This window comes from Nocardia brevicatena NBRC 12119 (genome assembly GCF_000308495.1).
GTDB classification, from domain to species: domain Bacteria; phylum Actinomycetota; class Actinomycetes; order Mycobacteriales; family Mycobacteriaceae; genus Nocardia; species Nocardia brevicatena.
The window spans coordinates 55779-111727 of the sequence record NZ_BAFU01000055.1 but is presented as its reverse complement, the minus strand read 5'-3'; the positions used below and the strand labels follow the sequence as shown (position 1 = coordinate 111727).

At 68.2% G+C, this 55949-nt stretch carries 56 protein-coding genes (1 of these 56 only partly in view); 34 read left to right on the top strand and 22 right to left on the bottom strand.

Annotated features, from left to right (window positions below; translation table 11 throughout):
- From ON20_RS13865 to hisG, 4 genes are all read left to right on the top strand, one after another.
- On the top strand, window positions 1-651 hold the 3' portion of the coding sequence (locus ON20_RS13865; protein ID WP_051162418.1) for a class I SAM-dependent methyltransferase. The gene continues 153 nt to the left of window position 1, outside the view; the window shows 651 of its 804 coding nt (coding positions 154-804); the start codon falls outside the window, past its left edge; its stop codon occupies window positions 649-651.
- Window positions 652-675: 24 nt separating this feature from the next.
- Entirely contained in the window at window positions 676-2490 is a 1815-nt protein-coding gene (locus ON20_RS13860) for a choline/carnitine O-acyltransferase (RefSeq protein WP_040835816.1), read from the top strand.
- 85 nt (window positions 2491-2575) lie between these two features.
- A complete protein-coding gene (locus tag ON20_RS13855) occupies window positions 2576-2839 on the top strand; it encodes a phosphoribosyl-ATP diphosphatase (protein WP_040835814.1) in 264 nt (87 codons plus the stop codon).
- 71 nt (window positions 2840-2910) lie between these two features.
- Entirely contained in the window at window positions 2911-3762 is an 852-nt protein-coding gene (hisG, locus tag ON20_RS13850) for an ATP phosphoribosyltransferase (RefSeq protein ID WP_040835812.1), read from the top strand.
- Window positions 3763-3792: 30 nt separating this feature from the next.
- Here the strand turns inward: hisG and ON20_RS13845 are convergent, their stop codons facing one another.
- Window positions 3793-4689, bottom strand: a complete 897-nt coding sequence (locus ON20_RS13845; protein ID WP_083864900.1) for a RecB family exonuclease — start codon at window positions 4687-4689, stop codon at window positions 3793-3795.
- 72 nt (window positions 4690-4761) lie between these two features.
- Here ON20_RS13845 and ON20_RS13840 point away from each other — a divergent pair, with 72 nt between their 5' ends.
- The gene (locus ON20_RS13840) at window positions 4762-5595 is read left to right on the top strand and encodes a tRNA (adenine-N1)-methyltransferase (protein ID WP_040835810.1); all 834 of its coding nucleotides are present in this window, start codon (window positions 4762-4764) and stop codon (window positions 5593-5595) included.
- Window positions 5596-5645: 50 nt separating this feature from the next.
- On the opposite strand, the gene ON20_RS13835 is transcribed toward ON20_RS13840, so the two are convergent.
- A complete protein-coding gene (locus tag ON20_RS13835; RefSeq protein ID WP_051162416.1) occupies window positions 5646-6203 on the bottom strand; it encodes a WKL family lipoprotein in 558 nt (185 codons plus the stop codon).
- Between the two features lie 166 nt (window positions 6204-6369).
- Window positions 6370-6597 (bottom strand): hypothetical protein, encoded by a 228-nt coding sequence (locus tag ON20_RS13830; protein ID WP_040835808.1) that lies wholly within the window; start codon window positions 6595-6597, stop codon window positions 6370-6372.
- A gap of 179 nt (window positions 6598-6776) precedes the next feature.
- Here ON20_RS13830 and arc point away from each other — a divergent pair, with 179 nt between their 5' ends.
- Complete coding sequence (gene arc, locus ON20_RS13825; RefSeq protein WP_040835807.1) at window positions 6777-8537, top strand: proteasome ATPase; 1761 nt, start codon at window positions 6777-6779, stop codon at window positions 8535-8537.
- A gap of 92 nt (window positions 8538-8629) precedes the next feature.
- On the opposite strand, the gene ON20_RS13820 is transcribed toward arc, so the two are convergent.
- A complete protein-coding gene (locus ON20_RS13820) occupies window positions 8630-9031 on the bottom strand; it encodes an ester cyclase (protein WP_040835890.1) in 402 nt (133 codons plus the stop codon).
- Between the two features lie 56 nt (window positions 9032-9087).
- On the opposite strand from ON20_RS13820, the gene ON20_RS13815 reads away from it, so the two are divergent.
- Window positions 9088-9456, top strand: a complete 369-nt coding sequence (locus ON20_RS13815) for an arsenate reductase family protein (protein WP_040835806.1) — start codon at window positions 9088-9090, stop codon at window positions 9454-9456.
- A gap of 132 nt (window positions 9457-9588) precedes the next feature.
- A complete protein-coding gene (locus tag ON20_RS13810; protein ID WP_040835805.1) occupies window positions 9589-10266 on the top strand; it encodes a TIGR00266 family protein in 678 nt (225 codons plus the stop codon).
- Between the two features lie 10 nt (window positions 10267-10276).
- Here the strand turns inward: ON20_RS13810 and ON20_RS13805 are convergent, their stop codons facing one another.
- On the bottom strand, window positions 10277-10783 hold the full coding sequence (locus ON20_RS13805) for an NUDIX hydrolase (protein ID WP_040835804.1): 507 nt from the start codon (window positions 10781-10783) through the stop codon (window positions 10277-10279).
- A gap of 77 nt (window positions 10784-10860) precedes the next feature.
- Here ON20_RS13805 and ON20_RS13800 point away from each other — a divergent pair, with 77 nt between their 5' ends.
- A complete protein-coding gene (locus ON20_RS13800) occupies window positions 10861-11241 on the top strand; it encodes a nitroreductase family deazaflavin-dependent oxidoreductase (protein WP_040835802.1) in 381 nt (126 codons plus the stop codon).
- A 45-nt stretch (window positions 11242-11286) separates the two neighbouring features.
- Here ON20_RS13800 and ON20_RS13795 read toward each other — a convergent pair whose 3' ends face one another.
- From ON20_RS13795 to ON20_RS13770, 6 genes are all read right to left on the bottom strand, one after another.
- Window positions 11287-11787: a nitroreductase/quinone reductase family protein gene (locus tag ON20_RS13795; RefSeq protein WP_051162414.1), complete on the bottom strand. Its 501-nt coding sequence runs from the start codon at window positions 11785-11787 to the stop codon at window positions 11287-11289.
- Between the two features lie 51 nt (window positions 11788-11838).
- Complete coding sequence (locus tag ON20_RS13790; RefSeq protein WP_083864909.1) at window positions 11839-13473, bottom strand: FAD-dependent monooxygenase; 1635 nt, start codon at window positions 13471-13473, stop codon at window positions 11839-11841.
- A gap of 128 nt (window positions 13474-13601) precedes the next feature.
- On the bottom strand, window positions 13602-14210 hold the full coding sequence (locus tag ON20_RS13785) for a TetR/AcrR family transcriptional regulator (protein ID WP_040835801.1): 609 nt from the start codon (window positions 14208-14210) through the stop codon (window positions 13602-13604).
- Between the two features lie 69 nt (window positions 14211-14279).
- A complete protein-coding gene (locus ON20_RS13780; RefSeq protein WP_040835799.1) occupies window positions 14280-14930 on the bottom strand; it encodes a slipin family protein in 651 nt (216 codons plus the stop codon).
- A gap of 416 nt (window positions 14931-15346) precedes the next feature.
- On the bottom strand, window positions 15347-15643 hold the full coding sequence (locus tag ON20_RS13775) for a hypothetical protein (RefSeq protein WP_040835798.1): 297 nt from the start codon (window positions 15641-15643) through the stop codon (window positions 15347-15349).
- Window positions 15644-15691: 48 nt separating this feature from the next.
- A complete protein-coding gene (locus tag ON20_RS13770; RefSeq protein ID WP_051162412.1) occupies window positions 15692-16894 on the bottom strand; it encodes a DUF418 domain-containing protein in 1203 nt (400 codons plus the stop codon).
- A gap of 272 nt (window positions 16895-17166) precedes the next feature.
- Here ON20_RS13770 and dop point away from each other — a divergent pair, with 272 nt between their 5' ends.
- From dop to ON20_RS33125, 11 genes are all read left to right on the top strand, one after another.
- Window positions 17167-18660, top strand: a complete 1494-nt coding sequence (dop, locus tag ON20_RS13765; RefSeq protein ID WP_040835797.1) for a depupylase/deamidase Dop — start codon at window positions 17167-17169, stop codon at window positions 18658-18660.
- 204 nt (window positions 18661-18864) lie between these two features.
- Entirely contained in the window at window positions 18865-19059 is a 195-nt protein-coding gene (locus ON20_RS13760) for a ubiquitin-like protein Pup (protein WP_040835795.1), read from the top strand.
- A 14-nt stretch (window positions 19060-19073) separates the two neighbouring features.
- A complete protein-coding gene (gene prcB, locus ON20_RS13755) occupies window positions 19074-19931 on the top strand; it encodes a proteasome subunit beta (RefSeq protein ID WP_051162430.1) in 858 nt (285 codons plus the stop codon).
- Window positions 19928-20710 carry a proteasome subunit alpha gene (prcA, locus tag ON20_RS13750; RefSeq protein ID WP_040835791.1) on the top strand — a complete coding sequence of 261 codons (783 nt, stop codon included), beginning with the start codon at window positions 19928-19930 and terminating at the stop codon, window positions 20708-20710. Before prcB ends, prcA begins: the two co-directional genes overlap by 4 nt.
- A 403-nt stretch (window positions 20711-21113) precedes the next feature.
- Complete coding sequence (gene pafA / locus ON20_RS13745; RefSeq protein ID WP_218002515.1) at window positions 21114-22472, top strand: Pup--protein ligase; 1359 nt, start codon at window positions 21114-21116, stop codon at window positions 22470-22472.
- A 507-nt stretch (window positions 22473-22979) separates the two neighbouring features.
- Entirely contained in the window at window positions 22980-23975 is a 996-nt protein-coding gene (locus ON20_RS13740; protein ID WP_086008979.1) for a helix-turn-helix transcriptional regulator, read from the top strand.
- Between the two features lie 73 nt (window positions 23976-24048).
- The gene (locus tag ON20_RS13735; RefSeq protein WP_040835787.1) at window positions 24049-25122 is read left to right on the top strand and encodes a helix-turn-helix transcriptional regulator; all 1074 of its coding nucleotides are present in this window, start codon (window positions 24049-24051) and stop codon (window positions 25120-25122) included.
- A 177-nt stretch (window positions 25123-25299) separates the two neighbouring features.
- Window positions 25300-25557: a Sec-independent protein translocase subunit TatA gene (gene tatA / locus ON20_RS13730; protein WP_040835786.1), complete on the top strand. Its 258-nt coding sequence runs from the start codon at window positions 25300-25302 to the stop codon at window positions 25555-25557.
- A 170-nt stretch (window positions 25558-25727) separates the two neighbouring features.
- Window positions 25728-26699, top strand: a complete 972-nt coding sequence (gene tatC, locus ON20_RS13725) for a twin-arginine translocase subunit TatC (protein ID WP_040835785.1) — start codon at window positions 25728-25730, stop codon at window positions 26697-26699.
- 3 nt (window positions 26700-26702) lie between these two features.
- The gene (locus ON20_RS13720) at window positions 26703-29402 is read left to right on the top strand and encodes a DEAD/DEAH box helicase (protein ID WP_040835784.1); all 2700 of its coding nucleotides are present in this window, start codon (window positions 26703-26705) and stop codon (window positions 29400-29402) included.
- 78 nt (window positions 29403-29480) lie between these two features.
- Entirely contained in the window at window positions 29481-30287 is an 807-nt protein-coding gene (locus ON20_RS33125; RefSeq protein ID WP_051162428.1) for a DUF4333 domain-containing protein, read from the top strand.
- Between the two features lie 88 nt (window positions 30288-30375).
- Here the strand turns inward: ON20_RS33125 and ON20_RS13710 are convergent, their stop codons facing one another.
- Window positions 30376-31308 (bottom strand): 5'-3' exonuclease, encoded by a 933-nt coding sequence (locus ON20_RS13710; RefSeq protein WP_051162427.1) that lies wholly within the window; start codon window positions 31306-31308, stop codon window positions 30376-30378.
- A 178-nt stretch (window positions 31309-31486) separates the two neighbouring features.
- Here ON20_RS13710 and ON20_RS13705 point away from each other — a divergent pair, with 178 nt between their 5' ends.
- The gene (locus ON20_RS13705) at window positions 31487-32614 is read left to right on the top strand and encodes a M24 family metallopeptidase (RefSeq protein ID WP_040835782.1); all 1128 of its coding nucleotides are present in this window, start codon (window positions 31487-31489) and stop codon (window positions 32612-32614) included.
- On the opposite strand, the gene ON20_RS13700 is transcribed toward ON20_RS13705, so the two are convergent.
- Window positions 32601-33005, bottom strand: a complete 405-nt coding sequence (locus tag ON20_RS13700) for a PPOX class F420-dependent oxidoreductase (protein WP_040835781.1) — start codon at window positions 33003-33005, stop codon at window positions 32601-32603. The two genes, ON20_RS13705 and ON20_RS13700, sit on opposite strands and share 14 nt — an antisense overlap.
- A gap of 231 nt (window positions 33006-33236) precedes the next feature.
- Between ON20_RS13700 and dprE2 the strand changes: the two genes are divergently transcribed.
- The 4 genes from dprE2 to ON20_RS13680 all read left to right on the top strand — a co-directional run bounded on the left by dprE2 (window position 33237) and on the right by ON20_RS13680 (window position 36922).
- The gene (dprE2, locus tag ON20_RS13695) at window positions 33237-33998 is read left to right on the top strand and encodes a decaprenylphospho-beta-D-erythro-pentofuranosid-2-ulose 2-reductase (protein WP_040835874.1); all 762 of its coding nucleotides are present in this window, start codon (window positions 33237-33239) and stop codon (window positions 33996-33998) included.
- 154 nt (window positions 33999-34152) lie between these two features.
- Window positions 34153-35400 carry a bifunctional cobalt-precorrin-7 (C(5))-methyltransferase/cobalt-precorrin-6B (C(15))-methyltransferase gene (locus tag ON20_RS13690; RefSeq protein WP_051162410.1) on the top strand — a complete coding sequence of 416 codons (1248 nt, stop codon included), beginning with the start codon at window positions 34153-34155 and terminating at the stop codon, window positions 35398-35400.
- A 104-nt stretch (window positions 35401-35504) separates the two neighbouring features.
- Entirely contained in the window at window positions 35505-36122 is a 618-nt protein-coding gene (locus ON20_RS13685; RefSeq protein WP_040835780.1) for a DUF8020 domain-containing protein, read from the top strand.
- An 11-nt stretch (window positions 36123-36133) separates the two neighbouring features.
- Window positions 36134-36922, top strand: coding sequence for a cobalt-precorrin-6A reductase (locus ON20_RS13680; RefSeq protein WP_245547223.1), 789 nt, complete (start codon window positions 36134-36136; stop codon window positions 36920-36922).
- Here the strand turns inward: ON20_RS13680 and ON20_RS13675 are convergent.
- From ON20_RS13675 to ON20_RS13665, 3 genes are read right to left on the bottom strand one after another with little or no spacing between them, the layout of a single operon-like run.
- Window positions 36829-37386: a PadR family transcriptional regulator gene (locus ON20_RS13675; RefSeq protein ID WP_040835778.1), complete on the bottom strand. Its 558-nt coding sequence runs from the start codon at window positions 37384-37386 to the stop codon at window positions 36829-36831. The genes ON20_RS13680 and ON20_RS13675 overlap by 94 nt on opposite strands.
- Before the next feature lie 50 nt (window positions 37387-37436).
- A complete protein-coding gene (locus ON20_RS13670; protein WP_040835776.1) occupies window positions 37437-38975 on the bottom strand; it encodes a precorrin-2 C(20)-methyltransferase in 1539 nt (512 codons plus the stop codon).
- Complete coding sequence (locus ON20_RS13665) at window positions 38972-39607, bottom strand: precorrin-8X methylmutase (protein ID WP_040835773.1); 636 nt, start codon at window positions 39605-39607, stop codon at window positions 38972-38974. The genes ON20_RS13670 and ON20_RS13665 overlap by 4 nt, the downstream gene beginning before the upstream one ends.
- 334 nt (window positions 39608-39941) lie before the next feature.
- On the opposite strand from ON20_RS13665, the gene ON20_RS13660 reads away from it, so the two are divergent.
- The gene (locus ON20_RS13660) at window positions 39942-40226 is read left to right on the top strand and encodes a GntR family transcriptional regulator (protein ID WP_083864899.1); all 285 of its coding nucleotides are present in this window, start codon (window positions 39942-39944) and stop codon (window positions 40224-40226) included.
- Between the two features lie 11 nt (window positions 40227-40237).
- Here ON20_RS13660 and ON20_RS13655 read toward each other — a convergent pair whose 3' ends face one another.
- Window positions 40238-41242 carry a YeiH family protein gene (locus ON20_RS13655; RefSeq protein ID WP_040835768.1) on the bottom strand — a complete coding sequence of 335 codons (1005 nt, stop codon included), beginning with the start codon at window positions 41240-41242 and terminating at the stop codon, window positions 40238-40240.
- Window positions 41243-41359: 117 nt separating this feature from the next.
- Here ON20_RS13655 and ON20_RS13650 point away from each other — a divergent pair, with 117 nt between their 5' ends.
- The gene (locus ON20_RS13650) at window positions 41360-42286 is read left to right on the top strand and encodes a LysR family transcriptional regulator (protein ID WP_040835766.1); all 927 of its coding nucleotides are present in this window, start codon (window positions 41360-41362) and stop codon (window positions 42284-42286) included.
- A 207-nt stretch (window positions 42287-42493) separates the two neighbouring features.
- Window positions 42494-44095 carry an MFS transporter gene (locus ON20_RS33120; protein WP_051162405.1) on the top strand — a complete coding sequence of 534 codons (1602 nt, stop codon included), beginning with the start codon at window positions 42494-42496 and terminating at the stop codon, window positions 44093-44095.
- 57 nt (window positions 44096-44152) lie between these two features.
- Here ON20_RS33120 and ON20_RS13635 read toward each other — a convergent pair whose 3' ends face one another.
- Complete coding sequence (locus tag ON20_RS13635) at window positions 44153-44947, bottom strand: SDR family NAD(P)-dependent oxidoreductase (protein ID WP_040835762.1); 795 nt, start codon at window positions 44945-44947, stop codon at window positions 44153-44155.
- A 122-nt stretch (window positions 44948-45069) separates the two neighbouring features.
- Between ON20_RS13635 and ON20_RS35720 the strand changes: the two genes are divergently transcribed.
- Window positions 45070-46818 (top strand): AfsR/SARP family transcriptional regulator, encoded by a 1749-nt coding sequence (locus ON20_RS35720; RefSeq protein WP_051162403.1) that lies wholly within the window; start codon window positions 45070-45072, stop codon window positions 46816-46818.
- A complete protein-coding gene (locus ON20_RS35715; RefSeq protein ID WP_157228836.1) occupies window positions 46775-47875 on the top strand; it encodes a tetratricopeptide repeat protein in 1101 nt (366 codons plus the stop codon). The genes ON20_RS35720 and ON20_RS35715 overlap by 44 nt, the downstream gene beginning before the upstream one ends.
- Before the next feature lie 51 nt (window positions 47876-47926).
- Here ON20_RS35715 and ON20_RS13625 read toward each other — a convergent pair whose 3' ends face one another.
- The 3 genes from ON20_RS13625 to ON20_RS13615 all read right to left on the bottom strand — a co-directional run bounded on the left by ON20_RS13625 (window position 47927) and on the right by ON20_RS13615 (window position 51556).
- Window positions 47927-48775: an ABC transporter permease gene (locus tag ON20_RS13625; protein WP_040835761.1), complete on the bottom strand. Its 849-nt coding sequence runs from the start codon at window positions 48773-48775 to the stop codon at window positions 47927-47929.
- Between the two features lie 40 nt (window positions 48776-48815).
- Window positions 48816-49826, bottom strand: coding sequence for a daunorubicin resistance protein DrrA family ABC transporter ATP-binding protein (locus tag ON20_RS13620; protein ID WP_040835760.1), 1011 nt, complete (start codon window positions 49824-49826; stop codon window positions 48816-48818).
- Between the two features lie 107 nt (window positions 49827-49933).
- The gene (locus ON20_RS13615) at window positions 49934-51556 is read right to left on the bottom strand and encodes a helix-turn-helix domain-containing protein (RefSeq protein WP_040835758.1); all 1623 of its coding nucleotides are present in this window, start codon (window positions 51554-51556) and stop codon (window positions 49934-49936) included.
- A gap of 137 nt (window positions 51557-51693) precedes the next feature.
- Here ON20_RS13615 and ON20_RS36390 point away from each other — a divergent pair, with 137 nt between their 5' ends.
- From ON20_RS36390 to ON20_RS13600, 3 genes are read left to right on the top strand one after another with little or no spacing between them, the layout of a single operon-like run.
- A complete protein-coding gene (locus ON20_RS36390) occupies window positions 51694-52743 on the top strand; it encodes a hypothetical protein (RefSeq protein WP_157228835.1) in 1050 nt (349 codons plus the stop codon).
- 13 nt (window positions 52744-52756) lie between these two features.
- Window positions 52757-52933, top strand: a complete 177-nt coding sequence (locus ON20_RS13605; RefSeq protein ID WP_169332338.1) for a hypothetical protein — start codon at window positions 52757-52759, stop codon at window positions 52931-52933.
- A gap of 19 nt (window positions 52934-52952) precedes the next feature.
- The gene (locus ON20_RS13600) at window positions 52953-54155 is read left to right on the top strand and encodes a styrene monooxygenase/indole monooxygenase family protein (protein ID WP_040835754.1); all 1203 of its coding nucleotides are present in this window, start codon (window positions 52953-52955) and stop codon (window positions 54153-54155) included.
- Window positions 54156-54201: 46 nt separating this feature from the next.
- Here the strand turns inward: ON20_RS13600 and ON20_RS13595 are convergent, their stop codons facing one another.
- A complete protein-coding gene (locus ON20_RS13595) occupies window positions 54202-55062 on the bottom strand; it encodes an alpha/beta fold hydrolase (protein ID WP_040835753.1) in 861 nt (286 codons plus the stop codon).
- Window positions 55063-55135: 73 nt separating this feature from the next.
- Here ON20_RS13595 and ON20_RS13590 point away from each other — a divergent pair, with 73 nt between their 5' ends.
- A complete protein-coding gene (locus ON20_RS13590) occupies window positions 55136-55717 on the top strand; it encodes a TetR/AcrR family transcriptional regulator (RefSeq protein ID WP_040835868.1) in 582 nt (193 codons plus the stop codon).
- The last annotated feature ends 232 nt before the right edge of the window (window positions 55718-55949 follow it).

Genomic DNA, 55949 nt, shown 5'->3' with positions numbered 1-55949 from the left:
CGGGCCGCAACCGGGACGAATCCGACGGTGCTCGATATCGGTTGCTCCTACGGGGTGAACGCGGCCCTGCTCCGCCTGGATGTGGGAATCGCGGAGCTGGCCGCCGACTACGCCGACCCCTCGGCCGACCGGTCCGAGCTCATCGCGCGTGACCGTGCCCGTCTCGCCGCCCGCGACGTCCTGCCCGAGGTGCGTTTCATCGGTATGGACGTCTCGCGGCCCGCCCTGGATTACGCGCGGTCCGCGGGACTGCTGCACGAAACGGTGCATGCCGACCTGGAGTCGGCCGATCCCACCGATGCCCAGCGGGAGATACTCGCTGGGGTGGACCTGGTGGTCTCCACCGGCTGTATCGGCTATGTCACCGAAAAGACCCTCATCCGGATCGCCACCGCGAACCCGGACCGGCGGCCGTGGATGGCGCACTTCGTCTTGCGCATGTACGGTTTCGAACCGATCGGGGCGGCGCTGGCCGAGCTGGGCTATCACACCGAGCGGATATCGGGCGATTTCGCGCAACGCCGGTTCGCCTCCGACACCGAACGCGCACAGGTGCTGAATACGCTGTCCGCCAATGGAACCGACCCCGCCGGCCTCGAGGACGAGGGATGGCTCTACGCCAACCTCTACCTGTCGCGGCCGCGACCGTAACCGACTCCGAGCCGAGGACCCGATTTGAGCGAACGCACATTTGCCGCCGAAGACCAGCTGCCCAGGGTGCCCCTGCCCACCCTGGAGGACAGCTGCGCGCGTTTCCTCGAGTGGTGCACCCCGCTGCTGACCGCCGAGGAACTCGCCGCCACCGAGACCGCGGTCACGGATCTGCTGCGCCCGGACGGCCCCGGCCGGACGCTGCACGCGGCGCTGCGGGAATACGACGCCACCCCCGGTGTGGACAGTTGGCTGGACCTGTTCTGGCCGTCGCGGTATCTGGGCCGCCGCGACCGGATCGCGTTGAACGCCAACTTCTTCTTCCTGTTCCGTGACGACACCGTCCTCGCCGCCTCCACCGAGGCGGACCAGGCGGAGCGCGCGGCCGGGATCGTCGCCGCCGCCGTCGGCTACAAACTGGCCCTGGACCGCGAGGAGATCCCGCCGGTCACCCAGCGCGGGCAGCGCCTGTCGATGTGGCAGAACAAATACCTGTTCTCCGAGACCAGAATCCCCGGAACCGAACAGGACACGGTGCGGGCGCCCTACAGCGCCGAACACCCCGGTCCCTCGACCGCCCGGCACATCCTGGTGTTCCACCGCGGAAACACCTTCCGGATGGACGTCCTCGGGCCGGATGGCACTCCCTACGCCTTCACCGACCTGTCCGAGGGATTGCGCGCGGTGTTGAAGGCGGGGGCCCGCCCGGCGCCCACCGAGACCGCTGTCGGGCAGCTGACCACCCTGGCCCGGGCCGACTGGGCCCGGGCGCGCACCGCGCTGCTCGCCGATCCGGACAACGCCGCCGCCCTCGACACCGTCGAAACCGCGCTGTTCTGTATCTGCCTGGAGGATTTCGCGCCGCGCGACGAACTGCACGCCTGCGACACCCTGCTGCACGGCGACAGCGCCAACCGCTGGTTCGACAAATCGGTGTCGTTCATCGTGTTCGCCGACGGCCAGGCCGGGATCAATGTGGAGCACTGCGGGCTGGACGGGACCACCATCCTGTCCTTCGTCGACACCCTGCTGCAGACCTCGGTCGACGAGCACGCGGTCCGCTCCGGTGCCCGCGCCCAGGGACAGCCGCCGATCGAATCCGTCGAGTTCCGGCTCGACGAGGCCGCGCGCCGCGAGGTGGCCGCCGCGGGCCGCGCCTTCGCCGACTACGCCGCCGACAACGCCACCACCACGGTGTCGTTCGACGAGTTCGGCGCCACCCGCGCCAAAGAGCTGGGCATCTCCCCGGACGCGTTCGCCCAGCTCGCCTATCAGCTGGCCCATCGCCGCAGCAAGGGACTCACCGGCGCCACCTATGAGTCCATCGCCACCCGCCAGTACCGCAACGGCCGCACCGAGGCCATGCGCGTGATCACCCCGGAGATGGTGACCTTCGTGGATACCATGCAGGACCCGCGGGCCGATACCGCTGCCCGGCTCGCCGCGGCCCGTGCCGCCGCGGACGCGCATGTGGCGCGCGCCAAACAGTGCCAGTCCGGTGCCGCTCCGGAACAGCATCTGTGGGAACTGGAGTGGATTCAACGGCGGCGCGGCGCCGAACTCGGTGTCCCCGACCCCATCCCGCTCTACCACAGCCCGGGCTGGACCGTCATGCGCGACGACTACCTGAGCACCAGCTCCGCGCCGTCGGTGAACATCCGCTACTTCGGTTTCGGCTCCACCAGTTCGCGCTGTATCGGTGTCGCCTATGTATTGCTGCCGGACCGGTGGAATCTCTACCTGGCCACCCCGGCCTCGGTGGCGGACGAGATGTACGCCTTCGCCGACCACCTGCGCACCGCCGTCGCAGAGCTGGAAACACTGCTGGCCTCGTCCTGAATCACCCCGGCCGAGCGGCGACCTTCACCGAGCGGTCGCCACTCGGCCGGAAACGGTTTGCGGAGGTCTGAAACAATGACCTCCCGTGAAGACTTTCGAGGCCCTGTTCGCCGAGCTCCAGGATCGTGCCGTCAACCGACCCGAGGGGTCGGGGACGGTGGCCGCGCTGGATGCCGGTGTCCATGCCCAGGGCAAGAAGGTGCTCGAGGAGGCCGGCGAGGTGTGGCTGGCCGCCGAACACGAAGGCGACGAGGCGCTCGCCGAGGAGATCTCGCAGCTGCTGTACTGGGTGCAGGTGCTGATGGTGGGCCGGGGGCTGCGGCTCGAGGATGTCTACCGACATCTGTGAGCTTCGGATCGCTCCGATATCCGTGCCGTCCCCTGCCATTCCACCTCTTGCGCATCGAAAGGACGAACACCATGCTGCGCGTCGCCGTCCCCAACAAAGGCGCCCTTTCCGAATCCGCCGTCTCGATCCTGACCGAGGCCGGGTACCGCAAACGCACCGATTCACGGGACCTGACCGTGCTCGACCCCGCCAACCAGGTCGAGTTCTTCTTCCTGCGGCCCAAGGACATCGCCATCTACGTCGGTTCCGGGGAACTGGACCTGGGGATCACCGGCCGCGATCTCGCCCTGGATTCCGGCGCGCCGGTGCGGGAGCGGCTGGCCCTGGGCTTCGGCGGTTCCACCTTCCGCTACGCCGCTCCGGCCGGGCGGGAATGGTCCGTGGCCGATCTGCGGGGCAAGCGCATCGCCACCTCGTATCCGAACCTGGTGCGCGGCGATCTGGCCCGCCGCGGTATCGAGGCGACCGTGATCCGGCTGGACGGCGCGGTGGAGATCTCAATCCAGCTCGGTGTCGCCGACGCCATCGCCGATGTCGTCGGTTCGGGCCGTACCCTGCGGCAGCACAATCTGGTGGCCTTCGGCGAATCGCTGTGCGATTCGGAAGCCGTGGTGGTGGAACAGGAGAGCGCCGACCGGCAGGACCGCGCGCGTAATCAGCTGATCGCGCGGCTGCAGGGTGTGGTGTTCGCCCAGCAGTACTTGATGCTGGACTACGACTGCCCCAAAGCGCTGCTCGACCGCGCGGTGGAGATCACGCCGGGCCTGGAATCGCCCACGGTGTCCCCGCTGGCCGACGACGGCTGGGTGGCGGTGCGAGCACTGGTACCGCGTAAACAAGGCAATTCGGTGATGGACGAGCTGGCCGAACTGGGCGCCAAGGCAATTCTGGCCACCGATATCCGCTCCTGCCGTGCGTTCTGAGCGGGCCCGGACCCTCGTGAAGGTTCCCGCTCAGTCCGAGACCGATTCGGCGAAGGTTTCGGCGGCCGATTCGCCGCCGGTGGGCCATCCGGGATACGGCGGCGGGGTGCCGTCGAAGGCCGGGCACAGGCGCTTGTAGTCACAGTGGTCGCACAGCCAACCCGGGTTGGGCGGAAACTCGCCCGTCTCGCCCGCGGCGCGCACCGCCTGCCACAGCGCCGACAGGGTCCGTTCGAAACGCAGCAGCTCCGCCTCGTCGGGCGAATAGGTGAGGATCTGCGCGTCGGCCAGGTAGATCAGCCGTAGCTGGGTGGGGACGACACCGCGGGTACGCAGCAGCATCAGGGCGTAGAACTTCAGCTGGAACAGCGCCTTGGTCTCCTGCAGGGGGCCGGGTACGCGTCCGGTCTTGTAGTCCACCACCCGCAGCTCGCCGGTGGGCGCCACATCGATGCGGTCGACGAAACCGCGCAGCAGCGCGCCGTCGGACAGTTCCACCTCCAGGCGGGTCTCGCAGGACTCCGGGTCGAAGCGGGTCGGGTCCTCGAGCCGATAGTAGGTGCGGACCAGGCCGCGCACCTCGTCCAGGAAGGTGTCCAGTTCGGTGTCGTCGAGCAGCGCGGCCACCTCGGGACGCTCCGCGACCACCCGAGCCCAGGCCGGTCGCGCCAGCTCCGTCGCGCGCTCCGGTCCGCGCTCGGCGGCGGGCAGACCGTACAGGTCCTCCAGCACCGCGTGCACCACGGTGCCGCGTACCAGATGCCGGGCCGGAGGTTCGGGGATCCGGTCGATCGCGCGCAACCGGTATTTCAGCGGGCACTGTTTGTAATCGGCGGCCCGGGAGGGCGACAGCGCCAGGCGCGATCGTCCGCCCGCCGCCTCGGGATCGGGGCCGATCGGGGGTGGTGTGCTCACGGGCGCGGACATACCTGGCAGGCTATCCGGCGGCACCGACACGGGTGTCGATACGAGCGCCAACCCACTGCGGAACGGAGATTCATGACGGCCAGACGGACCGGGCCATTCACCATCGGGGACCGGGTGCAGCTGACCGATGCCAAGGGCAGGCTGTACACGGTGCTGCTGGAACCGGGCAAGGAGTTCCATACCCATCGCGGCGCCATCCGCCACGACGATCTGATCGGTGCCGCGGAGGGCAGCCTGGTGCACTCCACCAACGGCACCCCGTACCTGGCCCTGCGCCCGTTGTTGATCGACTACGTGCTGTCCATGCCGCGTGGCGCCGCGGTGATATACCCGAAGGACGCGGCCCAGATCGTGCACGAGGGAGATATGTTCCCCGGCGCCCGAGTGCTCGAGGCCGGTGCCGGATCCGGGGCGCTGACCTGTTCGCTGCTGCGCGCGGTGGGACCGCAGGGCACCGTGGTGTCGTACGAGATCCGCTCCGATCACGCCGAGCACGCGGTGCGCAATGTGGAGCGGTTCTTCGGCGAGGTCCCGGCGAACTGGTCGCTGACCGTGGGGGATGTGGCCGACTATCAGGGGGAGCAGGTGGACCGGGTGGTCCTGGACATGCTCGCGCCGTGGGATGCGCTGCCCACGGTGGCACGGGCCCTGGTCCCGGGCGGGGTGTTGATCGTCTACGTCGCGACGGTCACCCAGCTGTCGAAGGTGGTGGAGGCGCTGCGGGAGCAGCAGTGCTGGACCGAGCCGCGGTCGTGGGAGTCGATAGTGCGGGGCTGGCATGTGGTCGGCCTGGCGGTGCGGCCCGAGCATCGGATGCAGGGGCATACCGCGTTCCTGGTCAGCGCCCGGCGGCTGGCCGAGGATGTCGTGCCGCCGAAACCGCAGCGCCGGCCCTCGAAGGGCTGAGATACCCGCCCGACCCGGCGCCGGGTCGGGCGTGGTCCTCGAGCGGTGGCTCAGGCCGGTACGCAGGGGGCCTTGGCGAATCCGAGCAGCAGGCAGGCGCTCTGCTCGGACAGCTTCCAGGTATCGGCTTCGTGGTCGTGTTGCCAGGTCATCGGCATGGCCGGGGCGGTCCCGTGGGGTGAGGTGATGGTGACCTGCGCGGTGGCCTGCTCGCCCTCCACGTCGATATCGGTGACCTCGAAGGCGAGCTTGCCGTAGCCGCCGAGCTCGCTGTTCATCCGGTCGATATTGGCAGTGAGCTTCTCGCCGTCGACAACGACCTTCGCCTTGTCCGCGGTCGGCACCTGCGGATCGGTGAAGGTGTCCAGACCGGCGCGCAGGGAATCCGCCGACGGGGCGGGCGAGTGGTCCTGGTCGTCGCCATGGTCGTGGCCGTGCTCCTCGCCGTGGTCGTGCCCGGCCGCGCTTGTGGCGGTCGCGGAGGCGGTGGTCGCGGTATCGGAGCCGTCGTCGTCGGAACCGCAGGCGGTGAGTTCCACCGCCAGGGCGATCGCCGCCGCGGCGACGGCGATACGGGACAGGCGCAGTGTCCGGGCGCGAACGTGCATGACTGGCAACCTTTCGGCTAGGCGGCGAGACGACCCGCCAGAGTAAGTTAGGGGAGGCTAACATGACGATCCGGCGACTCGGTCGTGGACCGGGCGGATCGCGACACATCATCTCCGACGCCCCCGACCGGCGGGAAGGCGGTCGCGGCGCTGTCGGAGGCTCCGGCTACTGTGTGTCGTGGTCGTCGTCCCGGTCCGCGGCGTGGTCGCTGTCACCGATGCCGCCGTACTCGTCGTCGGCGGCGGATACGTCCGCCGATGTGGGGGACGTGTTCTCGTCGCCACTGCCCTCGTCCTCGAAACCGCAGGTGGTCGAGCCCACCGTCGAAGTGAGCGCCACCGCGGCGGTCGTCGCGTGCCGGAATATGGGCCGGGCAGGTGTGCGCGAGGGCATGGCCGGCAACCTATCGGGTAGGCGGCTCGATAGCCCGTCGCAAGCGGGTTAGGGCCGGCTAACATGGATGGTCCGGCGGCTGGTCGCGGCATATATGTGATCACGACGAAACCATGTCGGACAGCGCAAACGGGTAACGCCCGGTAGCGTTGATAGACCGGGACTGGGAGGAGCAGCACATGAGCCCCATCGAGAATTCGGATTCGGCGGCCTGGAGAGAACTCGAGGCAGTGCGCGCCGAGGCAGCTGCACTCCGGAGGCAACTCGCCGATTCGCCGGATCGCTCACGGGAATTGGAAGCCCGCATCGATTCGCTGACCATTCGCAATACCAAGCTGATGGATACCTTGAAAGAGGCGCGACAGCAACTCGTGGCGCTTCGTGAGGAGGTCGATCGGCTCGGTCAGCCACCCAGTGGGTACGGCGTGCTGATCGGGGTGTACGAGGATCAGACCGTCGACGTGTTCACCTCCGGCCGCAAGATGCGGTTGACGTGCTCGCCGAATATCGACCCCGCGATCCTCGAGTACGGCCAGACGGTGCGGCTGAACGAGGCACTGACGGTGGTCGAGGCCGGTACCTACGACAGCGTCGGCGAGATCGGCACACTCCGCGAGGTCCTCGACGGTGGCCGCCGCGCCCTCGTCGTCGGACATGCCGACGAGGAGCGGGTGGTCTGGCTGGCCGGGCCGCTGGCGAAGGTCGCCGAGGTCGACGATATGGACGATCCGGACTCCCCGGTCCGCAAGCTGCGTCCCGGTGATTCCCTACTGGTCGACACCAAGGCCGGTTTCGCCTTCGAGCGCATCCCCAAGGCCGAGGTCGAGGACCTGGTGCTGGAAGAGGTGCCCGATGTCGACTACAACGACATCGGCGGTCTGGGCCGGCAGATCGAGCAGATCCGCGATGCCGTGGAGCTGCCGTTCCTGCACAAGGACCTGTTCCGCGAATACGCGCTGCGTCCGCCCAAGGGTGTGCTGCTGTACGGTCCGCCCGGCTGCGGTAAGACGCTCATCGCCAAGGCGGTGGCCAACTCGCTGGCCAAGAAGATCGCCGAGGCGCGCGGTGAGGACGCCAAGGAGGCCAAGTCCTACTTTCTCAACATCAAGGGCCCCGAGCTGCTGAACAAGTTCGTAGGCGAGACCGAGCGCCATATCCGGATCATCTTCCAGCGGGCCCGCGAGAAGGCGTCCGAGGGCACTCCCGTGATCGTGTTCTTCGACGAGATGGACTCGATCTTCCGCACCCGTGGTTCGGGTGTCTCCTCGGATGTGGAGACCACGGTGGTGCCGCAGCTGCTGAGCGAGATCGACGGTGTCGAGGGCCTGGAGAACGTCATCGTGATCGGCGCCTCCAACCGCGAGGACATGATCGACCCCGCGATCCTGCGGCCCGGCCGCCTGGACGTGAAGATCAAGATCGAGCGGCCGGACGCCGAATCGGCGCAGGATATCTTCTCCAAGTACCTCACCGAGGACCTGCCGCTGCACGCCGAGGATCTGACCGAGTTCAACGGCGACAAGGGCGCCTGCATCCGCGCGATGATCGAGCGGGTGGTGGAGCGGATGTACGCCGAAAGCGAGGACAACCGCTTCCTGGAGGTCACCTACGCCAACGGTGACAAGGAGGTCCTGTACTTCAAGGACTTCAACTCCGGCGCCATGATCCAGAACATCGTGGACCGGGCCAAGAAGTACGCCATCAAGTCGGTGCTCGACACCGGTAGCCCAGGCCTGCGCATCCAGCATCTCTACGATTCGATCGTGGACGAGTTCTCCGAGAACGAGGACCTGCCCAACACCACGAATCCGGACGACTGGGCGCGTATCTCCGGCAAGAAGGGCGAGCGGATCGTCTACATCCGCACGCTGGTCACCGGGAAGAACGCCAGCGCCAGCCGGGCGATCGACACCGAGTCCAACACCGGACAGTACCTGTAGATCGGCGATACGAAGGGGCCGCGTTTCCCGTCGGGAAGCGCGGCCTCCTCGTGTATCCGCCGTACCCGGGTGAACGGCGCGGTCGGCCCGCCCTACCGGGCACCCAGCGCCCGCATCATGCCGAGGGCGTCGGATACGACCCAGTATTCGGCGAACCGCCCGTTCGCGACGCGGAAGATATCCTGGCCGACGAAGGAGATCCGGGTACCCGGCCCCGCGGTCGCCCCGGGAATACCTCCCACATAGGACCCGTGGAACGTCCAGTGGGCGGCGATCATCCCGTCACCGATCACCGGACCCACGTCGAGGGTGTTCTCGATACCGCCGAACATCTCGCGGGAGGCGCGGATCTGCTCGACCATCCCCTGTGGCCCGTGAACCTCCCGGTTCGGCCAGTGGCCGACGATATCGGGGGCGAAGATGGTCTGCGCGATATCGTAGTGGCCGTACCAGAGTTCGAACAGCCATCGGCGATACAGCGTTTCGATATCCATACCCGCCACCGTATCGCCGGCGCTCGCCCGGCCGGGGCGAACGATACGCTGCCGGTATGACTACCGGACCGACCGAGATCTGGCACAACCCACGGTGCTCCAAGAGCCGTGCCGCCCTGGACCGCCTCGACACCGCCGGCACGGCGTATACGGTGCGCCGCTACCTGGACGACCCACCCACCGCCGACGAACTGCGCGCCCTCTTGGACCGGCTCGGCGCGCAACCCTGGGATATCACCCGCACCGGTGAACAACTCGCCCAGGACCTCGGTATCCCGGACTGGCCGCGCACCGAGGCCGAGCGGGACCGCTGGATCGAGGTCCTGGCGGCGAACCCGCGCCTGATCCAGCGTCCCATCGTGCTCACTCCGGACGGCAGGGCCGTGGTGGCCCGGGACGAGGAAGCGTTGAAAACGCTCGACTGAGACCGTGGCGGCCGGCCGGGTGCCTCGCCGGGACGATCCGGCGTTCGGGCACGCCGATGCAGAGCCCGCGGCCCGACTCCGACCGCATGCGCGCATGCGGTCGGAGTCGGGCCGCGGCGCTACTGTCAGATCATGAAAGTTGAATTGCGGCACGGCCCGTCGTCGACGGTGGCGCGATGCGTTCTGGTGGGTGACGAGCCGGTGCGGGTGGAATCCGGGGCCATGGTGGCGCATTCGGCCGGGGTGAGTCTGCAGGCGAGGGCCGAGGGCGGGATTCTGGCCGGGCTGAGACGGTCGGTTCTGGCCGGGGAATCGTTCTTCGTCTCCACCTTCACCGCGCCGCCGCAGGGCGGTTGGGTGGACGTGGCGCCATCGCTACCGGGGGATATGCTGGCGCTGCCGATCACCCCGGACCGCCCGTCCTTCATCAGCCGCGGTGCCTGGATCGCCAGTTCACAGGGTGTGCAGGTGGAGAGCAAATGGGGTGGTTTCGCGAACCTGTTCGGCGGTGAGGGCGGCTTCGGACTGCGCGCGCACGGCCACGGGGAAGTCGTGGTGGGGGTTTTCGGCGCGATCGATGTCATCGACCTGGCCCCTGGTGAACCGGTCACCATTGATACCGGTCATGTGGTGGCCTACGATCTGGCGATGCGGTTCACCGTCCGCCGCGCCGTCTCCGGGCGTTCGCTCCAATCGCTGAAATCCGGCGAGGGACTGGTCTTCGACTTCGTCGGACCCGGGCGGGTCCTGCTACAGACCCGCAATCCCGGGGCCTTCGCCGCCTGGACATCGTCGGTGTCGTCGGGGTGACGGGGCGGGGTCAGATCAGGATCCCGGTGAGCAGCTGTCGGGTGTCCGGTACGAACGGCCACGACGGGTCGGCGAGATGTGCGCGGAGCGTGGCCTCCGGCCACCACCATCCGTCCGCGATCTCCTCCGGCTGATGCCGGATCGGCCCGTCGTAGCGCAGTTCGTAGGCGAACAGGTGGCAGCGCAGCGCACGATCCGCCCATCGGCCGTCCCAGGACATTCGGGCCAGCGGCCGCAGTTCGGTCGGGGCGGAGACGATGATGCCGAGTTCCTCGGCGAGTTCCCGCACCGCGGTATCGGCCGGGTCCTCGTGGGGATCTACGACACCTCCGGCCAGGCAGTCGTGTAGTCCGGCGAATACGGCCTTGGTCTCGGTGCGGCGGTGAACGTAGATGCGGCGCCCGTCCCCGGAACGCACCAGTACCCCGGCACTGGCATGCCAGAGCCCTTCCCGATAGACGACCGACCGATCGGCGGACCCGACCGGTCGACCCCGGGAGTCGTAGATGGCGATCATCTCCCGTTCGGGCCGAACTGACACGAGAGCGAGAGTAGCGTGGGCGCCGTTCGTCGACGAGAGAGGATTCCCACCCGATGGTGCTGCCCCGCGCACTGGCGAAATTCAACCGGAAGGTCACCAATCCCGTGGCCGGGCTCGTGGTGGGCCGCGTACCCGGTTGGGGGATCATCGTGCACGTCGGGCGGAAATCCGGACGCACCTACCGCACCCCCGTCACGCTGTTCGTGCGCGACGGCGTCTACCGGGTGGCACTCACCTACGGTCGTGACGTGGACTGGGTGAAGAACATCCTCGCCGCCGGCGAGTTCGCGGTGGAAACCCGCGGAACGACGATCACGCTGACCGATCCGGTGGTGCATCACGACCCGTCCGCCTCCTGGGCGCCGCCGGGCGTGCGCCGGATGCTCAGGAGCCTTTCGGCGGAGTACTACGTGCAGGCCCAACCTGTCGACTGATCCGTCCGGCCGGTACCGTGTCGGATCGATGCGGTACGGGTGAGGTCAGCGCAGTACCAGCCGGATGACCGCGCCGCCCAGTTGCCAGGTCTGATACAGGTCGGCCTTGTTCGGGTTGCCGTCGGCATCGAAACCGATGCCGTTGTACCGCGCGTTCCGGCGATTGTCCCGGGCCACGATCTCGAACCATCGCATGACCTCGCCGGCATCGGTGAAAACCTCGGCGTCGGCACTGCGTCGCGGGCCGCCCATCGACACCTGTACAGGGGTGTCCGGACGGATATTCTTCACCCACGGCCGTAGTGCGGTGCCGATGAGCAGCGCTCCGTCGTGGCGGGTGTAGGCGACCGGGATATCGAATACCCGCCCGGTTCTGCGCCCGACGACGTGCAGGATCATCAGCCGCCGCCCTACCACCGGGCCGAGCAGCGGCGCCTTCAGGAGGGCGCGAACGACGGAATTGGTCACGCGCTGAAACCGGCCGACCGGCTGTGGACCGGTCGTGGACGGGGTGCCATACGGGTTCGATACGGAATCCTGGTTCATGGTGCTCCTTCGAGGGAAAACCCGATGGTCCGAGATTATCGGATTCGCAACCTAGGCCGTGCTGTCGCCGTGTCCAGGGGACGAACCGTTCGGCTCAGCCGATACCACGGTGCGATCGTGGGTCGGGCCGAACCAGCGGGTCAGGGCATCGGACAGGCCCGCTGGTTCGGATCCGTCCGTCGCCCAGGTGATATAGCCGTCCGGCCGGATCAGTAGGGCGGTGGCCATGGGGTCCGCGGCGGTGGCGGTGACGATATCGACTCGGTCGGCCCAACCCTGCGCGGCGTCGGCGATTCCGGCGCCCAGATCGAGCAGGACCGGCCGGGCCGTATGCAGCAGATCGGCGACTCGCCGGTGACCGTCGGGGGTGCCGATGGTGAAATCCGGTACCAATCGCCCGGACAGCGGGTGTTCGTCGCCGACGTCGTAGCGTACGTCCGATCCGGCGAGCAGTCGCGTAATGTGCCCGGTCACTTCCGGAATTCGCAGCAACTCTGCGAACAGGTCACGCAGCGCGGTCACCTCCGGCCCGGCGGCGAGCAGCGCGGTCTGCGACAGGCTGCTCATCACCACCCGTTCGGCAACCGGTCGCCGCTCGCTCTCATAACTGTCCAGCAGATCGCCGGGGGCCGTGCCCCGCAGGTGGGCGGCCAGCTTCCAGCCGAGATTGACCGCGTCCTGCAGACCGAGATTGAGTCCGGGGCCACCGATCGCCGAATGAACGTGCGCGGCATCGCCGAGCAGCAGCACATTGCCCACCCGGTAGCGTTCGGCGAGCCGGGTGTTCTGGTCGACCGTGCGGCGCAGGGCATGTGGTCCCGGACCACTCGGGGGCCGCATCGGCAGTTCCGCGCCGAGGAGACGGTGGATGGCGTCGCGCAATTCACCGAAGGTCATCGGGGCGTCCTCCGGCACCGGTGCGGCGTCGTATTCGGTGACGCCCACAATCGGCTTGCCGGGAATGAGCTCGGCGAACATGAACAGGCCCCCGCGCTCGATCCGGTTGTGTCCGAAGGCGAAACGTCCCGCCCCCGGGATATTGATTCCCCCGTCGGGTGTGCGCAGTTCGACGGGAACCTCGGCATGACCCATCCGGGTGATCCGGTTGGCCTCGGTGATACCGGGGAAACCAATTCCGAGCCGTTTGCGTACCGGACTCCTACCACCATCGGCGCCGACCAGGAAACGCGCGGACAGTTCATGGGTGTCGCCGCCGGCGGCGACCGTTGCCACGACCGTCTCCCCGTTGGGGGCGAAGTCCACCACGCGGTGCCCCCAGCGCAGATCGACACCGAGTTCCCGGGCCCGCGCGGCGAGCAACCGGACGAGCAACGGTTGGGGTATCGGCAGCCCGTAGAGCGGATTGGGCCGCAGGTCGGCGAGTTCCAGCGGCATACCGGCGAAGAGGTACCGGAGTGCCGGTTTCGGTGTCTCGGATTCGCGCGCGATATCCCGGCGGGCGAGTTCCGCGACGAAGGGCCGGTAGAGCCCGCGCATATCGAGCAGGCGCACCACCTGTCCCACGACCCCGTTGGCCTTGGGTTCGTCGCTCGGCGCCGGGAGGGCATCGACGGCGATCGGGTGTATTCCGCCGAGCGCGAGTTCGCAGGCGAGCATGAGACCGTTCGGCCCGGCACCGGAGATGATGACATCGTGTGGCCGGGTCGGGACGCTGTTTTCGGGCATGGTGGCGTGGCCCCTATCGGATCGGGCGTCGGATGGGATGTCGGGTGGAGCGTCGGAGGTCGTGCCGGATTCCCGGGTGGGACACAGGTCGTCCACCGGGGTGCGTATCGAGTTGCGGGAGGGGGTGCTCAGTCGGTTGGGGCGGGGAGCCCCCGCGACAGCCGGTACAGCGCCTCGCGCAGGATTGTCGTGGCAGGTATGGGGGGATCGGTTCGGGTATAGGTGTCGAGCGTGACGGTGTAGGCGGCGTGGACGGTGGCCGCGACCAGTCTCGGGTACAGATCGGTGGGTTCGGTGCCGGTGCGCCGAGCGATCGCGCGGACCAGGTCGTCGCCGATTGCCCTGGTGGTGGCGGCCTGCGCCTCCGGTGTGGTCAGGAGTTTGCGGGTCTCGGCGAGCATCGCCGCTGTCGGGGTATGACCGCCACCGTCCTCGTGGAGCGGTTGCACCATGGCCTCGGTGATCGCCGTCCACAGCGGTTCGTCCCCCGGGCGATGGAGCAGTAGCTCGGCGCTCCGGCGGAGCCGTTCGATCTGCCGATAGCCGACGGCCTCGTATTTGTTGGAGAAGTAGTTGGTGAAAGTGCGGACCGAGACTCCCGCCCGTTCGGCGATGTCCTCGCGTACCACATTCTCGATACCGCGTTCGAACATGAGTTCCAGGGCTGCGTCACTGAGTGCGCGCCGAGTATCGCGCTTCTTGCGTTCCCGGAGTCCGAGCTCGGGTTCATCGGCCATGTACCGAGCATCCCATAAAATTGCCCATAAGGCAATATTGCATAGTGGGCAAGTTTATTCCCGGGTGGCTCAGTGCTGATCGCGGGGATCGAGCACGATCTGTGTGCCCGGCGCGCCGGCCACCTGCAAGGTGCGCAGACGCAGAAGTGCCGGATGCTCCTCGAGCAGGCGCGCGGTATTGGCCAGAGAGCGCAGGGCCGCGGCCTCGGCGCGGGCGCGTTCGAGTTCGGCGCGGCCGCGCTCGCGGGCCAGGATGGTTTCCAGGGCCGCCTTCCGCAGTTCGCCGGGGAGCATGAGGTCCCGTGTATGCGCCTCGGTGACCGTCATACCCACACGCCGTACGGCATCGGCGAGGATCTCCGCGTCGGGGACGAGCAGCGACCGGTCGGTGAGCAGTTCGTCGAGGGTGTGTCCGGTGACCGCGTCCCGGGCGGCGTTCTGAATCGCCGCGTACAGGACCGAATCGGCGTTCTGCGCCCCGGTGGTGTACGCGACCGGATCGGTGACCTGCCAGGTCACCGCGAAACTCACGCGCAGCGACAAACCGTCGGAGGTGAGCAGTTCCTGGCCGGCGACGACCAGTAGCCGGGGACGCATATCGACCGGGAGCAGGGTGCAGCGCTTCCGGTTGTACCGGTGCCGACCGGGTTCGAGAACCCGCCGGACCGTACCGTCGCGCAACAGCAGCGTCCGCTGCCACTCCATGACCGTGGTGTACATGTCTTCGCTCCCTCCCCGATCTGTCTCGTCGCACCGCTCCCGAATGTCCCCGGCCGGCCACGAAACAGCGGCGGGGGCATTCCCCGGACACGACCGGAGAGCCCGCATGGCCGCGGTCCCGGCGACGACCGGGCGGGGACACCACCAGAGGGAGTCGAACCCCACAGATTCCTCGGATCTGCGCCACCATAGGCGGCGATCGAGCCGATATCGGGAACGCGCTCCGGAGATTCCGGTGCGCCCTGTGCTCGACCGCACGACGCACGATACGGAACATCGGGTGTCGCGGCGAGCGATTTTCCGTGTTCGAAACCGCTACGGGACGCCTACTTCCGCACGCACACAGGGGAATTCGCCGATGTGCGAACTCGAGAGTTCGCGGTTCCGGCCGTCGCCGTGACACCGGAACACCGCCGTCAGGACGGTATGGGCCAGGGCACCGAACACAGCCGACCGGTGCAGTCGCCCACACGGTCGAGGGCGTCGGTGGCGGCATCGAGCTCGAGTAGCGCCTCGGCGAACACATCGGCCGCGCCCGCGAGACAGTAGTCCGGCGTGGTGGGAGCGCCGATACCGTCGGTGCCCGACAGCGCGCCGGATTCGCCGAGTTCGCGGTAGCCGGCCGTGAGGCCGGCGACCCGGCGGCGTAACTCGCGGAGTTCGCCGAGCAGGTGCAGCCGTCCGACTTCGAGCCGGGCCGGATCGGTCGTCATCGTGGCCTCCGCCGCGAGGCGGTGGCGCCACAGCGGTGTGGTACCACCTTATGCGCCCGATCCGGCGAGGCGCCGATAGCTCGTATGCCACAGCCATTCGACGGGGCCGCGCTCGAAATAACGCAGCCACAGGTGGGCGAAGGCCGTGATGATGACGATGACGACCAGGTAGATCGCGATGGTGAACGGAACCCGGGACCCGGGGGCGTAGCGGGCCGCCAGGCCGAAACCCCAGCCGTAGCACAGGATCGAGCCGACGAGATTCTGCAGGATATAGCAGCTGAGAGCGGTCCGACCCACCTCGGTCATCCGGCGGCCGAGGAAACCGACGCGCGGCCGGCGCAGGTAGAACTCGGCGACCAGGGCCAGGATGGCCAACGAGACGAACGGAGCCGTGCCGTAGCGGAGCAGCAGGATCACATTCACGCTCACACCACCGCCGAGGATGCCGCCGAGCAGATCCACCGGCATGGCGGCGCCGAAACCGACGATCATGAGCCGGCGCCGCAGTCCGGCGCCTTCGGGAGCGAACACCCCGGTCCGGTACAGCCGGGCGCCGACCAGGAACAGCGCGATCGTCATCGGCAGGATCACGACCGGCTCGAGGCGGAAACCTCCCGCGTTCTGGAGCCGGAACAACACCAGGTCCCAGAACGAGCCGTCGGCGTAGGGGTTCGGGTTCAGCGGTTCGGAACCGGTCGGTTCGCCCCGCGGGCCCACGGCCACGGCGAGGGCGAGTAGCGTCAGAATCGCCAGGTGGATACCCGCGGCACCGATTATCCATTGTCGCCGGCCTCGTGGACCGCGCGCCAACACATAGGCGACGATCAGCGCGGTCACCGCATAGCCCATCAACACGTCGAACTCGGCGATGAACAGGAAGTTGAGCAGCCCGTCGAGGAACAGCAGCCCGGCCCGCCACGGGTAGGCACCCGGCCAACTCCGTCCGCCCCGCTGCGCCGACGCCTGCTGGATGGCCAGCCCGACGCCGAACATAATGGTGAGCAATCCCAGGAATTTGCCCTGCGCCACCTGCTGCAGCGCCTTCTCCGCCCACATCCACGCATCGGCGGGGGCGGTGCTCAGCCGCTCGATGTAGCCGATCATGCCCTCGGGGTCGGTCAGGATCCAGATATTGGTGCCGAGCGTGCCCAGTATCGCCATACCGCGCAGCACGTCCAGGGCCACCAGTCGGGATGGGCGGGGCGGTGTCGATTCACCGACGGCCACATCGGTCCGGGAGCGGGTCATTGTGAGACCATCGCACCACGCGGCGCGCCGCCGCGTCACCCGAAAGGATCACGCGGGGGAGGATTTTCTGCGACGAGATGTCGTCCGGAAGTAGTACCGGTGGGATGGCTTCCGCTTGTCGCCCACCCGTACCCCGGCCCTCTCCGGCTGTGCGCGGGGCGGGAGGCGGAGGGCTTTCCGGTCGTGTTCTCGGGCGTACCTCCCTCTTCGCTCCGGTCGCGCGCGGCCTGTTGACGGACGGCCGTCCGACGATGTCGTTTAGGCTCGATGCCATGCAGCGCATCATCGGTATCGAGGTCGAGTACGGCATCTCCACTCCGACCGAGCCCTCGGCCAACCCGATCCTCACCTCCACCCAGGCGGTACTTGCCTACGCTGCCGCCGAGGGAGTGCCTCGGGCCAAGCGCACGCGCTGGGACTACGAGGTGGAATCCCCGCTGCGGGACGCCCGCGGTTTCGATCTGAGCCGGATGAACGGTCCGGCGCCGGTGATCGACGCCGACGAGGTCGGCGCCGCGAATATGATCCTCACCAACGGCGCCCGGCTGTATGTCGACCACGCTCATCCGGAATACTCCGCCCCCGAGGTGACCGATCCGCTGGACGCCGTCCTGTGGGACAAGGCGGGGGAGCGGGTGATGGAGGCCGCCGCCCGGCACGCCTCCAGTGTTCCGGGTGCGCCCCGGATGCAGCTGTACAAGAACAATATCGACGGCAAGGGCGCCTCCTACGGTACCCACGAGAACTACCTGATGAACCGGGAAACCCCGTTCAACGCGGTGATCGTGGGGCTGACACCGTTTTTCGTGTCCCGCCAGGTGATCTGTGGTTCCGGCCGGGTCGGGATCGGGCAGTCCGGTGAGCACGCCGGCTTCCAGCTGTCGCAGCGCGCCGACTACATCGAGGTCGAGGTCGGCCTGGAGACCACGCTCAAACGCGGCATCATCAACACCCGGGACGAACCGCACGCCGACGCCGACAAGTACCGCCGGTTGCACGTTATCATCGGTGACGCCAATCTGGCCGAGATGTCGACCTACCTCAAGGTCGGCACCACGGCCCTGGTGCTGGACCTGATCGAATCCGGCGCGGACCTGTCGGATCTGCAGCTGGCCCGTCCGGTGACGGCGGTGCACACCATCAGTCACGATCCGACCCTGCGCGCCACGGTGGCGCTGGCCGATGGCCGGGAACTGACCGGCCTGGCGCTGCAGCGGATCTACCTGGAGCGGGTGGCCGCGTTCCACGAGGGCACCGACGATCCCCGCGTCACCGACATCCTGGAGAACTGGTCCATGGTTTTGGACCTGCTGGAACGCGATCCGATGGAATGCGCGTACCTATTGGACTGGCCCGCCAAACTGCGGCTGTTGGAGGGTATGCGCAGCCGTGAGGGCCTGGGCTGGGCCGCGCCCAAACTGCATCTGATGGACCTGCAGTACTCCGATGTCCGCCTGGACAAGGGCCTGTACAATCGCCTGGTGGCCCGTGGTTCGATGAAACGCCTGGTCAACGAGCAGCAGGTAGTGGAGGCCATGACGACCCCGCCCACCGATACCCGCGCCTATTTCCGCGGTGAATGCCTGCGCCGCTTCGGCGCCGATATCGCGGCCGCGAGCTGGGATTCGGTGATCTTCGATCTGGGCGGTGATTCGTTGGTGCGGATTCCCACCCTCGAGCCTCGTCGTGGCACCAAAGCGCATGTCGGGGAGCTGCTCGACGGTGTCGGAACCGCCGCCGACCTGGTGGAACAGCTCACCAGCTGAGCGCGCGGCACCGGTCGGTGACGCCCGCCACGGGCGGGTGCGAACCACCGCGTTTCGGTATCGGCCCGGTGCCGGGGCGGTGGAATCCGACTATGTGTCGCTCGGGCTGGGTAGTGTTGAGAGACGAGCACAGATGCTGCTCACGATTCGGCCGAGATCCGAACGAGGGATCGGTCGTGGTGAACACAGAGGAGGTCGGCTGCGATGGCACAAGAGCAGACCAAACGCGCCGGGGGCGGCGACGATGACGAGGGCCTGGACGGTGTGGATGCCGCGGGTCAGGAACGGCGCGAGAAGCTGGCGGAGGACACCGACGACCTGCTCGACGAGATCGATGATGTGCTCGAGGAGAACGCCGAGGACTTCGTCCGGGCCTACGTGCAGAAAGGTGGCCAGTGACCGCAGGTGACCCCATGCGTCTCCACCCGGGGTACGCCCTGTCATCCTTTACCGAACATCTGCGAATGCACGCGCCGGAGCTGTTGCCGAGCAACAGATTCGGCGATGCGGTAACCGGCAACGCCGCCGTCGGGAATACCGGCGGCGGCGCGTCGGATATCGCCCCGCACGGGACCACGGTCGTCGCCGTGTCCTACCGGGGTGGCGTGTTGATCGCCGGTGACCGCCGATCCACCCAGGGCAACCTGCTGGCCGGTCGGGACGTGGAGAAGGTGCACATCACCGACACCTATTCGGCGACCGGTATCGCCGGCACCGTCGGGATGGCCATCGAACTGGTGCGGCTGTTCGCGGTGGAGTTGGAGTACTACGAGAAGATCGAGGGGGTGTCGCTCACCTTCGACGGTAAGGCCAACAAACTGTCGAAGATGGTGCGTGACAACCTGCCGGCCGCCATGCAGGGGCTCGCGGTGGTGCCGCTGCTGATCGGTTACGACGAACAGGCCACCGACCCGGACCGCGCCGGGCGCATCGTCTCCTTCGACGTGGTGGGCGGTCGCAGCGAAGAGCGGTTCGGTTTCACCGCGGTCGGCTCCGGATCGATGTTCGCCAGGACATCGCTGAAGAAGCTCTACTCCAAGGGGATCGATCAGGACCGGGCGCTGCGTATCGCGGTCGAGGCCCTGGTCGACGCGTCCGACGACGATACCGCCACCGGCGGACCCGACCTGCTGCGCGGAATCTATCCGACGGCGATCGTCATCGACTCCGACGGTGCGGTGGAGGTGCCCGAGGAACGCCTCGAGGGCATCGCCCGCGGTATCGCCGCCGACCGTGAGGCGGCCGAACAGGAAGGGAGCATCCGCGCATGACACTGCCGTACTATGCGTCGGCCGAGCAGATCATGCGCGACAAGACCGAGCTCGCGCGCAAGGGCATCGCTCGGGGTCGCAGTGTCGTGGTGCTGGTGTACGACAAGGGTGTGCTGTTCGTCGCGGAGAACCCGTCGGCGACCCTGCACAAGGTGAGCGAACTGTACGACCGGATCGGCTTCGCCGCCGTCGGCAAGTACAACGAGTTCGAGAATCTGCGCCGCGGCGGCATCCTGCAGGCCGATCTGCGCGGATATCAGTTCGACCGACGTGACGTCACCGGGCGGGCGCTGGCCAACGCCTACGCCCAGACGCTGGGCACGATCTTCACCGATCAGCTCAAGCCCTACGAGGTGGAGATCTGTGTCGCGGAGGTCAGCTATCCGGAGCAGGAGCCGGAGGCAGTGCTGTACCGCATCACCTTCGACGGTTCGATCGTCGACGAACGCGATTATGTGGTGATGGGCGGTACCACCGAGCCGATCCTCACGGCGCTGAAGGATTCCTACCGGTCGGGTATGGATCTCGCGGCCGCCGTGGGCGTCGCGGTGCGGGCACTGCAGGCCGGGGTACCGGACGGTGCCGACAAGGAGAAGCGGACGCTGGGCGTCGGTTCGCTCGAGGTCGCCACCCTCGAGCAGGCCCGGCCCCGTCGGGCCTTCCGGCGGGTCGGTCGCGCGGCGTTGGAACAGCTGTTGGCTCCGGCCGAGGCTTCCGCCGACGCCGGGAAACCGGACGGTGAGGGGAAACCCGTGGACACCGGCGATAAGGAGAAGTAGTCCCCAACCAACCCGGTCGCCGGCGGTATGACACCCGCCGGCGACCGGGCGCGGTGCTGCCGGGTCACCCGAGCGGCATCCGGGATGACGACCGCGCTACCTCCTCCGGTGTCGGCCGCGGTGTCCGTCGGGAGCCGCACTTTGCGCCCGTGTGGTGACACTGCGCCACCCCACGGTCACTCGACCGGGCTGCCTGTTGGGCCTCCGTGCTGCGCCCGCGCGGTTACGCCGCGTTATCTCCGCCGGCACCGGCCCGCGGCCTCGACCGTGCGCCGACCACGTGTTTTCCGCGTCCCGATGCCCTGCGATCGGACCGATTTCACACCAATCGTTGCCAAGACGTATGCAGTCGGGTTTTCCGCAGCCCCACGCAACCCCACGTCATGGCTGTAATGTCGATAGTGTGCAGCGACGAATAATGGGGATCGAGACCGAATTCGGTGTGACGTGCACGTTCCACGGACACCGCCGGCTCAGCCCCGACGAGGTGGCCCGGTATCTGTTCCGCCGGGTGGTGTCGTGGGGGCGCAGTTCCAACGTGTTCCTCCGCAACGGTGCCCGGCTGTACCTCGACGTCGGATCGCATCCGGAATACGCCACCGCCGAATGTGACAGCCTGGTCCAGTTGGTCACCCACGACCGGGCCGGGGAGCGGGTGCTCGAGGATCTGCTCATCGATGCCGAACAGCGTCTGGCCGAGGAGGGGATCGGCGGGGACATCTACCTGTTCAAGAACAACACCGACTCGGCGGGCAACTCCTACGGCTGCCACGAGAACTTCCTGGTCGTCCGGGCCGGCGAGTTCTCCCGCATCTCCGATGTGTTGTTGCCGTTCCTGGTCACCAGGCAGCTGATCTGCGGCGCGGGCAAGGTGCTGCAGACACCCAAGGCGGCCACCTACTGCCTGTCGCAGCGGGCCGAGCACATTTGGGAGGGCGTGTCCTCGGCCACCACCCGCTCGCGTCCGATCATCAACACCCGCGACGAACCGCACGCCGATGCCGAGAAGTACCGCAGGCTGCATGTCATCGTCGGCGATTCGAACATGTCCGAAACCACCACCATGCTCAAGGTGGGCACCGCGTCGCTGGTGTTGGAGATGATCGAGGCCGGGGTCTCGTTCCGCGATTTCGCGCTCGACAACCCGATCCGCGCCATCCGTGAGGTCAGCCACGACCTCACCGGGCGCCGCCCCGTGCGGTTGGCCGGCGGCCGCCAGGCCAGCGCGCTCGACATCCAGCGCGAGTACTACGCCCGCGCCGTGGAGCATCTGCGCAACCGGGAACGCGATCCACAGATCGACCAGGTGGTGGATCTATGGGGACGTACCCTGGACGCGGTGGAGGCCCAGGATTTCGCCAAGGTCGATACCGAGATCGACTGGGTGATCAAGCGCAAACTGTTCCAGCGCTACCAGGAGCGTTACGGGATGGACCTGTCCGATCCCAAGATCGCCCAGCTGGATCTGGCCTACCACGACATCAAACGCGGCCGCGGCGTCTTCGACCTGCTGCAGCGCAAGGGGCTGGCCAAGCGGGTCACCGAAGACGAGGCGGTCGACGCCGCGGTGGACACCCCGCCGCAGACCACCCGGGCCAAACTGCGCGGGGATTTCATCAACGCGGCCCAGGCGGCGGGACGCGATTTCACCGTCGACTGGGTACACCTGAAACTGAACGACCAGGCCCAGCGCACGGTGCTGTGCAAAGATCCGTTCCGTTCCGTCGACGAACGCGTCGACCGGCTGATCGCCTCCATGTAGTTTGGCGGCTGTGTCTTTTGGCGGCGCCTGCGGCGCCGCGGGGTTGAGCCCCTGAGGCGTCGGCTTTCGGCCCGCGAGACTCGCGGCTGCGCCGCATGCGCTTCGCGGGCCGAAAGCCGACGCGGGCTCAACCCTTGGGGGCCTCGCCGGACTCGGCGCTGTGGCGTACGTCAGGATGCGGTTCACCGGTTCCCGAGAGCGGTCCCGACCGAGACGGCGGACCGGCCTCCCGGACCGAGACCGCACGCTGACCTGTTTGCGAAGTCGGTCACGCATTACTTCCCACGGTCTGCCGCACCTCCCATGATCTGCCGCTCTCTTCCTGCGCCGAGTTCGTCCTGCGCCGAGTTCGGCGAGGCCCATAAAGGTTGCGGGCCGTCCCGTGTTTCAGTGCCCGAAGCGCATGCGCCGCAGGCGCGAGTCTCGGGCACTGAAACACGGGACCTCGGGGCCCGCAACCCGCGCCGCCGGAGGCGGCGCAATCCAACACTGCATTACGCTGTTCGAGTGGCGATATCCAAGGTCGAGCGGCTGATGAATCTGGTCATCGCACTGCTGTCGACCCGGCAGTTCCTGACCGCGGAGCGGATCAGACACAGTGTCGCGGGCTACGAGGACTGCGCCGGCGACGAGGCGTTCAGCCGTATGTTCGAACGCGATAAGAACGAACTGCGTGATCTGGGCATCCCGCTGGAGTTGGGCCCGGCGGGCCAGTTCTCCACGGTGGAGGGCTACCGAATCAACCGGGACGCCTACGAGCTGCCCGAGATCGATCTGACCAGTGAGGAGTCCGCGGCGGTCGCGGTCGCGGTGCAGATGTGGGAATCACCGGAGCTGGCCGCGGCAGCCGGCGGCGCCCTGCTGAAACTCCGCGCCGCGGGGATCCATGTGGAAACCGACAGTGCGATCGCCACGATCCCGGCCGTCCCCGCGCGCACCCGCGGCTCCGAACCGGTACTGGGCAAACTGCTGGCCGCCATCGACGCAGGTCAGGCGGTGCGATTCGAACATCGGGGCGCGATCAACGAGCCGTACCTGATGCGCGATGTGGAGCCGTGGGGTGTGGTCACCCACCGCGGCCGATGGTATCTGGTGGGTCACGACCGGGTGAAGAACGCGACCCGGACCTTCCGCCTGTCCCGGATCGGCGACGAGATCACCCCCTACGGGCCGCGCAACGCCGTGCGCAAACCCGACGAGGTGGATCTGCGGGAAATCGTGGCCACGGTCACCGGAAGCGCTCCGGTGACCGGTTCGGCGACCGTCTGGGTGGCCGAGGGTCGGGGCGGGGAGTTGCGCCGGCTCGGGCGGCCGGTCGGTGACCGGACGATCGCGGGCCGCGCGGGCACGGTGGTCGAACTGCCGATCCGTTCCCGCGACTGGCTGGCCCGCGTGATCACCGGCCTCGGCCCCGACGCCCTGGTTTTGACGCCGGCGCCGCTGCGCGAGGATGTGATCGCGCGGCTGCGGTCGGTGCTGGACCGGACGGAGGTCACCGCATGAGCGGTCATCGCCCGGAGGCGGTAGCGCAGCGTGACCACGCAGGGCGCCCGCTCATGCCGAAAGAGGACACAGCATGAGTACCAGTCGGTTGTCGGTGCGGTTGTCGCGGCTGCTTAATATGGTGCCGTATTTCATCGCGAACCCGGGGATCGGTCCCGCCGAGGCGGCCGCCGACCTCGGCGTCACCACCAAACAGCTGATGAGCGATCTGAACCAGCTGTGGATGTGTGGACTGCCCGGTTACGGGCCCGGTGATCTGATCGATCTGTCGTTCTCCGAGGAGAGCATCGAGGTCACCTTCTCGGCCGGTATCGAGCGCCCGCTGCGGCTCACCTCCACCGAGGCCACGGCGCTGCTGGTGGCGCTGCGGTCGATCGTGGACCTGCCCGGCATGGTGGATCCGACGGCGGCGCATTCGGCCATCGCCAAGATCGAGTCGGCTATTTCCGGGGACACCTCGAAGACCACCGCGTCGAAATCCTCCTCGGCGTTCCCGGCGCAAGAGCCCGCGCCGGCGCATACGGCGGTGTCGGGCCGGCCGGCGGACGGCTCGGCGGAGACGGGAGACGGGCGGCAGTCGACCGAGGAGCCCGCGGTGCGGGCCGTGCGGGCGGCGCTCGCGAAGCAGCACGCGGTGCGATTGGTGTACTACTCGGCCAGCCGCGACGTGGTCTCCGAACGGGTGGTCGACCCCATTCGGATTGTGCTGGTCGACAACAACAGCTACCTGCAGGGCTGGTGCCGGCAGGCCGAGGGGGTGCGACTGTTCCGATTCGACCGGATCGAGACCGCCACCGAACTCGACGAACCGGCCCGCCCGCCGAGCCACGCCACCGATACCGACGCCGTCCTCGACCTGTTCCAGGACGATCCGGCCCTCCCGCAGGCCCGGCTGCGTATCACCGTCGACTACAGCTGGGTGCTGGACCAGTACCCCATGCACCGGGTGGCGGTGCATCCGGACGGCAGCCTGGAGGCGACCATGCGGTTCGCTACCCTGGACTGGATGACCCGGCTGGTGCTCGGTTTCGGCTCCGGTGTCACCGTGCTCGGGCCGGTGGAGCTGGTGGCGGCGGTGCGTGAGCGTTCCGACACCGCCCTGGCCGCCTATGCCGCGGCCGACCTGGAGGCCGCCGGCCCCGCGTGAGCGCCGGCCCGGTGGTTTTGTTCCCCGCCCGAGGGCTTCCGGTCGCGGGACGTTGTGCGGCCGTTGCTTCCGGTTCGCCGGTCCGTGACCACGCCGGACCTCGCCCATGGCGCCGGTTCGTGCACGTCATGCGGGCAGGTAGCATCGAAATCACCACAGTCTTTGGAGGTAATACACATGGGCAGTCTGAGCATCTGGCACTGGCTGATCATCGCGGCGGTCTTCGTGGTGTTCTTCGGCGCGAAGCGGATGCCCGACGCGGCCCGCAGCCTCGGTCGGTCGTTGCGCATCTTCAAGAGTGAGGTCACTCAGATGCAGAGCGAGGGCGGCTCCTCGTCGAATGCCGCGGCGCAGCCGACGCAGCAGCTGCCGCCCGGGCAGCAGGCGGTCACCGCGTCGACCACCGAAACCGCGAAAGAGCGGAAGACGCTTTAGAGCCGAACAGTCCCCGGGCGGGTCCGCCGCGAACCGGGAACGATATTGTGACCCGGCATCTCCGGCCGGGCTCTCGTCGCTATCCGCCCGGGCAGTTCCCGGTTGTCGGATTCGACGGGTAGCCGCCGTCCGGGTGGAGCAAGGCACGTGAGCACAGGGGCAGCCACATCATGCGTATTCCGTTCGATCCCCGGCGTAGTCGGCGCAGGACCAACCCCGACGGCACCATGTCGTTGGTGGAGCATCTCCAGGAGTTGCGTACTCGGCTGCTGATCTCCCTCGCCGCGGTGCTGCTGACCACCATCCTCGGATTCCTGTGGTATTCGCATTCCTTTTTCGGGCTGCCGAGCCTGGGTGAGTTGCTGCGCGGCCCGTATTGCGATCTGCCGCCGGAAACCCGGGCGTCGTTGACACTGGACGGAGAGTGCCGGCTGTTGGCGACGGCGCCGTTCGAGCAGTTCATGTTGCGGTTGAAGGTCGCCCTGGTCGCGGGCGTGGTGTTGGCGTGCCCGGTGTGGCTGTACGAGCTGTGGGCGTTCATCACCCCGGGGCTGTATCCGAAGGAACGTCGGTACGCGATCGGTTTCGTCGGCTCCGGCTCGGTACTGTTCGCCGCCGGTGCGGTGCTGGCCTATGTGGTGGTCGTGCACGCGTTGAGCTTTCTGCTCAGTATCGGTGACAATGTGCAGATCACCGCCCTGAGCGGCTCGCAGTACTTCGGGTTCATCATCCAGTTGCTGATCATTTTCGGGGTCAGTTTCGAGACGCCCCTGTTGATCGTCGGATTGAATCTGATCGGGATGCTCCCGTACGAGAAGCTGAAGTCGTGGCGGCGGGGGATCATCTTCGGATTGTTCGTATTCGCCGCGATCGTGACCCCGCAGGACCCCTTCTCCATGTTGGCGTTGGCGTTGGCGTTGACGGTGCTGTTCGAGATGGCGGTGCAGTTCGCGCGGATCAACGACAAGCGGCGGGCGCGGCAGGCGCAGGCCGAGGGCTGGGGGGCGCCGGCCGATGAAGAGGCGTCGACGATCGCCGCTCCCGAGCCGGTGGAGGCGGCCGCTCCCCTCGACACGCCCGGGACGGTCCCGGTGGCGGACAAAACGACACGACCGGTGTCGGATTACTCCGATACCCTCTGACAAGTGACACGGAATACGGCGCTGACAGCGGAACTGTCTCGGTTCGCCGCGGAGCTCCGCTTCGATCTCGACCCGTTCCAGCACCAGGCCTGCACCGCCTTGGAAGAGGGACACAGTGTGCTGGTCTGCGCGCCCACCGGCGCGGGTAAGACCGTGGTCGGCGAGTTCGCGGTCCATCTGGCACTCGCCTCGGGTGGCAAATGCTTCTACACCACCCCGATCAAAGCCCTGTCCAACCAGAAGTTCGCCGACCTCACCGAACGCTACGGCCGGGGACGGGTGGGGCTGCTCACCGGCGATCAGGCGATCAACCCGGATGCCCAGGTGGTGGTGATGACCACCGAGGTGCTGCGGAACATGATCTACGCCTCGTCCGAGACCCTGGCGACGCTGTCCTATGTGGTGATGGACGAGGTGCACTATCTGGCCGACCGGTTCCGCGGCGCGGTGTGGGAAGAGGTCATCCTGCATCTGTCGCCGGAGGTGCGGTTGGTCAGCCTGTCGGCCACGGTGTCGAATGCCGAGGAGTTCGGCGCCTGGATGGAGACCGTGCGCGGCGATACCGCGGTGGTGGTGGACGAGACGCGGCCGGTGCCGCTGTGGCAGCACGTCATGGTCGGTCGCCGGATGTTCGACCTGTTCGACACCTCTTCCTCGGAACAGCGCGTGGTTGTCGACGAGGATCTGGTGCGTTATATCCGGCACCGGGAAGCCGCCGACCGGATGGACGGCTGGGGCGGTCCGCGCGGGCGCGGGGGGCCGCGTCGGTTCTTCCGTCCGCTGCCGCGCCCGGAGATGCTGACCCGGCTGGACGGGGAAGGGCTGCTGCCCGCCATCGTGTTCATCTTCAGCCGCGCCGGCTGTGACGGCGCGCTCGCCCAATGCCTACGTTCGTCGTTGGATCTGGGCGACGAGGGCACCCGTGAGCGGATCGACGAGATCATCGAGAAGCACACCGGCGATTTGCCGCGTGGGGATCTGGAAGTGCTCGGTTACTGGGAATGGCGGGAGGCACTGTACCGCGGTTTGGCCGCTCACCATGCCGGTATGCTGCCCGCCTTTCGACACACGGTGGAGGAGCTGTTCGTCAACGGCCTGGTCCGAGCGGTGTTCGCCACCGAAACCCTGGCGCTGGGCATCAACATGCCGGCTCGCACGGTGGTGCTCGAGCGGCTGGTCAAGTTCAACGGCGAAACCCACGCCGAACTCACCCCGGGTGAATACACACAGCTCACCGGGCGTGCCGGCCGCCGCGGTATCGACGTGGAGGGCCATGCGGTGGTGCTGTGGCAGCCCGAGGTCGATACCAGCGCGGTCGCCGGGCTCGCCTCCACTCGCACCTATCCGCTGCGCAGCTCGTTCCGTCCCGGTTACAACATGTCGATCAACCTGATCGACCGGATGGGCGCAGAGGAGTCGCGGGAACTGTTGGAGCGGTCATTCGCCCAGTTCCAGGCCGACCGCTCGGTGGTGGGCCTGGTGCGCGGTATCGAACGCAACGAGGCCCAATTGCGTAAACTCGCCGCCCAGCTCGGTGGTGAGGACGGTGAGTTCCTCGCCTACTTCTCACTGCGGGAACGGATCAAGCAGCGGGAGAAACAGCTGTCCCAGCAGTCGCGCGCCGACCGCCGCGATACCGCCGTCGCCGCGCTCACCGCGCTGCGCCGCGGCGATGTGGTGGCCATTCCCACCGGGCGTCGCGCGGGTCTGGCGGTGATCCTGGAACCGGATGCCACGCCGGGTGATCCGCGGCCACTGGTGCTCACCGAGGACAAATGGGCGGGCCGGGTCTCGGCCGCCGATTTCCCGGTGCCGGCGCAGCCGTTGGGCCGGATGCGGCTGCCCCGTCGGGTGGACCACCGTACCGCCCGCGCCCGTCGCGATCTGGCCTCGGCGCTGCGCAGTACCGGTATCACCGCGCCGGGCCGACCGCGGCGCGACCGCCGGTCGAGGGCCGCCGACGATCCCGAACTGGCCGCCCTGCGCCGCAGTCTGCGCTCACATTCCGCGCATTCCCGCCCCGACCGTGAGCAGTTGGCCCGGATCGGTGAGCGCTATCACCGGATCCGGCGGGAGACCGAGAGTATGCAGCAGAAGGTCGCCGCCACCACGAACTCGTTGGCCCGCACCTTCGATCGGATCGTCGGACTGTTGGAGCAACGTGGGTTCGTCCACGACGGGGAAGTTACCGCGGACGGCCGCCGCCTGGCCCGTATCTACGCCGAAAGCGATCTGCTGGTGGCCGAATGTCTGCGCCAGGGACTGTGGCGCGGTCTGGGGCCGGCGGAACTGGCGGCGGTGGTGTCGATCCTGGTGTACGAGTCGCGGTCCGAGAGCGGCTTCCTCGGTGCCGCCGGTCCCACGGCGCCGATTCGGCGGGCCGTCGCCGCCACCATCGCCGAGTGGTCGCGGCTGCGGTCGGACGAGGCCGAGCATCGCCTGCAGCCGACCCGTGAACCGGATCTGGGATTCGTCACCGGCATCTACAAATGGGCACGTGGCGAGGCACTGGCCGAATCGCTGCTCGCCAGTGGGGAGCAGCACTCGCCGCAGTCGGCCGGTGACTTCGTGCGCTGGTGCCGACAGGTGATCGACCTGTTGGACCAGATCCACGACACCGCCGACGATCCGGAGATCGCCTCGACCGCCGCCAAAGCGGTGCGCGCGATCCGGCGGGGTGTCGTCGCGGTGGACGCAGCGTGATTACCCTGATTGTGATTTGATTTCATGCGCACGCGGGGGGCTACCGTGTGTATGACGATTGCGAGTGGAGGCAAGCAGATGAGCGGCCCGTACGGACCGAACGACGCCCCCAACCCAGGGGAGGGACGCAATGATCCCACCCAGGTGTGGGGTGGACAGCAGGCACCCGGCGGAGCCGGACACAACCCTGGCGCGACCGGCCCCGCTCACCCCGGCGGAGCCGACCCGGCCCAGCAGTGGGGCGGTCAGCAGCCTTTTGCGCAGCAGCCCGATCCGCAGCAGGCGCAACCCACACAGAAATGGGGCGATCAGGGTGGTCATCAGCAGTGGGGGCAGCCGCAGGCCCAGTGGGGCGGTCAGCAGCCGTCGCAGCCCCAGCCGCAGTGGGGTGATCAGCAGCCCTCGCAGCCGCAGTGGCAACCCCAGCAACAGCAACAGTGGGGTCAACAGCCGCACCAGGAGGGGGGACAGCCGCAGCATCAGCAGTCGCAGGAGTGGGGACAGCCGCAGGCACAGTGGGGGCAGCAGCCGCAGCAGCAGTGGGGTGCGCAGCCCGGCCCGTCGCAGGATGGGGGTAAGAAGACCGGACTGATCGTCGGTCTCGCGGTCCTGGCGCTGGCGGTGGTCGGCGGTGTCGTCGCACTGATCCTGATGCTCACCGCCAAGGACGAACTCGATCAGAATGCCCTGCAGAGCGGCGTGCAGAAGGTGCTGTCGGAGTCGTACGGGATCGAGGACATCAGCGATGTGACCTGCCCGTCCGGCCAACAGGTGCAGGTCGATGCCACGTTCACCTGCGAGCTGAAGGTGGGCGGGGAGGCCAAAACGGTGAATATCAAGATCACCAAGGACGACGGGACCTACGAGGTCGGCCGTCCCAGCTGATCCGAGACCCCGCGCTGCCCGGCCGCACCTTGCCCGGTCCGGCCGGCCAGCGGGGTGTGCGCGGCCGGGTTTCCGGGCCGCGCTCGGCTCAGACCGGTCCGGCGATCGCTTCGATAAGACGCTTGACGGGGCTCTCGGCGTTGTAGGCCGTGGCCAACTCCCGCAGTTTGCCCGGATCGGCGGGGGTGGAGTGCAGGATATCGGGGCGGGACAGCACCACGGTGGCGTCGCGGACGACGCGGACCACCGGTGCGGCGGCCTTCACATAGTCCTGTGCGTCATGGAGCTTGGCGCGTACACCCCGGGCGAGGTCGGCCTCGGGATCGCCGAGGGCTGCCATGAGCGCTTCCAATGAACCGAAATGCGAAATGAGGCAGGCCGCCGTCTTCTCCCCGATCCCGGGCGCGCCGGGCAGTCCGTCGGAGGAATCGCCACGCAGGGTGGCCATATCGGCATAGGCGGGGCCGGCGTTCTCCCGCGGCACACCGTATTTCGCGGCGACCTCGGCCGGGCCGAACAGCTCCGCCTTGGCCAGGCCCCGACCCGCGTACAACACCCGTACCGGTGGCTGCGGGGTGTCGCGGACCAACTGCAGTAGGTCGCGGTCGCCGCTGACGACGATCACCGGGTCGCTGATCTCCTGGGTGGCGAGGGTGCCGAGCACGTCGTCGGCCTCCAGTCCCTCGGCGCCGCCGGTGGCGATCCCGGCCGCGGCCAGCACCTGCATGATCATGTCGACCTGCGGGGTGAGCGTATCGGGGACCTCTTCGGCGCCAGGGGCGTCGGCGGCGGTGGCCAGGCGGTGGGTTTTGTAGGTGGGCACCAGGTCCACCCGGAAGCGCGGACGCCAGTCCAGATCGAGGCAGACCACCAGACGCCCGGGCCGATACCGGGTGATGAGCGCGGCGACCATATCGGTGAAGCCCCGCAGCGCGTTCACCGGTCGTCCGTCGGGCGCTGTGATCTTTTCCGGAACGGCGTGGAAGGCGCGGAACCACAGGCTCGCCCCGTCGAGCAACATCAACGGGGCAGGCGACGATTCGGTGGAGGTCACTCGCCGAGGCTACCCGGCATCGCCGACACAACGAATATCTCGCCCCGCGGTCGAGCGTCAGTGCGGGAGGCGGTAGCGCAGCGTGACCACGGAGGCGCAGTTCGGCGGCTCAACAAGCACAGCGCCGCGAGGTAACGTCGAGGCCATGAGTGCGCATACGGAGTCACGGTTCGCGGCGGATATCTATGGTGAGCGGCTGGAGCGGGCGGTGCAACTGATGCGCAACGCCCATCTCGACGCCCTGCTGATCACGCCGGGGCCCGATCTGCGTTATCTGATCGGTTCCCGCGCCCACTCGTTCGAGCGACTCACCTGCCTGGTGGTCACCGCCGACAACGCCACCCCGTCGGTGGTGATCCCGAAGCTGGAACTGCCGGGACTGGGAGAGTCGGCGGTGAGCGATCTCGGGCTGCGGGTACTGGACTGGGCCGACGGTACCGACCCCTATCGGCTGGTCCGCTCGGCGCTGCATGTCGGTTCCCGGGTGGCGGTGGCCGAGACCATGCCCGCCCTGCATCTGCTGCCACTGGCGGAATCGTTCAGCGGTCTGCCCGTCTCGGCGACCCCGGTCCTGCGGGAACTGCGCATGATCAAGGACGAGGCGGAGGTCGAGGCGCTGCGCCATGCAGGCGCCGCCATCGACCGGGTACACGCCCGGATGGGGGAGTGGCTGCGGATCGGCCGCACCGAGGCCGAGGTGGGGCGGGATATCGCCGACGCCATCGTGGCCGAGGGCCATACCGAGGTGATGTTCGTCATCGTCGGCAGCGGGCCCAACGGAGCGAGCCCGCACCATAAGCTGTCCGACCGGCGGATCGAGCAGGGCGATGTGGTGGTCGTCGATATCGGCGGTCCCGTGGAATCGGGCTACTACTCCGATTCCACCCGGACCTATGTCCTCGGCGAACCCCGCGAGGATATCGCCGCCCGCTACGCCGAACTGGAGCGGGCCCAGGCCGCGGCCGTGGCCGCGGTTCGGCCCGGGGTCCGTGCCGAGGCAGTGGACGCCGCGGCCCGCGACATCCTCACCGACGCCGGATTCGGCGCCGCCTTCGTGCACCGCACCGGCCACGGCATCGGCCTGTCGGTACACGAGGAGCCTTACATCACCGCGGGCAACGGCCTGGAACTGCGTCCAGGAATGGCGTTCAGTGTCGAGCCCGGCATCTATTTCACCGGTGAATGGGGTGCCCGGATCGAGGACATCGTGGTCGTTACCGAGGACGGTCGCGAGTCGGTGAACCACCGCCCGCACGAGCTCACGGTGTTGTGAGCACGCTGCTCGACAGCGCCCGCCGCACCCGGATGGCGATCACCACCCGGGTCGGGTTCTCCCTCGGCTCTCGATACCGTTCGGCGTAGCGGCGTTCGGCCTCGGTGACGTTGTCCGGGTCGTCGAGGACGGTGGCCGGGCCCTCGAGGGTGAGCCAGCGGACCCCGTCCACTTGGCTCACCGCGGCGTATCCGGAACGGCGCACATTGCGCGCCTTCACCGAACTGCCGTCGGTGATCACTCGGGCCAGCCCCGTCCCGGAGTCCCAGGTGAACCCGACCGCAACCACATGCGGCGTGCCGTCGGCGCGGAGGGTGGTGAGGGTGGCCAGGTGCCGCTCGGTCACGAAGTCGAGCGCGGCCGGGGACAATTCGACAGTGCTGATCGCCATCAGCCGACCGTAGCGGGTGTATCCACGAGTGTGGCCGTCGGCTCCGGATGGCCGAAACCGCGTGGTTTCGTGGTGTTCGGTGGGCCGGTGGATCGTCGTGCGCCGGACGGAGGCGTGGTCGTGGGACCGGGTCCCCGGCCGGCGGGAGAGCGCGTGTTCTCGTGCGACGGTCCCCCGGATACCGGATCGGTGGTCGCCTCCGAGGCGGTGGGCAGATGCCAGACTGGGCGCATGAAACGTCGTGTGCGCGGGATCGACCCCGGGACGGTACTGGTACTCGGTGGACGCAGTGAGATCGGTATGGAGGTGGCACGGAGGCTGGCGTCGGGCCGGGTGGTGGTGTTGGCGGCGCGGCGCAGTGCCGATCTCACGAGCGAGACCGCGACGCTCACCGCGGCCGGTGCGGCGGCGGTGCACACGGTCGAGTTCGACGCCGACGACACCGCGAGCCACCCGGCGCTGTTGCCGAAGATCGTGGCCGAGCACGGCCCGCTGGGGGTCGCGGTTCTCGCGTTCGGCATTCTCGGTGACCAGGCGCGTGCCGAACGCGATCCGGAGCACGCCTTGGCGGTGGTGCACACCGACTACACTGCCCAGATCAGTGTGCTGACCGTTCTGGCGAACGAACTGCGCGCCCAGGGCAGCGGACAGATCGTGGTGTTCGGTTCGGTCGCCGGTATCCGGGTACGCCGCGCCAACTACGTCTACGGTTCGGCCAAGGCCGGGCTGGACGGGTTCGCGAGCGGTCTCGGCGATGCTCTGCACGGCAGTGGTGTGAGCCTTCTGCTCGTCCGTCCGGGATTCGTCATCGGTCGGATGACGGAGGGGATGACACCGGCCCCGTTCTCCAGTACCCCCACCCAGGTCGCCGACGCGGTGGTGGCCGCGCTGGGGCGCCGCGCGGGCCGCGTATGGATTCCCCGGGTGCTGCGGCCGGTCTTCTTCGGCATGCGCTTGCTCCCGCAATCGATCTGGCGGCGGATGCCGCGATGATCGTCCCGTATATCGCGCCGAGCGACGGTAATACCGTGTGTACGGCCGAGCAGGTCGTATGGCCGGGGTCGGGTGCGGTGAGGACAGGACCCCCTCCGAGTATCAGGTGTGTGTGGGCGGGCAAACGCTCCCACCTGCGGGTCGGGTGAGCGGAATGGGGTACGAACGCGAGTTCGCCCGGACAGGTTCGCGTATTCCGGTGGTCGGTATCGGTGCCGACGGCTGGGACGGGTTGAGCGGTATCGTGCGTGCGGCGCTCTGTGGCTGCGAGGTACTGCTGGGATCGGCGCGCCAGTTGGCGCTGTTACCGGACGAGGTGACCGCGCGACGGGTGCCCTGGCCGTCTCCGCTGGTTCCCGCGTTACCGGGCTTGTTGGCCGAATTTCGCGAGACCCGCCTAGGGGTGCTCGCCAGCGGGGATCCGATGTTCTACGGAATCGGCACCACCTTGGCCCGGCTGCTCGGTCCGGAGGCGTTGTGGGTGCTGCCGCAGCCGTCGTCGGCGTCGCTGGCGTGCGCACGGCTGGGCTGGCCGTTACCGGAGGTGAGCATTGTCAGCGCGGTCGGCCGGCCGGTGGTGCGTGTGTTGCCCGAGTTGTCCGAGGGGCGGCGGGTTCTCGTATTGAGTGCCGATGCCGACACCCCCTGGCGAGTGGCGGAGCTGTTGCGGGACAACGGTTTCGGCTCATCGACCGTCACCGTTTTGGAGCAGCTGGGCGGCCCGGCGGAACGTATTGTGTCCGGTATCGCGCAGACCTGGGACGCGCTGCCCGGCGATCCGCTCAATATCGTCGCGATCGAAACCGCCGTCGACCCGGGATATCCGCGCCTGACCCGTATCCCCGGCCTTCCCGACACCGTGTACGGCGGCGACGGCCAGCTCACCAAGGCCGAGGTGCGCGCCCTGACATTATCGGCGCTCGCTCCCGCTCCCGGGGAACTGCTGTGGGATATCGGCGGCGGGTCCGGCACCATCGCCATCGAATGGTGCCGGACGCATCCGACATGCCGCGCCGTCACCTTCGAACTGCTCGAGCGGCGGCGCGAGCAGATCGCCGCCAACGCGGCCGCGCTGGGCGTACCCGAGTTGGAGATCCGTGGCGAGGTCCCCGCCGCGCTGGAAGCCGTCGACTCCACTCCGCCGGATGCGGTCTTCCTCGGTGGCGGTCTCACCCGACCCGGACTGTTCGACAGCTGCTGGGCCCGCCTGCGCCCGGGCGGCCGCATGGTCGCCACCGCGGTGACCGCCGAGTCGGAGGCGCTGTTGCCGGCCTGGGCGGGGATACATGGCGGCGAACTGCGCAGGTTCCAGATCTACCGGGGCGAGCCGCTGGGACGGTTCACCACTTGGCGGCCGCAGCTTCCGGTGACCCAGTGGTCGGTGACGAAGGACCGTGCGTGAGATTCGCGTAATCGCGACAAGGCGGTTATCCCTGCCGGTTTCGGCGAGTAAGGTCGGTTCGAGTTCCGATCACGATCGGGTCCCGAGTCCTAGTGGGGAGATAGATGAGATACAAGAAGTTCGCCGCGACAGCCCTGCTGGCCATCGTCGCCACCGGTGTCAGCGCCGGTACCGTCCACGCCGCTCCGGCCCCCGCACCGGGCCAGGAACAGGGCGCCTCCGTCCCCGAGGTGACCGGCAGCGATCAGGGTGTCGACTACACCCTGGCCCTCGCTGAGGCCGGCAGGTCGGTGGTCACCACCGTCACCGGGGGCGCGTTCGGCCTGGCCTCCGACAAGAAGTCGGTGGTGCTGACCAATGCCGCGGGCGTGGAGGTCACCAGCATCCCGCTGACCGTCGAGGCCGCCGGAAAACCGGTGGAGATCGCCGCCGAGATCGATGCCGACAGCAGTCGGCTCACCCTGACTCCGCAGGTCGGTCCCATCGCGGGCACGCCGGCGCAGGCCGAGTTCATCGGCGCGCAGCAGTGGTTCATGAACGAACTGCAGCGGGCGTCCCTGGGTGCCCTGGTGGGTGGCCTCATCGGTGCCGCGATCGGCCTGGTGTTCTTCGGTGTCGGCGTGATTCCGGGTGCCGTGCTGGGTGCGGTTATCGGTCTGGCGGTGGCGGGCGGTCCGTCGCTGTTGAACGCCGGTATCGCCTACTTCAGCGGCCAGCCCTGAGAATCCTGCTGTTGGGCGGGACCCGGGAAGCCCGGGAACTGGCTCGAACGCTCTCCGGCGAGCGGGGATTCGATATCGTGTCCTCGCTCGCCGGTCGCGTGCGCGACCCGATCCTTCCCGAGGGCGCCGTCCGGATCGGCGGCTTCGGCGGCGTGGACGGTCTTCGAGACTGGTTGCGCGACAACGGCGTCCGAGCCGTGGTGGATGCCACGCATCCGTTCGCGGCGACCATCACCGAGCACGCCGTCACGGCCTCCGCCGCGCTGGATATCCCACTGATCCGATTCGGCCGACCGGGCTGGACCGCCGGTCCCGGAGACCGGTGGTGGCGGGTCCCCGATCTATCCGCGGCCGCCGCCACATCCGCTCGGCTGGGTGAGCGGATTCTGCTCACCGTCGGCAGACAGGGTGTGGGGGCGTTCGCCGGTGTGAGCCGGCCGTGGTTTCTGATCCGCGCGATCGAACCGCCCGACGATCCGCTGCCGCCGCGGCACGAGATCCTGCTCGCCCGCGGACCTTTCACCGTCGAGGAGGAAACCGACCTCCTGGCTCGGCACCGCATCGATGTGCTGGTGACCAAGGACAGCGGCGGCGGTCTGACCTCCGCCAAACTCGTCGCCGCCCGGGAGGTCGGGGTTCCGGTCGTGATGGTGAACCGGCCACCGTTGCCGTCGGGCATTACCGTCACCGAAACGGTCGCCGAGACCTATCGGCTGTTGTGCGGGCGGGCACCGGAGGAGGGTCGGGAGTCGAGTATTCCGGGCAGCCGGTCGAACCAGTCCAATACGGCGCGTTCGTAGGTGATACCGAATTCCAGAGTGGCGCGCCGATGCGGCGGCAGGGCTTCGCCGTCCTCGTCGAGGTAGCGTTCCAGCCGCTGTTGGTGCACGCTGCGTCCGGCTTCGATGAAGGGGTCGAGTTGGGCGCGGTCGAGGTGGTCACCGAAGCTCAGGGTCAGCAGGAGGGGGAAGCGGATGGTCTCGGCGCCCGGATCACGGGCTATCCATGCCGCGAATTCCTCCCGCCCGGCATCGGTGATGTGGTAAGGGGTGCGTTCGCGGGCTCCGGTTTCTCCCTTGACCACCAGTCCGTCCGCGGCCATGGCGGCGAGTTCCCGGTACACCTGACTCTGGGTGATCGTCCAGAAATCGCCGATCCGGTGCTGGGCGAGAGTCGTCAGGTCCCAGCCCGACATCGGTCCCTCGTGTAGGAATCCCAACAGTGATGCCGCCGTGGAGTTCAGTCGTCGCCTATCGTCCGCCACACCGCTCCCTCCGTATCTTCCACAGTGGAATATTACCGGATGGCGTGAACTCAGGCACGGTAGCGGCGGGAAGTGAACACCCGCAGCCCCTCCGCGGTATCGACGATCGAGGTGGTGGACGCGCCGATGATGAGCAGCGTCCGCATATCCACCTCGGTCGGGTCCAGTTCATCCAGCGTAACCACCCGCACCGATTCGCCCGGCCCGCCGACATCACGGCCGAGCACCACCGGCGTATCCGGTTTGCGGTGTTCCAGCAGCAATTCCCGCATCGCCCCCACCTGCCAGGTGCGTTGACCGGACGCCGGATTGTAGACCGCGATGGCCATATCGGCGGCAGCAACCGCCGACAGCCGTTGGGCGACGATATCCCACGGCTTCAACCGATCCGACAGCGAGATCACGGCGTAGTCGTGGCCCAGCGGCGCCCCGACCCGACTCGCCACCGCATTCGCCGCGGTCATCCCCGGCAGCACCCGCACCGGCACCCCCGCCCACTGCGGATCGGCCGATTCCTCCAAGACCGCGGCCGCCATGGCGAACACCCCTGGATCACCGGAGGACACCACCGCCACCCGGGCCCCGCGGCGGGCCAGATCCAGGGCCATGGCAGCGCGTTCGGATTCCACCCGATTGTCGCTGGCGTGCCGGCGCTGACCGGGGCGCAGCGGCACCCGGTTCACATACGTGGTGTATCCGACGATATCGGTCGCCCGGGCGAGCTCGCGTTCGACCTCCGGAGTGGTCCAGGCCCGATCGCCGGGGCCGAGCCCCACCACCACAACCTCGCCGAGCCGGGTGACGTCGTTATCGGGTGAGTGGCCCGAGGCTTCCGGTGTCGACCCGAACGGTAGCGGGGTGGTGGGTTCGGGGCCCGGAACGATCATAATCGCGAAGTACGGGACATCGTCGGCGTCCACGTCCGCGGCGGTGCCCACCCGCTGACGTCCGGTGCTGGCCCGTTCCACGTAGTAGGCGCCGTCGAGCCGCCCGGAATCGGCCAGCGCCCGCCGCACATTCGGGTAGGTGCGGCCCAGTTTCATGATCGCGGCCGCATCGGTGTCGCGCAGCCGTCGGGTGAGTTCCTCGGTCGGCATGGTGCCCGGCAACACGGTCAACACCTGCTCGCCCTCCACCAGCGGTGTCCCCAATGCCGCCGACGCCGCGCTCACCGAGGTGATCCCCGGGATGATCTCGGCCTCGAACCGGTCGGCCAGCCGCCGGTGCATATGCATATACGAGCTGTAGAACAGCGGATCACCGGCCGCGAGCAGCGCAACCGACCGTCCCGCCGCCAGATGGGCGGCCAGGCGTTGCGCGGCCTGCTCGTAGAACTCGTCGATAGCGCCCTGATATCCGCCGGGATGATCGGTGGTCTCCGTGGTCACCGGATAGACGAGATGTTCCTCGAGCTGGCCGGGCCGCATATAGGGTGCCGCGATCGACCGCGAGATACTGCGCCCGTGCCGCGCACTGTGGAACGCGATCACCTCGGCCTCGCCGATCACCCGCGCCGCCTTCACGGTCACCAGTTCCGGATCGCCCGGCCCGAGCCCGATCCCCCACAGTTTCCCCGCGCCACCCGTCATTCTTCTTCACTCGCGATCGCGTTCAACGCCGAGGCGGTGACGGCGCTGCCGCCGCGCCGACCCCGCACGGTCAGGTAGTCGACTCCGGGCGTGGCGGCCAGGGCCTCCTTCGATTCGGCGGCCCCCACGAATCCGACCGGGATACCCAGCACGGCCGCCGGTATCGGCGCGCCGGCCGCGATCATGTCCAGCAGATGGAACAGCGCCGTCGGCGCGTTCCCGATCGCGACCACCGCCCCGTCGAGCCGCTCCCGCCACAGTTCCAGCGCCGCCGCCGAGCGAGTGGTCCCCAACTTCGCCGCCAGCTCCGGCACCCGCGGATCCCCCAGCAGACAGACCACCTCGTTGTCGGCGGGCAGCCGGGTGCGCGTAACCCCCGACACCACCATGTTCGCGTCGCACAGAATCGGGGCCCCCGACCGCAGCGCCGCCCGCGCCGAGGCGACCACACCCGGGGTGAACAGCACGTCCCCGGCCAGGTCGACCTGACCGGCCCCGTGGATCATCCGCACCACGACGCGCTCGATATCCGCCGGAAAGCGGTCCAGATCGGCCTCCGCTCGGATGATCGAGAACGAGCGGCGGTAGATCTCGGCCGCGTCGGTGAGGTACGGGGCATGCGTGTCGGGCATGCGGACACCATATTCCGGGTTCGACCGCAGGTCCCGGCGTGGGTACCGGCGACCGCCACCGCGGGGGTACGAGGTGGGCTGTGTGCTGGTTCACAGACTGGAGAAACTCCGGTGAGATCTGCTGTTTCCGCAGATCATGGCTTGTTTCGGGGTGTGGAACTGGCGTAACCGTCCGGTAATCGCCGGAAACATCGTCCGTAACGCGGGCTGCCGAGCATTTGCCGTATGACAGCCAGAACGCATTCGGATCACTCCGTACGGACGGCCTGCCCGGAACCGGGAGCGGCCGACGCTCGGTGCCGGCCCGTAGTATCCGCGATATTGTCCGAGCCCGATCCGCGGCGTCTACGGTGATCGCCCACTGCCGTCGGAGACACAATTCGCGGCCGTTTTCAACGCCGGCCGCGATATCGTGCGCGACGCGCCGGCGCTGTTGCGGGACGAGGGCCTGGTGGACCGCATCCCCGGCGCGGGCACCTTCGTAGTGGTACAGGGCCTGAACCGGTCGCGCGGTCCGACCGAACTTTTGAGACGGGCGGCGACCGGGTGCTGTTGGCCGCCCGCGACCCCGATCGACACCGTCCTCACCGATACCGCGCTCTCCGGCGCGACGGCCTGATCCGGTCGCCGTCACAGCCGGCCGGTGGCGGTCTGCAGGACCAGCGAGGAGATGGCGAGGACCACTGCGAGGATTCCGCCGAACAGCAGCGGCCGCGGCCCGGCCGCGCGCAGCCGTCCCCAGGTGAGCGACGTGCCGATCGCGGCGAGCACCGCGGCGATGAGCCAGGTACTGAGCTCCCTGAGCGGCGCGGTCACCGGTGTGGGCACGACACCGAGGCCGGCGATGACCGATGCGGCCAGGAACAGCACCACGAAGAGGGGAACGGTACGCCACAGCGGAGTGGAGGCCGCCGCGGCCACGGCGGTCCGGCGGTCGGTCAGGTGCAGGCCCACGCACAGCGGGACGATCATCAGGCTGCGAACGAGTTTGACGACAATGGCGAAATTCGCCGCGACCGGGCCGAAGGCGACACCGGCGGCCAACACCGAGGATGTGTCGTTGATGGCGGTGCCCGCCCACAGACCGAACCCCTCCTGGGAGAGGCCCAGCAGCCGACCCAGTGGGGGATAGGCGAGGACGGCGACGATATTGAAGACGAAGATGGTGCCCAGCGCGTAGGCGACCCGTTCTCGGTCCGGTTTCAGGACCGCGGTGGCCGCGGCGATCGCGGACGCCCCGCAGATCGTGGTGCCCGCCGCGATGAGAATCGTCGATTCGCGATGCAGGGCGAGCAGTCGACCCACGATCACCGCGGCCGCCGCCCCGACGAGCAGCGTGCCCAACAGGACCACCGCCGTGTGCCGGCCCACGGCCAGCACCGCGTCCATGGGCAGACCGAGGCCGAGCAATACGATCGCGCCGCCCAGCAGATACTGCCGCGCCACGGCCAGTCCGGGCCCGAAACATCCCGTTTCCGCGACGGAATCGCGGGCGAGCACTCCGATGACCGCGCCGGCGGCCAAGGCGAGCACCGGCGCTGCGGCGATCGGTACGACGAAGGCGAGCAGGGTGGCCCCGGTGGCGCAGACAGCGGCGAGCACGAGGCCGGGAAGAACACGATGAACCCGATCCACTCCCTGAGCGTGGCAACCGGGCATATCTCCCGGTAGCGAGCAAATTCGGAGGACCACATAAGGAGAATTTATGGGGTCGCGGTGGACCCGCCGAACGGACGCCGATAATCAATACTCATGACGCTTTCGCCCGGAACCCCCGATCTCGCGGTACTGGACCTTCTGGTCTCGGTGGCCGAAACGGGCAGTCTCGGGGCGGCGGCCCGGATTCACGGCATCAGCCAACCCGCGGCGAGTATGCGGATCAGCGCCCTCGAACGACGCCTGCGCCTGCGCCTGCTGGAGCGAGGTCCCACGGGCTCGACGCTCACCGACGCGGGCCGCGCCGTCGTCACTCAGGCGCGCACGGTGCTCGACGCCGCCCGGTCCTTCAACGAAACGGTCACGGCCCTGCACACCACCGGGACTCCCCGCCTGCGTATCGCGGCCTCGAAAACCATTGCCGACCACCGTATTCCCCATTGGCTGGCGGCGCTGCGAAAGGTTCACCCCGAAGTGGCGGTGGTGCTGGAGGTCGACAACACCAAACATGTGGAGGCCATGGTCCGTGCCGGCGAAGCCGATATCGGCTTCGTGGAGGGACCGCACCCGCCGCCGGACCTCGGCGGACATGTTCTCGGCGCGGACGAGCTCCTGGTAGTGGTCGGCCCGACACACCCCTGGGCGAAACGCTCCGACCCGGTCACCCTGCGCGACCTCGCCTCGACCCCGCTCCTGTGGCGCGAGCCGGGCTCCGGTACCCGCGATACCGTCTGGGAGATCCTCGGCGCGCAGGCCCGCCCCGCCTCGCCGGCCGCCGAACTCGGTTCCACGGTCGCCATCGTCGCTGCCGCTCGCAGCGGTATGGCTCCCGCCGTGCTGAGCACCCTGATCGCCGCTCCCGAACTGACCGTCGGCGGTCTCGTACGGGTTCCGCTGGCCGAATCGGTGGTTCTGACCAGAAGATTCCGCGCCATCTGGCGGCACGGGACCCCGCCCACGGGCCCGGCGGAAATCCTCATGCGGTGCGCCGAACGGATCGAATCGGCGGGCGCGGCTCCCTGACGACCACCGGTACGGTCGGTGTCGACCCGCTCCGCGCGCCCTCGGGCGTATGACCGAACGTGCGGCGATAGACCTCGATGAAGGCGCTGGTCGAGGACCATCCGCAACGGTGGGCGACCGAGGTGACCGCGGTGCCGCTTTGCCGGTGTGGTTGGTCGGCGGTGTCGCCGGCACGCTGGTGGGTGGGCGGCCGACCGGATTGGCGCGGTGCAGGTGGTCCGGATCGGCAGCGCGGCGGGGATTCCCGCGCTGATCGCGCTCCGTGTGGTACCGAACCCGCTGCCGGCCCTGCGGTGCGCGGTGTTCGCCGGTATGGCCGTCAACGTTCCGTTGGCGGTACCGGTGCGACTGGGGCAGGACTATCTGCCGTCCCGTCCCGGCACCGCCGGCGGGGTCACCCTGGGGCCGGCGGACTGCTCTTGCCCGGTGTTCGGCGGGCCGGCCGGCCGACTCGGTCCGCAGACCGTCCTCACCGTGCTCTGCGCGGTCCCGCTCGTCGCCACGCTGCTCGGCCTACCGTTACCTGTCCCGGAACCCGGCAGGGAGGGCCACGTCGTATTCGCGCACCCTGCGTCGTCGATTCGACGAGCACCCTGCCGTGACTCCACGTACCGGTGCGGATACTGGCGAGACGCGTTATGGAGAGCCATATTTCGTAAAATTAGTAATCCAGGTCACAACGTCGGTAGGGGGATCTCCGTGGCGGCACCGCCCCAGTGGCTCGAAAAGGTCCAGTGCGCTTTCGTTCTCGCGGTGCGCCGGCCGGGCAAATATCTGTTCGGGGTGAGTGCCCTGACCGCCGGGATCATCAGCTCTCTGGAGGTCGCCGAGCCGGCGCGTGACGCGCTGGATGCGATTCCTGTGATCACCCAGAGCGATTGGCTCGGCTATATCGTGATCACCGGAATCATCGCGGGCACCATCAAGGTCGGCTCGCTGGGACTGCGGATGGTCGTCGGCCGTGAGCCATTCGAGATACTGGCCGCGCTGATCGACGGCTCCGGTATCGCACCGGACCTGACCCGCAATTTCGAACGGCGTATCGCAGGAGGCCCGCAGTTGTCCGAATTGGAACCGATGGACTACCGGTCACGCCGGATCACCGCGCGGGAGTTGGACCTGTTGTGTCAGCTCAATCGCGAGGTCTTCGGTCTCACCGCGTTTTCCACACCGCTGGATGTCATCAAACGCCGCAACAGAAGTTCGTTCGAAGCGAATCCACTCGTGTACCGGATCGTCGAGGCGAAGGTCGGTGGCGAGTACATCCCCGTGGGCATGTCGTCGATTCTGCCGCTGAACCAGGTGGGCGAAGCGGAGTACTGCCGGACCGGCGGTCTGTCGGACTCCGAGGTGCGCGGCGTGCACATCGCCCGGGCGGACGAATGGTCGGACGCCGTGGTGCTGTTCTCGATGGGTTTGATCCGTAGCGCCCGGGGGCGGTTGAGCGGCAATTCAGCGGTTCTACCGCAGGTCTTCCTGGATCATCTCATCGATATCGTGACCACCATGCGCGCCGCGCATCCGGAGAAACGCACGCTGCGTCTCTACGCGCAGACCGAGCATGTGAAAGGTGGTATCGGCCGTATGCTGCGCCGTCTCGGCTTCGCCGACACCGGCATCGTCACCGGCGACGGGTACCCGCTGTGGGAACTCACCTACAACCTGCAGTCCACCTCCGCGCTCGGTGACTCACTGGCTTCCGACATCCGGCGTAACGCCTCCGCCCGCACGGACGACCCCGCCGCGCCCACCACACCGGTGGAGTCATGGTCCCACGACCCGGACCCGGGTCACCGCTCGCCGCCGTAGCGCTGTGCTATCCGGTCCGGCGCGCGGGCCGCGAACGAAGGCGAACGGAAGCGTCCGTCACGGCAGGATCGAGTCGATATAGCCGCCATCGACACGCACCGCGCCGCCGGTGGTTGCCGAGGCGAGATTCGAGCTCAGATAGGCCACCATGTTCCCGATCTCCGCAGGTTCGATCAGTCGTTGCAGCAGCGAATGCGGTCGGTGCTCCACCATGAAGCGGCGCTGGGCCACGTCCCAGGGCAGATCGTCGCCCACCAGGTCGTGGACGAAATCCTCGACACCCGGGGTATGGGTCGGCCCCGCCATCACGGAGTTGACGGTGACCCCGGTGCCCGCGGCGGCTTTCGCGTAGCCGCGGGTCACCGCGAGCAGGGCGGTCTTCGTCATCCCGTAGTGCACCATCTCGAGCGGGGTCACGACCGCCGAATCACTGGCGATATTCATGACCCGCCCGAACCCTCGCTCCATCATGCCCGGCAGGTACATCCGGATGAGTCGCACCGCGGACAGCACGTTGACCTCGAAATACCGCCGCCATTCATCGTCCTCGACCTGGAACACCGGTTTCGCTTCGAAAATCCCCAGATTGTTCACGAGGATATCGAGGTCCGCGGCCTGTTCCCGCAACCGCTCGGCACCTTCCGCGGCGGCCAGGTCGGCGGCGACGGCACGCACAGAGGCGCCCGGCACCTCGCGGAGAATCGAGTCGCGGGCCTGTTCCGTGCGCTGCTCCCCCCGGCCGTTCACGATCACCGACGCGCCCGCCCGCGCCAGCGCGGTGGCTATGGCCAGTCCGATTCCCTGGCTGGACCCGGTAACCAGCGCCTGCCTTCCGGAGAGATCGATATCCATGCCCTCATGGTGCCGCACCGCGGGGCGCCGACCGGTCCTGCCACGCTGACGCCGTTGCACGGCCTCGCCCGCCGGCGCTGCACCGCCGGCCGCCGATATCGGCGATCTACGATTGCGACAACATGCTTTCTTCCGATCCCGGCGCCACGGTTGTTCCCACCGGACCCGCATCGCCCCCGGACGCCTCGATCACGGTGGGCATCCTCGGTGAGATCGCCATACGTCGCGCCACCGCGCTCCACCCCGTCCCCGGTGCCCGCGCCCGCGTCCTACTCACCGCCCTGGCCGTCCGGCCCGGCCGCAGCCGCGGCCCGCACGGGCTCATCGACGATATCTGGGGCGACCGGCCACCGCGATCCCCGATGAACGCCCTGCACACCCAGGTCTCGCGTCTGCGCGCCGCCCTCCCCGACGGAGCCCTCGAGATCGGGCCCGCGGGTTACCGCCTGACCTTGGGCGCCGAGCAGGTCGACCTCGCACACGCCCAACGGCGAGTACAACAGGCCCGCCGGGTCCATGCCGCCGGCGATACCGACCGCTGCCTCGGCCTATTGGCCGAAGCGCGGGCCCTGTGGCGCGGTGAGCCCGGCGCCGATCTGCCTCCGGGCCCGGTCGCCGACGAACTGATCACCGCTGCCGCCGACTGCCGCCGTGCCCTCGACGAACTGGAGAGCGCCGCGCGCGAAACCATCGGCGATCTCGCCGGGGCGGTGGCCGCGGCCCGACGGCTCGCTACCGCCGACCCGTTGAACGAGCCCGCACACGCCACCCTCATGCGGCTCTTGGCGCAGACCGGGCGCGGCAGCGAGGCCTTGGAGGTATTCGCGACCCTGCGAATCCGACTGGCCGACGAACTCGGCACCGATCCGGGACCGGCGCTGATCGAGTTGAACACCGCGCTCCTGCGCGGTGAGCCGATCGCTGCCCTCGCCACTGTGGCGGACGTCCTGCCGCCGCTGACGGCCGACACCCTCGATTCGCCCGCCACCGAACTGTTCACCGCCCGCGCCCGGGCGGTCCGGCCCTCGGTACACCTGAATCCGGACACGGTGGCGCGGCTGTGTCGGACTCTCGACGGTCTGCCGCTGGCCATCGAACTGGCCGCCGCTCGGGTGCGCACCATGAGCGTGGCGGATATCGAATCCCGGTTGGGCCGCCGGTTCGCGCTGCTGCGCGGCGGCGACCGCAGTTCCCCGGAACGCCATCGGACCCTGCACGCGGTGATCGAATGGAGTTGGAACCTCCTCGACGAGCCGCAGCGGATCGCCCTGCGCCGGCTGTGCCGGTTCCCGGACGGGTTCACCCTGTCCGCGGCGGTGATGGTCGCGGGTGGTGCCGAAGTCGTCGATGCCGCCGCCGCCATCGACGGCCTGGTGAGCCAGTCGCTGCTGACGGTCTCCGACGAGGGCGACGGTATCGGTGTCCGCTACCGCATGCTGGAAACGGTCCGGGAGTTCGGTGAGGAACGGCTCGTCGCCGTGGGCGAAGAGGGGCTCGTCGCGCACCGAATGTGTCGGTGGGCGCGCGAATTGGCCCGTGACGCGGTTCGCCGCTATCTCACCGCCGCCCAGGTGTCGGTGGTGCCGGCGACGCTGAGCGAACTCGACAACCTTCTGGCGGTCATGCGTCAGGCCTTCGACCGTCGCGACGCCGACACCGTCTACACCGTGTTCCCGGTGATCGGCGCCCTGTGGGTGATGCGTGGCTCACCCGGCGAGGCGGGGGGGCTGGTCCGAACGGCTCATCGCCCTCCCGCCTCCGCCCGCGCGGGAACGGATCGACGGCGATCTGCAAATCCTCACCGCCGCGCTGCTCACCGCTCACACCATGCTCATAACCGACTCGGTGCGCGATTTCGCCGTGGTACGTAGGCGGTGCCGTCGCCTCCTGCGCTCGAACGTGCCGCTCACACCGCTCGCGCGCTATGTCGGCGAGCTGATATGTGTGCGCCCGGGTGGCTATCGTATCGCCCGCGAACTCGACCGCGGTGCCCGTTCGCCCGATCGGCTCACCGCCATGATGGCCCTGGCGTTGCGTGCCGGTATTCGCGAGAACGCGGGTGATCCCCGAGGTTCCCTCCGGGATTCCGAGCGGGCGTACCGTATGCGGATTGTCGAGCATGTCTGGGGCACCGCCATGGTACGCCAGCATCTGGGTCAGTTGGCCGCGCAGTCCGGACACTACTCGGACGCCGTCGACCACTACCGTGCCGCGGTCGACGCCCTCCACCGACTGCGCGCATACGACGAGAGTCTGGAGATCCGCAGCTATCTCGCGATGTCGATGGTCGGCTCCGGCGAATACGAACAGGCCCGGCGGCAGTTGGAATTCGCGAACCGTTTCGTCGACGGCGGCCCCGATGATCCCGTATCGCATCCCAATCACCGCCGTGCCGTCCTGGCCTGTGGCTGGAGCGAACTCGCCTTGGCGTGTGGCGATATCGACACCGGACTGCGCCGCGGCCGCGCAGCCCTCGCATCGGCAGCCTGGCCGTCGAGGAACCCGGACTTCGGCCCCGTGGACACCATCTTGGCCTGCCAAGTGCTCGACGCGCACATCCTCTACGGCGGTCTCGACGCGGTACCCGAACTACCCCGTCAGCTGATGAGGATCGCGCTGGAACGGCTGTCGCAGTTCCAGGATCTACCGCTGCTCGGGATGGTCGCCATCACGGTCGGCTCCTACCTGCTCGCTTCGGGCGGGCCTACGGAAACCGGCTGCGAACTGTTCGCTCTCGCCGAACGGGTGGCCGCGCGCCAGGACAGCCCGTCGATGAACCTGGCCCGACATCTCGTACAGCACCGGCCCGTCATAGACGCCGAGGCGACTGCGGCGGCGCAGCACCGGGTGGTAGGCCTGGGACGGCGACGTGCCGCGGAACGCATTCTGAAACTGGTCGGTTCCGTCCACGAGCGGATACGCCGATGAGCCGGTCCGCCGCGGTGTCCCGCTCGACGGACCGGCTCCTGTCGACACAACTCAGGCCCGGCGCATATAGGCCCTGAGTGCGAGTGGCGCGAAGACGGCCACCACTGCCGCCGACCCGAGCAGACACCACAGCAGATCACTGCCGTAGGTATTGGAGCTCATCAGCTCCCGGCACGAATTCACCAGGTAATACAGCGGATTCGCGTGGTTGAGTCCTTGCAGCCAACCCGGCATCGTGCTGACCGGGGCAAACGCGCCGGACAGGAACGTCAGCGGGAACATGATCATCATCGATAGGCCCTGCACCGCCGCCGCGCTCTTGCCGGTGACGCCGATCAGGGCCCAGATCCAGCTGATCGCCAGCGCACACAGCATCACCAGCAGGCACGCGGTCACCACTCCGGCGACACCCCCACCCGGGCGGTAGCCCAGGAACAGGCCCACCACAATGGTCAGCACGGTCGCGATCCCATAGCGCACGGTATCGGCGAGCAACGCGCCCGCCAATGCCGCGACCCGCGCGATGGGCAGCGATTTGAATCGGTCGAAAACGCCCTTGTCCATATCCTCGCGCAGCTGGGTGCCGGTGACCGCGGAGGTCAACACCACGGTCTGCACCAGAATGCCGGGAATCAGGATCGGCAGGTAGTCGTGCACACTGCCATTGATCGCGCCGCCGAAGATGTACGCGAACAGCACCGTGAACAGGATCGGCTGGATGGTCACATCGAACAGTTGCTCGGGCTGGTGTTTGGTTTTCAGCACGCCGCGGTAGGCCATGGTGAGCGAGTTCGCCACGGCCTGGCGCAGGCCGATGCGTTCGGTCGCGGCGATTACGGGCCGCCGGGAGCCATCGGCCGCGGTGGCCTGCCGCTCGGCGGTGGGGGAGACTGTGGTCATAGCTCGTCCTCGTCCTCGTCCTCGTCCTCGGTTCGGTCGCTCACGCGACCCGCGGTTCGGTGGTGCGGTCGCCGGCCTCGGCGCCGTGCCCGGTGAGCGCGAAGAACACCTCGTCCAGGCTCGGTTTGCTGACGGTGATCTCTTCCACTCGAATCCCCTTGTCGCGCAAGAGAAGCAGTAGATCGGCGGTTACCCCGGGATCGTTCAGTGGCGCCGTGGCACGTCCTGCCTCGGGGCCGATGTTCACCTCGATCGGCGCACCCGCTGCCCGGGACAGGTAGTCCTCGATCAGGGCACGCACCTGCGGCAGCCGGACCGGGTCGCTCGGCGTCACCTGCAGTGCCGACAACCCCACCGACGCCTTCAACTCGTCGGGAGTCCCCTCGGCGATCACCCGGCCGTGGTCGATCACCGCGATCCGGTCGGCCAACTGGTCGGCCTCATCCAGGTACTGCGTCGTCAACAACACCGTCGCACCGTCGCGGACGAGCCGCCGGATGGTGTCCCACATCTGCGCGCGGGTGCGCGGATCCAGTCCGGTGGTCGGTTCGTCCAGGAACAGCAGCGGCGGTTCGGCGATCAGCCCCGCGGCCAAGTCGAGTCGCCGGCGCATACCGCCGGAGAAGTTCTCCAATGCCTTGTGCGCGGCATCGGTGAGCCCGAACTCCTCCAACAGTTCGGCGGTTCTGCGCCGCGCGGCGGCCCGGGAGAGGCCGAGCAGCCGGGAAAAGATCATCAGGTTCTCGGTGGCGGTCAGCTTCTCGTCCACCGAGGCGTATTGCCCGGTGACGCCGATCAACGACCGCACCGCGGTCGGCTCGGCCACCGCATCGTGTCCGAAGACGCGGGCGCTGCCACCGTCCGGCCGCAGCAGGGTGGCCAGCATGCGGATAGTGGTGGTCTTACCGGCCCCGTTGGGCCCCAGTACCCCGAACACGATGCCCTGCGGCACCACCAGGCTCACCCCGTCGACGGCCCGCTGCTGTCCGAACTGTTTGACCAGGCCGTCCGCCTCGATGGCGAGGGCCGTGGCGGATGAATGAGATGTCATGCGGCCACTGTGCGCACGGCCGCTTGCATACGCCTTGCGTGGTGATGGCGTGGCCGAGCAAGAGCCGCCGTGGGGGGTGTGGGACCACCGCCCGGCGGTTCACGGATTCAGCGACGCCAGGGTTTGCGGGTGGATTCCAGCCGGACCCGGTCCCGCTGACCGGCGGGGACCAGGCGCGCGATATCGGTGCGCGAGGTGATCATCAGCTTGCGCAGGATGGCTGCGAGCTGCGCGTCCACGGTGCGGTGCGAACTTCCCCGGCGCGCCGCGATGGCCGGATTGGTCCACCCGGCCGCCGCCAGCACCGCCACCTCGCGCTCGGCGTCGGAGAGGAGTTGCCAAGCCGCGGGCCGCGGCCCGCGGACCTCCTCGCCGGCCGGTGGTTCGCTCATCGACAGGGTGCCCAGGGCGAGCCGGATAACCTCACCCCGCGTCGAGTCGAGGGCTTCTCCTGCCCGGAACGCGATCTCGAACGTCTGCTCGCCGACCACCCCGCGGGCGGTCTCGACGGCCCTTTCGGTCTGCGCCGCGAACGGCCGCAGATGCTCGAGATCGACACCCACCCGCCGGCGCAGCGTCGTGGCGCCGCCGGCGAGTTGGGCGATCTCCAGCGCCAACTCCCGAGCCCGGGCCGGGGAGACGCCTTTGGAGATCTTGCGTGCCAATATCCAGGCCCGGATGTGCACGCCCCAGGTGGTTCCCCAGTGTTCTTTCATCTCGGCCTGCCGGGACAGCGCGGAATACGCCAGTTCGGCGGCCTCGTCCGGGTCGCCGTGTATCGCCAGCGCGATCGCGCGGGCCAGTTTCGCCCAGGCCAGTACCCACTCGGCTCCCGATTCCGCGGCGTGGGCGAGATGTGCCCCGCTGACCTCGAGGGCCGCCTCGGAGTCGCCATGGAATTCGACCGACATGATCTCGAACAATTCGCTCATGGCCGCGCCGCCGCGCTCGCCGGCCGCGGTGAATTTCTCGCGGGCGCGGGCCAGCACCGTCGCGGCCCGGGGATCGCAGTGCGTCAGTAGCAGTACGCTGCCCCACAGATAGTCCACGCCCGCGGGGAGTCCGAGGTCGGTTGGCAGGGCCTGTCGCAGGTCGGGACGGGCGGACGGGTCCGGAATACAGGCGGCCACGCAGCCGTCCAGCATTCGGGCGGCATCGTCGGGCAGGCCCTGGCACAGGCTTACCCAGCCGATCAACACCATCGCCGAGATCTGAGGTTCGGCGAGTTCACGACCGGGCTGCCGGGTCGCTTTCAGGGCTCGTTCGGCGAGCGTGCGGGATTCACGCAGAGTGCCGATGAAGAACGGCAGGCGCAGGGCGATCAGCCCACTGGCGATCTCCAGCCCGGTCATCGCCTCCTCGGGCGTGGCCAGGCTGCGGTCGACGGCGCACAGTAGGTTGTCCCAGGCGCTGTGTGCCCAACCCAGCAGGTTCTGTTCCTGGGTGCCGAACCACTCGTTGCGGGCCTGGACCACCTTGTCCCGGTAGTAGCGGCGGTGCCGGCAGACCAGCTGCTCCCATTCGTCGGGGGCCCGCCGGCACAACTGCTGCTGGGCGAAGACCTGGAAGTTCTCCAGCAGGGAGTATCGGGCGATATCGGTACCCAGGTGGATCGAGACCAGAGACCGGTCCACCTGACGCTCCAGGAGTTGTTCGATCTGCTCCGAAGCGAGGCCGCCCGGGGCGGAGTCGGCGCATACTGCCTCGATCGCCTCCAGGTCGGCACCCACACCGAGTGCCGTCGCGTTGGCCGCGTCCTCCGGTTGAGGTCGTATCCGGCGGCGAATACCGACAGCCGTTCGAAGCGCAACCGCTCCTGCGGGTCGCACAGATCGTAGGACCAGCCGATGACGTCACCGATGCCCCGATGCCGTTCGTCGGCGCCGACCCGGGTCCCGGGCGGCCAGCGCAGCCGTCGGTCGGCGCGCTCCCCGCTCACATCGCGCAGGATCGTCGACAGCGGCTGATGCCGCAGCCGCGCGGCGGCCAGCCGGATGGACAGCGGGTGGTTGTGCAGATGCCGGCAGATCCGCTCGGCCGTTGCCGGCTGTTCCGCGGTGAGGGGCACCCCGACCGCCTCGGCGCGGCGTCGGAACAGCTCCAGCGCCTGCGTCCGGGACAGTGGCGGGATCGCCACCAGCCGCTCATCGACCCACCCGATGGGCTCTCGGCTGGTGGCCACGATGCTCAACCCCGGTACGGCGTCGATCAGCTCCCCGACGAGCGGGGCAACCCCGTCCAGCACATGTTCGCAATTGTCCAACACCAGCACCGTCGGCAAGGCGCGGCCGACGGCGTCCGAACGGGCGAGCGTATCGACCAGTGCCTGCCAGGCCGGCCGTCCGGAGAAATCCAGCTCGACCACCGAGCGCACGATTTCGTCCTCGACCTCGAGCGCGTTCGCGCCCTTCGCCAGCCGGGCCAGCCGCACCCAGTACACCGGAAGCCGGGCCACCTTGCGCGCGCGGTGAACCGCTTCCATCGCGAGGTGGGTTTTGCCGATACCGCCCGAACCGACCAGGGTGATGAGCCGAGTCGGTCCGAGGATCAGCTCTCCGACCCGTTCCAGCTCCGGTTTCCGGCCGATGAATTCACCGGTGGCCGGGAGAGCTGTCACACCACGCGCCTTGCGCATGGAGAAAGCCTATCGACAGTGACCAACCCCCGGAGCTCGAAAAGGGGGGAAATATGCCGTGTGACCGGTGGCGGAGTGCTTCTCACCTATGCGCCGACAGTCGAACCACCTAGGTGGGTTTTCCGCGTCTCTACCGATGCGGTCGGCGGCCGGACGTTCAAGGCTGGAGACTTCTACCGTCGCGGTCGCGATCAGGAGCCGCCGCCGCGATGGCCGGACGACGATTTCGGGAATTTACGAGATGGCTGTACAGGAGAATCAGAGCGTTGCCGGCGGACGTGACCACCATCCGGACATGTGCCACATCCGAGTGTGTTTCGCCAATCCACCGGTCGAGCTCGACTACCAGGACGATCATCATGTGGCGCATCGGTTCGCGGCGGCCGCGGCCGCCACCGGTGCGGTGGTGACCATCGATGGGGATACCCGGGAGCATCTACCCCCGCTACCGTGCCGGAGCCTGTGGACCTGACCTCGGGAGGAATGGGGAGTTGACGAAGATACGGGTACTGGGAGCAGGCGAGTGCGGCACCCTGCTGGCCCGCCGGCTATTGGACGGTGGGATACCGGTCACCATGGTGACCGACCGCGGTGTCGAAGCCGTGCTATCCGATACTGTCACCAGCACGCAGGTCAAATTCCCCGCGACCCTGGATCTGGAAACCGAGGCCGGACTGAATATGTGGCGTTCGACGGCGCCGCAGATCCTGGGTATCCGGTTCACCATGGCCGTCGACCGTGCCCCGGTGGCCGGGTGGGTCGGACGATTCACCCGGCCCGCACAGAGCGTCGACCAGCGGACCGTGTTCGGCCGGTGGCTCACCGACTATGTGGCCGCAGGCGGAGATCTGCAGGTCACGGATCTGTCGCCGGACGATATCGACCGCACGGCCGGCGATTACGACCTGACGATCGTCACCAGGGGAGGCCGCGAGGTGGCCGATTGGTTCCCGGCCGACCCCCACTGGAACGTCTCCGCCACCCCGGAACGTCATATGCTGGTGTTGTACCTCGACGGTGTCGAACCGGATCCGGATGACCTGGGCATATTCGTGGCCCTACCCGGGCTCGGTGAGGTGATCTCCTATCCTGCCCTGACGGGCCCGCCCGGTCGGGAACGGCGCTGCGACACCCTGCTCATCGCGGCCCGGCCCGGTACCGAGCTGGACGTCTTCACCCCGTACAGCACCACGGTCGACCGCCTGATCCAGGGATTGACCCTGCTGGAACGTCATTTTTCCCCCGCGCTCGCCCACCGTTTCCGAAATGCCGAGCTGACCGATGCCGGCGGGACCCTGGTCGGCGGCGTGGCCCCTCGGATGCGGCGGCCGGTCGGCACGTCGCCGTCCGGTGCGCTGGTACTCGGCGGCGGCGATATGGTGTGTCGGATGGACCCGTCGGGGGCCCAGGGCGCCAACAGTGCCGTGCACTGCGGGTTCCATTACAGTGCTGCCATTCTGCGCAATCCCGACGGCCCGTTCGATCGGGCCTGGATGGAGGAGACCGCGTCGGGGTGGCTGACCGAGACCGCGTATCCAGCGGCCCGGTGGACCATGACGATGCTCGAGCCACCTCGGGAGATGCAGGGCCTGATGCTCGCCGCCCAGCAGGACGGTCGGTTGGCCGATATGTTCGCCGATACCTTCGCCCGGCCCGCCTCGCTATCGTCGCTGATGGTCGCGGTGGCTTCCTGACGGCCGGAACCATGGCCGTACCCGGTGGGGTATTCGGGGGGTTCGTTCAGGATTTGTCGGCGCGGGTTCGGGTGAGGAATTCGATCATTGCATGGGCGACCGCCTCCGGCCGGTCGAGCATGGACAGCACGTAGGCGTCATCGATTTCGACGAGTCGGCCGTTCGGCAGCAGTTCGACCAGGCGCCGGCCGTGCTCGCGGGGCATCACCTTGCCCGCCGATGACCACAGGATCAGCGCCGGGCCGGAGAAATTCCGCAGCGCCTCGGTATGGGCGATGAGTTCGGGTCGGTTGAACGAGGATGTCGCGTATTTGCGCAGATCGCGACGGATCTCTTCAGTACGCAAACCGGGCTCTGTCCAGCCGCGTACCAGATTGTCCGGCAGGGGTTTACGCGCCATCCGACCGAACAGCAGTGGCGAGTTGCGCAACCACCGAATCCGCAGTTGCCGCAGGGCCGGCGTGATACCACCTGGGGTGTGCGCCGCCACGGTCGCCATCTTGCCGGGCAGGCCGGGTGGGAAGTTGTCGAAGGCCTCGCAGGGCAGGGCGATGATCCGGCCGACCCGTTCGTCCCACCCGTAGGCGGTGAGGAACAGGCCACCGCCCCAGTCGCTGTGCACGAGGGTGACATCGCGCAGGTCCAGTGCGGCCAGGAAGTCGGCGATGAGCCGGTTCATACCACGCAGATCGAGTTCGGCGTCGGGCTTCAGGGGGATCGGGTGGGCGCCGAGGGGCAGATCGGGCAGGACATAGCGGAAAACGTCGGGGAGGAGGTCGATAACCCGATCCCACACCGTGTGGTTCATGAGCAGGCCGTGCAGCAGCACGACAGTGGGCCTGTCCGTCGACGTGGCGCCACGTTCGACGTAGTGGATCCGTCCGGCGGGTAGATCGACAGTCGGCATACCGCTCCTTTCGGGCCGCTCTAGAGTGATCGCTCTAGAGCGTGTGCTCTAGTCTGGGGGAGTGGTAGAGAAGATGTCAACCGGCACCCGCGAGCGGATCGCAACAGCCATGGCCGAGCTGATGCGTCGTCAGGGCTACAGTGCGACCTCGGTCAAACAGGTGGCGGAACTGGCGCAGGCCCCCATGGGTTCGCTCTATCACCACTTCCCCGGCGGGAAACCGCAGATCGCCGCCGAAGCCCTCCGCGCTTCCGGCGCCGCGTACATCCAGCTCCTGCCGCTGATGATGGATTCGCACGACGACCTGCGCGAAGGCGTGCGGGCGGCCTTCGCCTCGGCGGCCGAGACGATCGAGCAAACCGACTGGATGAATATGTGCCCGGTCGCCACGGTCGCGGGAGAAATCGCCGACAGCGAACCGGGCCTGCGCGCGGTGGTGGCGGAAGTGATGACGTCCTGGATCGAACAAGGCACCGACTATTTCGTGCGCCGCGGCCTGCCCTCGGGCACCGCGCGCGACCTGTTCCTGGCGGTGGTCGGGGCGCTCGAGGGGGCCTTCGTCCTGAGCCGCACACTCCGCAGCGCCGAGCCGCTGCATGCCGCCGGTCGCGCCATGGCCGACCGTGCGGACTCGGCATTGTGCGGTGAGGGATGAGGCGCACTCCATTCGCTGTTCTCGGACAGGCGGTCCTCGCCGATTGCGGCGTTCGCCAGTGCGGCGAATGCGTCAAGCCCCCCGGTGTAGGTGTCTGGCACCTCGCATGTATCACCGGCCCCGCGGCTGTGGTGTCGAAGGCGGAGGTGAAGGACGAGCAGCAGAGATGGTTTCCCGGGTGGCGAGTTTACGGCCCACGTCTCGGTCTCGGCAGCCGGCAACAGATCCAGAC

Coding starts and splice junctions, on each gene's coding strand:
- ON20_RS13665 (WP_040835773.1), bottom strand. CDS start 39,607: ATGCCCGACACGCATGCCCCGTACCTCACCGACGCGGCCGAGATCTAC.
- ON20_RS33125 (WP_051162428.1), top strand. CDS start 29,481: ATGAGCGGCCCGTACGGACCGAACGACGCCCCCAACCCAGGGGAGGGA.
- ON20_RS13770 (WP_051162412.1), bottom strand. CDS start 16,894: ATGACCCGCTCCCGGACCGATGTGGCCGTCGGTGAATCGACACCGCCC.
- prcB (WP_051162430.1), top strand. CDS start 19,074: ATGCGTCTCCACCCGGGGTACGCCCTGTCATCCTTTACCGAACATCTG.
- ON20_RS13805 (WP_040835804.1), bottom strand. CDS start 10,783: ATGATCGCCATCTACGACTCCCGGGGTCGACCGGTCGGGTCCGCCGAT.
- ON20_RS13710 (WP_051162427.1), bottom strand. CDS start 31,308: ATGTTGCTCGACGGGGCGAGCCTGTGGTTCCGCGCCTTCCACGCCGTT.
- ON20_RS36390 (WP_157228835.1), top strand. CDS start 51,694: ATGCCGTTCGTCGGCGCCGACCCGGGTCCCGGGCGGCCAGCGCAGCCG.
- arc (WP_040835807.1), top strand. CDS start 6,777: ATGAGCCCCATCGAGAATTCGGATTCGGCGGCCTGGAGAGAACTCGAG.
- dprE2 (WP_040835874.1), top strand. CDS start 33,237: ATGAAACGTCGTGTGCGCGGGATCGACCCCGGGACGGTACTGGTACTC.
- ON20_RS13605 (WP_169332338.1), top strand. CDS start 52,757: ATGTGCCACATCCGAGTGTGTTTCGCCAATCCACCGGTCGAGCTCGAC.
- ON20_RS13845 (WP_083864900.1), bottom strand. CDS start 4,689: ATGTCCGCGCCCGTGAGCACACCACCCCCGATCGGCCCCGATCCCGAG.
- ON20_RS13735 (WP_040835787.1), top strand. CDS start 24,049: ATGAGTACCAGTCGGTTGTCGGTGCGGTTGTCGCGGCTGCTTAATATG.
- ON20_RS13635 (WP_040835762.1), bottom strand. CDS start 44,947: ATGGATATCGATCTCTCCGGAAGGCAGGCGCTGGTTACCGGGTCCAGC.
- ON20_RS13670 (WP_040835776.1), bottom strand. CDS start 38,975: ATGACGGGTGGCGCGGGGAAACTGTGGGGGATCGGGCTCGGGCCGGGC.
- ON20_RS13625 (WP_040835761.1), bottom strand. CDS start 48,775: ATGACCACAGTCTCCCCCACCGCCGAGCGGCAGGCCACCGCGGCCGAT.
- ON20_RS13595 (WP_040835753.1), bottom strand. CDS start 55,062: ATGCCGACTGTCGATCTACCCGCCGGACGGATCCACTACGTCGAACGT.
- ON20_RS13620 (WP_040835760.1), bottom strand. CDS start 49,826: ATGACATCTCATTCATCCGCCACGGCCCTCGCCATCGAGGCGGACGGC.
- ON20_RS13685 (WP_040835780.1), top strand. CDS start 35,505: ATGAGATACAAGAAGTTCGCCGCGACAGCCCTGCTGGCCATCGTCGCC.
- ON20_RS13700 (WP_040835781.1), bottom strand. CDS start 33,005: ATGGCGATCAGCACTGTCGAATTGTCCCCGGCCGCGCTCGACTTCGTG.
- ON20_RS35720 (WP_051162403.1), top strand. CDS start 45,070: ATGCTTTCTTCCGATCCCGGCGCCACGGTTGTTCCCACCGGACCCGCA.
- ON20_RS13690 (WP_051162410.1), top strand. CDS start 34,153: ATGGGGTACGAACGCGAGTTCGCCCGGACAGGTTCGCGTATTCCGGTG.
- hisG (WP_040835812.1), top strand. CDS start 2,911: ATGCTGCGCGTCGCCGTCCCCAACAAAGGCGCCCTTTCCGAATCCGCC.
- ON20_RS13760 (WP_040835795.1), top strand. CDS start 18,865: ATGGCACAAGAGCAGACCAAACGCGCCGGGGGCGGCGACGATGACGAG.
- ON20_RS13785 (WP_040835801.1), bottom strand. CDS start 14,210: ATGGCCGATGAACCCGAGCTCGGACTCCGGGAACGCAAGAAGCGCGAT.
- dop (WP_040835797.1), top strand. CDS start 17,167: ATGCAGCGCATCATCGGTATCGAGGTCGAGTACGGCATCTCCACTCCG.
- ON20_RS13835 (WP_051162416.1), bottom strand. CDS start 6,203: ATGCACGTTCGCGCCCGGACACTGCGCCTGTCCCGTATCGCCGTCGCC.
- ON20_RS13780 (WP_040835799.1), bottom strand. CDS start 14,930: ATGTACACCACGGTCATGGAGTGGCAGCGGACGCTGCTGTTGCGCGAC.
- ON20_RS13810 (WP_040835805.1), top strand. CDS start 9,589: ATGAAAGTTGAATTGCGGCACGGCCCGTCGTCGACGGTGGCGCGATGC.
- ON20_RS13840 (WP_040835810.1), top strand. CDS start 4,762: ATGACGGCCAGACGGACCGGGCCATTCACCATCGGGGACCGGGTGCAG.
- ON20_RS13800 (WP_040835802.1), top strand. CDS start 10,861: ATGGTGCTGCCCCGCGCACTGGCGAAATTCAACCGGAAGGTCACCAAT.
- ON20_RS13650 (WP_040835766.1), top strand. CDS start 41,360: ATGACGCTTTCGCCCGGAACCCCCGATCTCGCGGTACTGGACCTTCTG.
- ON20_RS13830 (WP_040835808.1), bottom strand. CDS start 6,597: ATGCCCTCGCGCACACCTGCCCGGCCCATATTCCGGCACGCGACGACC.
- ON20_RS13790 (WP_083864909.1), bottom strand. CDS start 13,473: ATGCCCGAAAACAGCGTCCCGACCCGGCCACACGATGTCATCATCTCC.
- ON20_RS13705 (WP_040835782.1), top strand. CDS start 31,487: ATGAGTGCGCATACGGAGTCACGGTTCGCGGCGGATATCTATGGTGAG.
- prcA (WP_040835791.1), top strand. CDS start 19,928: ATGACACTGCCGTACTATGCGTCGGCCGAGCAGATCATGCGCGACAAG.
- ON20_RS13590 (WP_040835868.1), top strand. CDS start 55,136: ATGTCAACCGGCACCCGCGAGCGGATCGCAACAGCCATGGCCGAGCTG.
- ON20_RS35715 (WP_157228836.1), top strand. CDS start 46,775: ATGCTCATAACCGACTCGGTGCGCGATTTCGCCGTGGTACGTAGGCGG.
- tatA (WP_040835786.1), top strand. CDS start 25,300: ATGGGCAGTCTGAGCATCTGGCACTGGCTGATCATCGCGGCGGTCTTC.
- ON20_RS13795 (WP_051162414.1), bottom strand. CDS start 11,787: ATGAACCAGGATTCCGTATCGAACCCGTATGGCACCCCGTCCACGACC.
- tatC (WP_040835785.1), top strand. CDS start 25,728: ATGCGTATTCCGTTCGATCCCCGGCGTAGTCGGCGCAGGACCAACCCC.
- ON20_RS13775 (WP_040835798.1), bottom strand. CDS start 15,643: ATGACGACCGATCCGGCCCGGCTCGAAGTCGGACGGCTGCACCTGCTC.
- ON20_RS13820 (WP_040835890.1), bottom strand. CDS start 9,031: ATGGATATCGAAACGCTGTATCGCCGATGGCTGTTCGAACTCTGGTAC.
- ON20_RS13815 (WP_040835806.1), top strand. CDS start 9,088: ATGACTACCGGACCGACCGAGATCTGGCACAACCCACGGTGCTCCAAG.